Source organism: Candidatus Neomarinimicrobiota bacterium (genome assembly GCA_034716895.1).
Classification (GTDB): domain Bacteria; phylum Fidelibacterota; class UBA8477; order UBA8477; family JABMPR01; genus JABMPR01.
This window is the reverse complement of the sequence record JAYEKW010000006.1, coordinates 1-53,637: the sequence shown is the minus strand read 5'-3', so window position 1 is coordinate 53,637 and position 53,637 is coordinate 1. Positions and strand designations below refer to the sequence as shown.

General features: G+C 43.9%; 45 protein-coding genes and 1 other RNA gene. 3 read left to right on the top strand and 43 right to left on the bottom strand.

All coding sequences use genetic code 11. From position 1 onward, the window contains the following. A partial coding sequence (locus tag U9Q77_00545) for a hypothetical protein (protein ID MEA3285849.1) occupies window positions 1-539 on the top strand: 539 nt, incomplete at its 5' end. A gap of 113 nt (window positions 540-652) precedes the next feature. Then, complete coding sequence (locus tag U9Q77_00540; protein ID MEA3285848.1) at window positions 653-1,960, top strand: hypothetical protein; 1,308 nt, start codon at window positions 653-655, stop codon at window positions 1,958-1,960. 23 nt (window positions 1,961-1,983) lie between these two features. On the opposite strand, the gene U9Q77_00535 is transcribed toward U9Q77_00540, so the two are convergent. The 17 genes from U9Q77_00535 to uvrB form a co-directional block, all read right to left on the bottom strand. Continuing rightward, window positions 1,984-2,886, bottom strand: a complete 903-nt coding sequence (locus U9Q77_00535) for a DUF4340 domain-containing protein (protein MEA3285847.1) — start codon at window positions 2,884-2,886, stop codon at window positions 1,984-1,986. Between the two features lies 1 nt (window position 2,887). Next, window positions 2,888-4,468, bottom strand: a complete 1,581-nt coding sequence (locus U9Q77_00530; GenBank protein MEA3285846.1) for a GldG family protein — start codon at window positions 4,466-4,468, stop codon at window positions 2,888-2,890. An 11-nt stretch (window positions 4,469-4,479) separates the two neighbouring features. Next, window positions 4,480-5,199, bottom strand: a complete 720-nt coding sequence (locus U9Q77_00525; GenBank protein MEA3285845.1) for an ABC transporter permease subunit — start codon at window positions 5,197-5,199, stop codon at window positions 4,480-4,482. Between the two features lie 10 nt (window positions 5,200-5,209). Then, on the bottom strand, window positions 5,210-6,139 hold the full coding sequence (locus U9Q77_00520) for an ATP-binding cassette domain-containing protein (protein MEA3285844.1): 930 nt from the start codon (window positions 6,137-6,139) through the stop codon (window positions 5,210-5,212). Further along, window positions 6,136-7,050 carry a hypothetical protein gene (locus U9Q77_00515; protein ID MEA3285843.1) on the bottom strand — a complete coding sequence of 305 codons (915 nt, stop codon included), beginning with the start codon at window positions 7,048-7,050 and terminating at the stop codon, window positions 6,136-6,138. Before U9Q77_00515 ends, U9Q77_00520 begins: the two co-directional genes overlap by 4 nt. Beyond that, window positions 7,047-7,898 carry a DUF58 domain-containing protein gene (locus U9Q77_00510; protein MEA3285842.1) on the bottom strand — a complete coding sequence of 284 codons (852 nt, stop codon included), beginning with the start codon at window positions 7,896-7,898 and terminating at the stop codon, window positions 7,047-7,049. Before U9Q77_00510 ends, U9Q77_00515 begins: the two co-directional genes overlap by 4 nt. A 269-nt stretch (window positions 7,899-8,167) precedes the next feature. Then, window positions 8,168-9,160: a MoxR family ATPase gene (locus U9Q77_00505; GenBank protein MEA3285841.1), complete on the bottom strand. Its 993-nt coding sequence runs from the start codon at window positions 9,158-9,160 to the stop codon at window positions 8,168-8,170. Between the two features lie 18 nt (window positions 9,161-9,178). Next, entirely contained in the window at window positions 9,179-9,889 is a 711-nt protein-coding gene (locus tag U9Q77_00500; GenBank protein ID MEA3285840.1) for a tetratricopeptide repeat protein, read from the bottom strand. A gap of 131 nt (window positions 9,890-10,020) precedes the next feature. Continuing rightward, entirely contained in the window at window positions 10,021-11,853 is a 1,833-nt protein-coding gene (locus U9Q77_00495; protein ID MEA3285839.1) for a BamA/TamA family outer membrane protein, read from the bottom strand. Further along, entirely contained in the window at window positions 11,850-15,677 is a 3,828-nt protein-coding gene (locus U9Q77_00490) for a translocation/assembly module TamB domain-containing protein (GenBank protein MEA3285838.1), read from the bottom strand. Before U9Q77_00490 ends, U9Q77_00495 begins: the two co-directional genes overlap by 4 nt. A 219-nt stretch (window positions 15,678-15,896) precedes the next feature. Beyond that, window positions 15,897-17,816, bottom strand: coding sequence for a molecular chaperone DnaK (gene dnaK / locus U9Q77_00485; GenBank protein ID MEA3285837.1), 1,920 nt, complete (start codon window positions 17,814-17,816; stop codon window positions 15,897-15,899). A 155-nt stretch (window positions 17,817-17,971) separates the two neighbouring features. Beyond that, the gene (locus tag U9Q77_00480; GenBank protein MEA3285836.1) at window positions 17,972-19,615 is read right to left on the bottom strand and encodes an NAD+ synthase; all 1,644 of its coding nucleotides are present in this window, start codon (window positions 19,613-19,615) and stop codon (window positions 17,972-17,974) included. Next, the gene (locus U9Q77_00475; protein ID MEA3285835.1) at window positions 19,615-20,088 is read right to left on the bottom strand and encodes a TIGR00725 family protein; all 474 of its coding nucleotides are present in this window, start codon (window positions 20,086-20,088) and stop codon (window positions 19,615-19,617) included. Before U9Q77_00475 ends, U9Q77_00480 begins: the two co-directional genes overlap by 1 nt. Continuing rightward, window positions 20,085-21,377 carry an asparagine--tRNA ligase gene (gene asnS / locus U9Q77_00470; protein MEA3285834.1) on the bottom strand — a complete coding sequence of 431 codons (1,293 nt, stop codon included), beginning with the start codon at window positions 21,375-21,377 and terminating at the stop codon, window positions 20,085-20,087. Before asnS ends, U9Q77_00475 begins: the two co-directional genes overlap by 4 nt. Window positions 21,378-21,381: 4 nt before the next feature. Further along, window positions 21,382-21,897: an LPS assembly lipoprotein LptE gene (gene lptE / locus U9Q77_00465; protein MEA3285833.1), complete on the bottom strand. Its 516-nt coding sequence runs from the start codon at window positions 21,895-21,897 to the stop codon at window positions 21,382-21,384. Further along, complete coding sequence (locus U9Q77_00460) at window positions 21,881-23,107, bottom strand: sigma-54 dependent transcriptional regulator (GenBank protein MEA3285832.1); 1,227 nt, start codon at window positions 23,105-23,107, stop codon at window positions 21,881-21,883. The genes lptE and U9Q77_00460 overlap by 17 nt, the downstream gene beginning before the upstream one ends. Window position 23,108: 1 nt before the next feature. Continuing rightward, window positions 23,109-25,100, bottom strand: coding sequence for an excinuclease ABC subunit UvrB (gene uvrB / locus U9Q77_00455; GenBank protein ID MEA3285831.1), 1,992 nt, complete (start codon window positions 25,098-25,100; stop codon window positions 23,109-23,111). Between the two features lie 297 nt (window positions 25,101-25,397). Here uvrB and U9Q77_00450 point away from each other — a divergent pair, with 297 nt between their 5' ends. After that, window positions 25,398-27,197 carry an SLC13 family permease gene (locus U9Q77_00450; GenBank protein ID MEA3285830.1) on the top strand — a complete coding sequence of 600 codons (1,800 nt, stop codon included), beginning with the start codon at window positions 25,398-25,400 and terminating at the stop codon, window positions 27,195-27,197. 406 nt (window positions 27,198-27,603) lie between these two features. Here the strand turns inward: U9Q77_00450 and U9Q77_00445 are convergent, their stop codons facing one another. The 26 genes from U9Q77_00445 to U9Q77_00320 all read right to left on the bottom strand — a co-directional run. Beyond that, a complete protein-coding gene (locus U9Q77_00445; protein MEA3285829.1) occupies window positions 27,604-28,236 on the bottom strand; it encodes a RecX family transcriptional regulator in 633 nt (210 codons plus the stop codon). Window positions 28,237-28,319: 83 nt separating this feature from the next. Beyond that, the gene (recA, locus tag U9Q77_00440) at window positions 28,320-29,357 is read right to left on the bottom strand and encodes a recombinase RecA (protein ID MEA3285828.1); all 1,038 of its coding nucleotides are present in this window, start codon (window positions 29,355-29,357) and stop codon (window positions 28,320-28,322) included. Further along, complete coding sequence (thpR, locus tag U9Q77_00435) at window positions 29,354-29,932, bottom strand: RNA 2',3'-cyclic phosphodiesterase (GenBank protein MEA3285827.1); 579 nt, start codon at window positions 29,930-29,932, stop codon at window positions 29,354-29,356. Before thpR ends, recA begins: the two co-directional genes overlap by 4 nt. Further along, entirely contained in the window at window positions 29,929-31,179 is a 1,251-nt protein-coding gene (locus U9Q77_00430; GenBank protein MEA3285826.1) for a competence/damage-inducible protein A, read from the bottom strand. The genes thpR and U9Q77_00430 overlap by 4 nt, the downstream gene beginning before the upstream one ends. Then, the gene (locus tag U9Q77_00425; protein ID MEA3285825.1) at window positions 31,176-31,631 is read right to left on the bottom strand and encodes a phosphatidylglycerophosphatase A; all 456 of its coding nucleotides are present in this window, start codon (window positions 31,629-31,631) and stop codon (window positions 31,176-31,178) included. The genes U9Q77_00430 and U9Q77_00425 overlap by 4 nt, the downstream gene beginning before the upstream one ends. Beyond that, a complete protein-coding gene (gene pgsA, locus U9Q77_00420; protein ID MEA3285824.1) occupies window positions 31,628-32,221 on the bottom strand; it encodes a CDP-diacylglycerol--glycerol-3-phosphate 3-phosphatidyltransferase in 594 nt (197 codons plus the stop codon). The genes U9Q77_00425 and pgsA overlap by 4 nt, the downstream gene beginning before the upstream one ends. Next, window positions 32,218-32,814 (bottom strand): recombination mediator RecR, encoded by a 597-nt coding sequence (gene recR / locus U9Q77_00415; protein ID MEA3285823.1) that lies wholly within the window; start codon window positions 32,812-32,814, stop codon window positions 32,218-32,220. Before recR ends, pgsA begins: the two co-directional genes overlap by 4 nt. Then, a complete protein-coding gene (locus tag U9Q77_00410) occupies window positions 32,811-33,146 on the bottom strand; it encodes a YbaB/EbfC family nucleoid-associated protein (GenBank protein ID MEA3285822.1) in 336 nt (111 codons plus the stop codon). The genes recR and U9Q77_00410 overlap by 4 nt, the downstream gene beginning before the upstream one ends. Window positions 33,147-33,219: 73 nt before the next feature. After that, a complete protein-coding gene (dnaX, locus tag U9Q77_00405) occupies window positions 33,220-35,013 on the bottom strand; it encodes a DNA polymerase III subunit gamma/tau (GenBank protein MEA3285821.1) in 1,794 nt (597 codons plus the stop codon). A 217-nt stretch (window positions 35,014-35,230) separates the two neighbouring features. Further along, window positions 35,231-35,326: signal recognition particle sRNA small type (gene ffs / locus U9Q77_00400), an RNA gene on the bottom strand. Window positions 35,327-35,516: 190 nt separating this feature from the next. Continuing rightward, the gene (locus tag U9Q77_00395) at window positions 35,517-36,824 is read right to left on the bottom strand and encodes a M18 family aminopeptidase (protein MEA3285820.1); all 1,308 of its coding nucleotides are present in this window, start codon (window positions 36,822-36,824) and stop codon (window positions 35,517-35,519) included. Between the two features lie 141 nt (window positions 36,825-36,965). Then, window positions 36,966-38,060 (bottom strand): DNA-processing protein DprA, encoded by a 1,095-nt coding sequence (gene dprA / locus U9Q77_00390; protein ID MEA3285819.1) that lies wholly within the window; start codon window positions 38,058-38,060, stop codon window positions 36,966-36,968. Further along, window positions 38,053-39,024: a GTPase ObgE gene (obgE, locus tag U9Q77_00385; protein ID MEA3285818.1), complete on the bottom strand. Its 972-nt coding sequence runs from the start codon at window positions 39,022-39,024 to the stop codon at window positions 38,053-38,055. Before obgE ends, dprA begins: the two co-directional genes overlap by 8 nt. Before the next feature lie 9 nt (window positions 39,025-39,033). Next, window positions 39,034-39,564: a hypothetical protein gene (locus U9Q77_00380; GenBank protein ID MEA3285817.1), complete on the bottom strand. Its 531-nt coding sequence runs from the start codon at window positions 39,562-39,564 to the stop codon at window positions 39,034-39,036. Window positions 39,565-39,584: 20 nt separating this feature from the next. Further along, a complete protein-coding gene (locus U9Q77_00375; GenBank protein ID MEA3285816.1) occupies window positions 39,585-42,446 on the bottom strand; it encodes a helicase C-terminal domain-containing protein in 2,862 nt (953 codons plus the stop codon). Between the two features lie 127 nt (window positions 42,447-42,573). Further along, window positions 42,574-43,746, bottom strand: a complete 1,173-nt coding sequence (locus tag U9Q77_00370) for an NAD(P)/FAD-dependent oxidoreductase (GenBank protein ID MEA3285815.1) — start codon at window positions 43,744-43,746, stop codon at window positions 42,574-42,576. Then, on the bottom strand, window positions 43,739-43,933 hold the full coding sequence (locus tag U9Q77_00365; GenBank protein MEA3285814.1) for a 4Fe-4S binding protein: 195 nt from the start codon (window positions 43,931-43,933) through the stop codon (window positions 43,739-43,741). Before U9Q77_00365 ends, U9Q77_00370 begins: the two co-directional genes overlap by 8 nt. A gap of 406 nt (window positions 43,934-44,339) precedes the next feature. After that, window positions 44,340-44,942, bottom strand: a complete 603-nt coding sequence (locus U9Q77_00360; protein ID MEA3285813.1) for a hypothetical protein — start codon at window positions 44,940-44,942, stop codon at window positions 44,340-44,342. A gap of 511 nt (window positions 44,943-45,453) precedes the next feature. Beyond that, window positions 45,454-45,909 carry a hypothetical protein gene (locus tag U9Q77_00355; protein ID MEA3285812.1) on the bottom strand — a complete coding sequence of 152 codons (456 nt, stop codon included), beginning with the start codon at window positions 45,907-45,909 and terminating at the stop codon, window positions 45,454-45,456. 259 nt (window positions 45,910-46,168) lie between these two features. Beyond that, window positions 46,169-47,053, bottom strand: coding sequence for a DUF2263 domain-containing protein (locus U9Q77_00350; protein MEA3285811.1), 885 nt, complete (start codon window positions 47,051-47,053; stop codon window positions 46,169-46,171). 530 nt (window positions 47,054-47,583) lie between these two features. Next, window positions 47,584-47,994 carry a putative toxin-antitoxin system toxin component, PIN family gene (locus U9Q77_00345; GenBank protein ID MEA3285810.1) on the bottom strand — a complete coding sequence of 137 codons (411 nt, stop codon included), beginning with the start codon at window positions 47,992-47,994 and terminating at the stop codon, window positions 47,584-47,586. Continuing rightward, window positions 47,978-48,253: an AbrB/MazE/SpoVT family DNA-binding domain-containing protein gene (locus U9Q77_00340; protein MEA3285809.1), complete on the bottom strand. Its 276-nt coding sequence runs from the start codon at window positions 48,251-48,253 to the stop codon at window positions 47,978-47,980. The genes U9Q77_00345 and U9Q77_00340 overlap by 17 nt, the downstream gene beginning before the upstream one ends. Window positions 48,254-49,070: 817 nt before the next feature. Next, complete coding sequence (locus U9Q77_00335; GenBank protein MEA3285808.1) at window positions 49,071-49,412, bottom strand: hypothetical protein; 342 nt, start codon at window positions 49,410-49,412, stop codon at window positions 49,071-49,073. A gap of 229 nt (window positions 49,413-49,641) precedes the next feature. After that, window positions 49,642-52,512, bottom strand: a complete 2,871-nt coding sequence (locus U9Q77_00330) for a S8 family serine peptidase (protein MEA3285807.1) — start codon at window positions 52,510-52,512, stop codon at window positions 49,642-49,644. Window positions 52,513-52,660: 148 nt separating this feature from the next. Next, on the bottom strand, window positions 52,661-53,422 hold the full coding sequence (istB, locus tag U9Q77_00325) for an IS21-like element helper ATPase IstB (protein ID MEA3285806.1): 762 nt from the start codon (window positions 53,420-53,422) through the stop codon (window positions 52,661-52,663). Between the two features lie 10 nt (window positions 53,423-53,432). Then, window positions 53,433-53,637: hypothetical protein (locus U9Q77_00320; GenBank protein ID MEA3285805.1), on the bottom strand; the 205-nt coding region annotated here is incomplete at its 5' end.

Below are 53,637 nucleotides of genomic sequence, written 5' to 3'. Positions count from 1 at the left end.
CCACAATTGATTACGAGTACATCAGCGTAGGTATTATTGATCACTTTCATGCTGAGGACAGTCAAATAGCGATTGCCGGATTGGACAATAGTAATATCACGATTAATTTTAGCTATGATGAGTATTCGACAGAACCTACGGTAGCCTGGGTCAGTCTCGCCGGATTCTATATTAATCTGGTCACTGCAAGCCAGGATCAATTACCGCCTTCTGTTTGGGAGCTTTATGCAGAGTTTGAGGATCTCGTTGCAGAATACTCAGGTGAGCTATACAGATATCCTTCGATCTCTTTCTATTGGGACGGAAGCATAACCACTGGCACAAGCCTGATTATCGATGGTAATGTGAATATCTACTATGAGGAGCGTGGCACTGCTTACGTTGAACCAGATCCCCAATGGGATGCTACCACTTATGCAGAGTGGTTAACAGCCTGGCCGGATCCTACCATGCACGGTATATTTCCTGACATGGATGCCACTGGTTTGGCAGAGTTCTTAGGCTTTAATGAGGATAATTGGGAAGATTTCAGCAACTAATCCTCATTTATTGAAAAAAAGGCGGTCATTAATGGCCGCCTTTTTTATTTTAAGTCACTGTTATGTTTACTCCATCAAATCAAATTCTAATCTTATGTCTGCTGTTGTTTGGTATGAACAGACAGACACACGCGTTGGAGTTATCGGCATACGAAAAAACCCTCATACCTGATAGCACAAGTGTCAATGTACTGACCTTGCGACATAGTGATCAAATACCATTCAAGTGGGTAGAAGATGGGCAATCTTCAGTGGCTAGCCATGGTTATGCCAGCGAAATTAGTTATGATCATATTTTTTCCCATGGCAGATCTATGAAAATTCTTCTACTTCAGCAGAAAGAACGATTTGCAGTATCAGACAGCAGCATCTCTACTTTATTCTCCAGCTATGCAAAACGGATGCTAAGGCTATCGATGGCGCATTCTTTTTTGAACCATCACTTTGAAGCAGGTTGCGGTTTCGCAGATGGCATTGGTCTGGACTATCTAAAACTGAACTATTCTCATGATTGGAATAAATATTCTCTGCGAATTGGGCTCACATCAGAACGTCATTCCTGGCAATTTAAGGTCGCTGAAGGAATGGAGCACATTCCCGTTAGAGTTGATCAGATACTCACACAAGTTGGTCTGGGCGTAAGTATTTATCCAGCCTGGGGAAAGCTGCTGATCGATGTCAGTCATAATGTCCCACATTCGCTTTCCCTGGAACACTCAAATACGTTATGGATGCTATTAGATCCGTATCGATCAGGCATCGATATCCAGTATACACTGCCATTGGGTCAACTGGGTGATTTAAGCATGTTTTATTCAAACAGGATAGATACCTGTAACAGTAAGATTATGGATGAATCGACCATTATCGGGAAAATCTACGCTTTCGATAACCGTGAAGAACAGGTTGGATTCGAGCTAAACATAGGAATCATTGATCCAGGACTGAGCTTTCACCGTTACAGGGGTGAGCTGAGAGGTCAAGTATTGGCTGGTCATTTTGGTGGGCTTTTAACTCAGCTTAGTGGAGCGCGATACTTTCAACAGCTTCAAGCCGAAATGGAGGTTCTGAAGCTATTTTTTGATGCACATAGCAGCATTGGTAAGCTGTTTGAATTAAGGATTAAGAACTCGCTATTACAGGGTAGAGGGAAGCTCTACTCTCGTCATCATGTATTTCAACTATTCAACCCGTTAACTGATCTTTCTATACAGGAATATGATATCAAAAGGATGATCCTGAACGAGGTTGAAGCATGGTTTCAGATGGGTATTGCCCCAAAGATATTGATATCTGTTACTGGTGGTTATCTCATACCTCTGAAACTTGAAATAGAAACTCATCCGGTTACAAAGATCAATACTGCGGAACTAAAACTGGGAGCTCGTATGGGATTCCAGATTCAGTATATCTTTGATTGATGGGCGTAATAATTCCAACGTTACTAGCCAACTGGTATTGGATCAGCGATCAATTCAGAATATTCTTTGCGGAAACGATTCAAGCCAGACTTGGTATATTCAAAGGTCTTACTGCCACCAGTTACCTTAACCAGTAAAGTGGTTTCCCGTTCTGCATCAACATAAAATTCGAGATCAATTATTTCTGCAGATTCCAGAACGATCTGGATGGATTGGTAGAAGATATTTTGTTCAGTGATCGCTTCTGCAAAGTTGCTGGCCTTCAAATTTTGCAGCGGTTTCAACATATTGGTAACCTTTTCAAAGTCTGTCAGCTCACCATTATAGGTCCAGACTGGACCTTCACGCTTGAGTTCATAGTTTAGATCACCGGCAAAACTGACTCGAATGATCTGGTTTACATCAAGGTCCGTGATGGCTCGATCCCAGTACTTGCCTGGTTCCATATTCCTGTAAGAACCCAAATTGGATTTCACGGCATAAACCTTGTCCACACCTACCTCCCGGACAAAAGTCTCGAGATAATTAGCTCCCTGTTTGCCAACCAACAGATCCAGAAGCATTGTTCCATTATCTGATCTAAGTGATATTCTGGGACTTGTGGATATGAGTTCATACTTCGCATGTTTTTCCGGGTTACTCGTGATCATCCGATCAACTTTCAAAGCTGTGACTTGTTCCAACAGGGAATTCATTCGCGATGTATCCACCGGATAATCATCCAGCATCCAGCCTGTTGATCCTTCTGCGAATTCCAATTTATTGTCAGTTGTCACGACTTCGATGGCTTTCACACTCTCTCGGTTGACCGCAAATTTATTTTGATCAACTGTCTTCGTGTCAATTGCTCCTGTTTGGGTCACATAGTAGATCAGGGCTAAAACCAGTAGTATTCCTGCTCCTATTATGGTTTGATTATTTTTCATATCAACCTCCCGCCAACATTTTTGACTTATTCCGGATAAACCAGCGAATCAAACCTAAAATCGTGATGAGAATTGGTGCCAAAAGGATGTTGATCCATTTCAAAGTTTGCCGTGTACCACTGGTCATCTCATCCAGTTGAGTTGGCTTGACATTTTTGGAACGGATCGAGATCAAACCATTTTGATCATACAACCAGTCAACTGCATTCAGGAAGAAGGTTAAACTGGTGGGAACCATGAACTGTTGAGTTGTAAAGGTCGCATTGCCTACAGCTACCATTGCAGTAGGAGTTACCGAACTAGCAAGATGTGCTTCAGGATAGCTTAATGTATCAGGGCGAGTAGCTCCAAACCATGAATCATACTCACCTTCCACAACTGCTGAAATAACCTTGGCACCTTCTCGATAGATATAGTCTGGTACTTTTTGAGCTGCGGAGATGTTGATTGACCGGGTTCGTTGATCCGGCATGGCATACCCTGTCATTTCTGAGGTCAACATCAGTTCAGAAAAGTTTATTCTGGTAGTATCGCCAGATGGTAATAGCTCATTTACAAAAAAGAAACCCAGTTCATTGAGGCGATTTACGATGGGACTTTCATCAGCAAGATTTGAAATGCGGGGTGCAAAGGGATAATCCACTGCTACAGGAATTTGCATGAATCCAAGATTTTGCATGGCCTGCACCTGGTAACAGGCTTTATCCTGGAGAAGCTGCCGACCATATTGAACGCCGAAGTGTTCCAAGAAGGCAAATATGTTACTGCCATTTTCCTGAACCGGGAGGTATTGATTTTGCATATCAATGATCTTGGTGTTCAGAAAAACACCAATCCGACCACCCCGTAACAGATACTGATCTAATTTGTAGAGATCCTGATCTTCAAAAACAGTGTTGGTGCCTGCCAGAATAACGGTATTAATGTCCTGAGGAATCTGATCTTCGGAATGAAGACCGATCTCAACGAGTTCATAGTTCTTCTGAATCTCACCCACAGCACGGGCAACGCCTTCTTCACCCAGCCCCTGTTCACCGTGACCGGTTAACCAGCCCACTTTGGGTAAGCTTCCCTGACTGAGCTTTTTAATGGCACCTGTCATATCGTATTCAAGTTGTTCGATCTGCTGAGCAAAAGGGATGACCTCTTTTTGATCACCATAGAGAAAGACAATTCCCAGGTATATCCGCTGTACCTTGATCTCATCACTTTCTGTGATATTTGCCTGAACGGGTTGAATGCCATAGCTCATGGCTTCCTGTTCCATCTCCTGATCTTCACCTGAGATAGAAATAAATTCATACTCCAAGCCTGATCCGGCGTAAGCCCGGTATTCATTCAGCATATCAAGTACATATTGTTTTACAGAGATCAGCTGGCGGGGGAAGTTTTCGGAGTAAAACACTTTAACAGTGATCGGTTCATCAATATCCGCCAGGATATCACGGGTGACATCGCTGATAGAATAGCGTTGGTTCTCTGTCAGGTCGAAGCGAAAAAAGAAGTTTTGAGCAAAAAGGTTGAGCACAAAAACAACACCGATCACAATTAATGCAAAGGTCAAGGTATTTTTTGAATTCATCGTCATCTCCACTATATGTGCTTGCGACTGGCCAGAGCCGTGCTGCTGATCAACAGTGAGACAAAGATCATCGATCCAAAATACAAGATATCTCGAGTATCCAGAACACCCCGGAAAAAATTCTGATAATGAAAGCGAACGCTAAGATGCTCCAGAAGCGTTGCTAACAGACCAGACCCACTGGCCATACCATTCATGAGAAAGAATACGGCAATAATGAGGATGCCCATGATATAGGCAATGATCTGATTTCGGGTGAAACTACTGGCGGCCAGTCCTATGGCCAGGTAGGTGGCACCCAGAAAGAAAAAGCCGACGTAACTGGAGATAACTATGCCGATATCCAGATCCCCCACAAAAGAGATGGAAATGGGAGCTACTAGAGTGCCAGCTAAAATGAGGGCAAAGATCGCCAGTGTTGATAAATACTTTCCAAGAATGATCTGCATATCAGTAATAGGCATCGTCACCAATAATTCCAGAGTGTCCTTATGCTTTTCTTCTGCTATCAATCGCATGGATACAGCGGGAGCGATAAAAAGCAGAACGATGGCACCGTAATCAAAGACACCTCGGATATCAGCAATATTAATTGCGAAAAATGGATAATCACCGTAGTCAAAGAACAACCAGTTGGTAATTACGAGAAATGAGGAAACAACGATGAAGGCAATTGGTGAGTTGAAATAGGTCTTCATCTCTTTTTTATAAATAGCGAGAATTTCAGTCATGACTGATTCCTTATTTGGTCAATTTTCTAAAAACATCTTCAAGCGTAAAGGAAGATGGTGAGGATTCAAGCACTTTCCAATTATTGGAAACTGCCAGATCAAACAATTGTTCGCGGATATCAATTCCAGAATCCACGTTGAGTGAAGCTTCCAGATCGCCGTTCTTTTGGATGATAACATCTTCCAGTTTGACAGTCTCGAATGTCTTGAGTGATTCAATAAATGCAGCTTTTTCTACATGTCTCAATACAAGTTCCAAATGAGTCTGACCCGCCATGCCTGCTTTTAGCTCTTCTGTCGTTCCGTGTGCTGCGATCTTACCCTGATCGATGATCAACACCCGATCGCTGGTAGCCTGGACTTCCTGCATGATGTGAGTCGAAAATATCACAGTCTTGCTTTCGCCCAATTCCCTGATCAGGTTGCGGATCTCAATGATCTGGTTGGGATCCAATCCGGTTGTGGGTTCATCAAGCACCAAGATCTCAGGATCATGGATAATCGCTTGAGCCAATCCCAAGCGTTGACGAAAACCTTTTGATAGTTCATGAATATCTTTGTGGACAACTGTGTTAAGACCACAGATCTGAATTACCCGATCCATGGCACTGGTTCTGGCTTGACCCTTGATCTTACGGACATCGGCGATAAAATTCAGATAATCCCGCACACCCATTTCTTCATATAAGGGGGTTGATTCCGGCAAGTAGCCTATCTTCTGCCGAACGCCCATTGATTCATTTCTTACATCCAGACCATCGACGGTAATGGTTCCATGGGTAGGCGGCATATAGCAGGTGATCATTTTCATGGTCGTTGTCTTGCCGGCGCCATTAGGTCCCAAAAAACCGAGGATTTCGCCCTGTTCTACAGAAAATGATACATCTTTAACTGCATCAAATGCCCCGTATGATTTGGTAACACCTCTAACATCTATCACGGATTTACTCCCTGTTCATTTTGTATTTTGGTATAATTAATTATCTCCACTGCCTGCGTCAATGCATTTCCTGAATCCAGCTCAGTACTGGTTCCTTTGGCAAATTTGATCAGGTCTGCCATTTCCAGCAGTCGACGTGTAAAGGAAACGATCTGTTCATCACATCCAGGCATAGACTCCATCTTCTCCATGAGCTCTGACGTAGTAAGTTCCAGAGCATCAAGCAGATAGCGGTTTTCATAATATTGTTTGATGATATGTGTCAATTCAGAATAATAGAGTTTGAACTGTTCCAAATGGAGATATTTCGAGCGTTTCAGCTTTTCCAGATCTCTCAAAGCGATCACATGCGCTTGTTCTGGAGGAATAATGATCTTATGCTGCTCAACACTCTCTTTTCTAGTTTTTCGCCATTTGATCATACGATAAATAGCATAACTGAAAACTCCAGCAACCAGGATCCAGAGTAAGATCATCAGATTGAAGGGCGTTCTGATCTTGTGCAGACCTTTAATGTCGCGAAAACTGGTATCGCTGACCGTCAGAATGGAATAGATCTGTAGATCCGGTCCTTGCAGGAAAAAACTATCTAATCCAGCCGCGCCTTCGGCATAAACCATTAGCGAAGGAAAACGATAAACTCCAACTGAATCATACACAGCAGTCTCAAAACGTAATTCAGATCCGTTTGTTTGAGAAGTTACCTGTTGCTCAAGGATCTCAATGCCGGCTCCTTCTGTATCGATATCACGAATACTTAATTGTACGGTTGGATCATGTTTGATATCCCATGCAAAACTGATGATATCACCAAGCGAACCATGGAGACTATCCGCTTTAAACTGGGCTTCAAAGCACCAGATCGGATTGGTGATCGCCAGGAGTGCCAACAGAATGGTTGTTCTGATCATCGTACTCTCAACGCTCTTCGACGAAAAAAGCTAATCAATGAGTCAACATAGGGTATATCCGTACGGATGGGCAAATAATCCAGCCTATTGGTTTTAAAGAAATTCTTCAATGTTTCAAAGCGTCTGAGAGATTCTTCGCTATAGCTTTTTCTGAATGCTGCGTTTCCGGTGTTCACCAGGGCGGTTTCGCCGGTTTCGCCATCATGCATTTGAATTAACCCCAAATTGGGAAGTTCAAGCTCCCATGGATCCTGAAGGTGAAAGGAAAGCATGTCATGGCGTCTTGCAGCTTGTTTGACACTCCGTTCATAGTTCTTATCCAGAAAATCTGAGATCATGAATATCACAGATCTTTTCCTTAATACACGACTCATATATTCCAAAGCTGTATTGATACTCGTACCCGAATGCTGTGCTTCATGGTTGAGAACTTCGCGGATAACCCGCAGGACATGTGAACGTCCTTTACGCGGTGGAATAAATTTCTCAACTTGATCTGTGAATATGATCAAGCCCACCTTATCATTATTTTTTACAGCTGAGAAAGCGAGTACTGCTGAAAGCTCGGCAGCCAAATTTCTTTTCATCTGTCCCTGGGTTCCAAAAGCCCCAGAAGCTGACGCATCAACCATGATCATCACAGTGAGTTCACGTTCTTCTTCAAATAGTTTAACGTGGGGCACGCCGGTTCGGGCTGAGACATTCCAATCGATGGTGCGGATCTCATCACCAGGCATATACTCGCGAACTTCAGCGAACTCCATTCCACGCCCTTTGAATACCGAGTGATACTCGCCGCCAAACACTTCATTAACCAGGTGTCTGGTACTGAGTTCAATCTTTTTCACCTTTTTTATCAGATCACGATTAAGCATACTTTAAAGAATTACTAAAAATAACCTTTATAGATTGAGTTTAATTAGAGCAAATAACCGAAGTAGAACCGCTTCGATCATCCCGCAGTGACAAGCTATTAAACCGGTTCATGTTATGAGTATTGGGTAAAACTCCATATACCTTGATTCCGCTCGGCATGACGGTCACTTTCTCATACGACTATCGAAGCCAGCATAATCTCGAATGTGAGCATGTTGGATTGGTTCAACCTGGTATTTGATCAGGGAACTTCTGTGGCTTCAAAGATCCGCTGAACGATATCTTCGCTAGTGACCTCCTCTGCCTCGGCTTCGTAAGAAACCAACACTCGGTGGCGCAAAACATCCATACCGATTGCACGAATATCGTCTGGTGTTACATAACCTCGATGATGTATAAAGGCATTGGCCTTGGCTGCCAGAGCCAGGTTAATACTTGCCCGGGGTGAAGCTCCATATTCGATAAGCGGATCCAAATCGGTCAGGCCGGCCTTGGCGGGATCACGAGTGGCCATAACAAGTGCAACAATGTACTTGAAGATCTTATCATCAATGTAGATCTCGTCTACCACATCGCGCGCTTCCAGGACATCCTTTTTGCTGATCACGGGTTTGATCTCGAATTTTGGATAGGGATGAGCCATCCGTTTGATGATCTCAAACTCTTCCTCTTCACTGGGATAATCCACCTTCAACTTAAGCATGAACCGGTCTACCTGTGCCTCAGGTAAGGGATAGGTCCCCTCCTGTTCGATGGGATTCTGGGTAGCCAGAACCAGGAAGGGTTCCTCCAGTTTATAGCTGGTATCTCCAATTGTGATCTGCTTCTCCTGCATGGCCTCAAGTAAGGCAGCCTGAACCTTTGCTGGCGAACGATTGATCTCATCAGCCAGAATGATATTACTGAATAGTGGTCCCTTTTTTACATTGAATTCGCCATTCTTTTGATTGTATATCAAAGTGCCCAATAGATCAGCCGGTAGCAGATCAGGTGTGAACTGGATCCGGCTAAAGCTGGTATCGATCAAACGAGCCAGGGTATTTATAGTAAGGGTCTTTGCCAGCCCGGGAACGCCCTCCAGCAGAATATGTCCGTTGGACAATAGTCCGATGAGAATTCGACGTATCATGCCCCTCTGTCCAACGATAACTTTGGCTGCTTCAGCCTCCAAAGCTGTCAGGAATAGGCTTTTTTCCTTAATTTTCTCATTAAGTTTGGAAAGATCGAATGTCATAGAATTAGATCCTGTGAATTAAGATGTCTTGGAAAGTAAATGCTGAAGCTCAGGAATCTCCTCAAGCGTTTTCCCCAGATACTTTAATTCAAATTCCACTGATGGCGCCATTTCATGATCTGGATATTTTTCAAGAAAGTCAGAATAATATTTTTTTGCAGAATCATTATCACCCAACTCATTGGCAAAGATATAACCGATTGAGAACAACGCTTTGGGAGCCTGTTCAGAATCCGGATAGCTTGATACAACTTCCTCATAGCTTATGATCGCATTTTTGAGGTCACGGATATTCTTATGGTAGACCTCTGCAAATTCATATTTTACACCAATTATATCTGAGTGATCAGGGTATTTTTCAAACCAGAGTTGGTACATTTTCACGGCAGCTTTATTGGCCTGTGCAGCCAATGCCTGCTTGGCAAGATCTCTCAGGTCTCCAGCAGAATAGTTGGTAACATCGTCCAGAGTTGCCTGATAATATTTATCAGCCAGATCGATATCCTTCAAATAATTAGCCGCCAGATTTCCAGCTTTTATGTTTGCAGAAACACGCTGATCAGCAGTTTCGGCTTTTTTGACTGCATTATCAAGAGACTCAAGCGCCTGTGTATAATTATCGGTATTTTGTAGTTCTGCTGCTTGACTTAGATACTCATCATAATTCTTGCTGCATGAGCTTAACAGGAGTCCAATGATCACAACTCCAAGAAGTGACACTTTTTGCATTATTTGCTTTCCTTTGGTTTCATGTGCTGGATATTAACTATGTTGTCCAACCCTAATTATTATCACTAAAATATCTCTCACGGATTGTTCTACACCCGGCCTGATTTCATGTTCCCCGCATTATAATTTTTCTAAAACACGTATGCTATAGCAATATGTGTTTGTCCAGCTTTAATAATAGCGCCGGGCTCCACAACAAAACCATGATCAATACGTGCAGGACCTATGGGGGTCTCGATGGTAATACCCAACCCGATGGCTGTCTTGATGTCTGAAATTCTGGCATCCTGAATCTCAGCCCAAAGATTTCCAACATCCATGAATACTTCTCCTCCCAGAATTCCATACAGTGGAAAACGAAACTCCATATTCATATATAATCTAAAATTTCCTCCAGTTGGAAACCATTCACCATCTTCCAGCCTCATGGGTCCCACCATCTGTTGTTCATAGCCTCTAATACTGGAATTGCCTCCCAGAAAAAATCGTTTTTCATACGGTATTGGAATATCCGCATCTCGCTGCACAGCAATACCGAAATTTATATTATGGGCAAAAACCAAGTCTGCGAAAAGGTTCCAGTATGAGCTAAACTGAGTCTGGAACTGCATATAATTATTCTCGCCACCCAGGAAGTAGCCTACTATGCCAGGTTCTATCACCCATTTGAAACCATGATGGGGATAGAAAAAATTATCCCGTTCATCCCAGGTAAACTTCAAACCAACCTTACGAGCTTCACTATAAGCTTCATCACTTCCAATGGGCTTCCTGTTTGTGTTAGATTGACTCCATTCTGCCAGGGATTGAATTTTGATCTTTCGAAACCAGCGATAGGTCATAATTCCTCGCAGACCATAAGCCACATTCTCAAAGCCTGTTCTGGAATTATCAATGTACCAATAGAAGGGATTAATGGTCAAAGGGATACGATATTTTGATAGCCAGGGTTCAACATAGAAGAAATCCAATTTGAATTGCTGGGGAATAAAGATGGCTGGGTAGATCGAGCTAAGCTTTGTTTTTACGCTAATTCGACGACTTTGATCAAAAAGATTGTTGTTATACCAGCTTCCAGATACTCCAATACTCAACACGGGATCAGCATGGATAGCTTCCTCTATAAATCCCTGTTTTACCCCCATGTTCATGTCAAAACCTCTAAACTTCGCAGGGATAAGCTCAACATCCAGATCGATGATAGCTGAAATAGTGTCCACTTTCCCCAATCTGATGTTAACACTATTAAAAAGGCTTGTTTCATAAAGTCTACGTTTGGATTCTTCAATATTTGTCAGCTTGTATAGATCACCTGGTTTAACAATGATCTCACGCTCGATAGTATTAGTCGAAACTTGTTCCATCTCGCTGATATTGATGCTGCCAATATTTAATTTGGGACCCTCTTCGACCCTGATGTACAAACTTACAGAATCATCAATGATCTCACTATCCTGTATATTGATCAGTGGATAGCCATTATTCTGGTAGAGCAAGATCATTTCCATTAAGTTTTCACGGATCTTAAATGTATTAAAGATGGAACCAGCCTGAAATTCTATGATCTCCAGATACTGTTCTTCTGAAAAAACGGTATTCCCGGACAAATTCACATCCCGGAGGTAATACTGCTTTCCTTCATCCACCTGCAGAAATATACTGATAACATTATTTTCACTGATGGCTAGCGAATCTGTGATATTTGCATCTAAAAAACCATGGAGCTTATAATAATCCTCGAGTCTCTCGATCTCACGAGCAAGGTGATGCCTGTTATAATAGCTACCCTTGCTAACCCATCTTTTCTCTTTTAAGCGAATCTGATCTAATAGTTGTTTACTGGTCAGGTTATTGTTCCCTTCAAACTGAATATCTACAATTTCAGGTGCCTCAAGAGCACTCTGCGAATACCCCCCCACTGCCATCAGACTGGCCAATAGCATACCTGACACAAGTATTTTCAATAGGTAAATTTCAGCCTCCCGTTCAATTCGACCTCACCATGCTGATTCACTTTGCCAGTAACAGAAACATTCCTGTTAATCTGATACTCCAGGCCAAAGTCATAATCGGATTGACCATCTGTGGGTTGAAGACCCCCTTCGTAAGTGGCTTTTAAATTTTTTGAGAGGCGTTGCCCAAGTTGAAACCTGGTGCCCCCGGTTGAATCAGATGCCAAATCGATACCAACCTCATCCAACCCAATGTACTTCCGCCCAATTTTAGATAGCTGCTTTTCGGCTAACATCACAGAATAGCTTTGTACAGGATTAAGAGCGGACTGCCTGTCAAAGCTTATTTCCACCATTTTTTGATTGAGTGTGAGATAGGTAATCACATCACTTTGGGTCAACTGAGTATTTTCTGCATTGATGATCAATTCCGGTTCATTGAGATCACCACTGAGAGTCAACTCAACCCGTTCCCCATTGATCTCGATTTCAGCTTCCATGTTTAGTTGGGGATTAAAATCGATGGAGTTGAAAAGAATCTCTCCAGATATGATCGTTAACTCATTGCCAACATAAAAGAATTTTCCCCCTGCCTGAGCTCTCAGGGTACCAGAGAAACGCATGATACCATCACCATAGTCCAGCAACCATAATTCTCCTTCGAATTCAGCTTCCATCTGATCATTTGAAATAAGCAGATCGCTGGGAAATTGTGTATCAAGACTATATCTGAAAAGAGTACTGTCAAGCTTTCCGATGGATTCGTAATAGGTCTCTTCCGATTCGAAATTGCTGTAATAGACCGCTCGCTTTACCGGGATAACGGCTGTAACATCCAAAGTATCTTGTCCGGTAAAGTGCAGTTCTGCGTCCGCAATAGCTTCAATTTGCCCATCTGTACTCCGATAGTAAACCTCTTCAGCTTTTAGCCTCACATCAAATATTGGATGAAAAAAGGATGTAATATCCAAACCACCTTGAGCGATCACCTCCCCTGCGTAATTTGTACTGACATCAACCCCAATGATATCTCCGATGATGGCTGTCGCCCAACCGATCCCTCCCTGTGTTGTCAAATTCGAAGCTTCAGATGCCTGCATTTTGCCTGAAAAATGATCTATGATAAGAGTGTTATCCTTCAAAGTGATTTCAGAATGGATGTCGGTGATAGGATTACCAAGTACCGAAACCTCAAGCGAGGCATTGTGACCCCTCACTTTCCCATTTCTTAGAGGTGCGGACAGTGGGCCGGTAAACGTTAGGTTTCCAATAATATCACCTTTAATAGCATCAATGATCGAGATATAGGATGTCAAAAAGGGCATTTCATCCAGGTTAAACTCAAAATTCAATCCCATTTCCCGGTCTGCTACGGCCATTCTGTCAGCTGCTACCATATCCAATGAGATGGGCATATATCCCGTCCCACGACCATACCCCCAGGTACTTACCATTGAAAGAGAATCAAATGTAAGCAGATTTCCTTCATAAATGAATTCTGTGTATGCTTTCGAAAAGCTCAGAGTGTCAAATTTGGCGTTAACTACCTCTATCTCTCCATCCAGCTTGGTCGCTATTGGAGTTCCGCGAATTGACAGAGAACCTGATCCACGTCCAGATATGGGGATACCTGCGACTTTAGAGAATTTTAGATCTTTCAGTCTATAATTATTGAGAACCATAGAAAAGTTTTGTGGAGCTGTCTGATATTCCAAACCTCGCATCTTGTAACCCCAGGGCAACTGGCCGATCAGCTTAAGTGTACCATCTGCCTGAAACGCCTCAATACTATTACTGATGATTGTATTGGATTTGAGGGTCAGATCAATGCTGGCAGAGTCACTGGGATAGCCCAAAGTCAACCCGTTTTTGAGTAATAGATTGGCCTGGATTACGGGATTGTTAAGCATTCCGGTGATCTGAGCTTTTCCAGAAGCAAGACCCTCAAATGGTGTTTTGATATTTATAAATTCAGAAATTTCCCCTAGATCGATCAATTCGAAATCGGTTTGTATCTTCAAACCGGAAGCTTCATCATAGCTGCCCTGGAACGCTATGCCGCCTTTATTTATTACTACAACACTAGCTGGGATCTGATAGTGATCATCAGCAGTTCTTTGGATCGTAACAGTATCCACCAGGGTTAATTGATGCTGATCCATGATCACCTTAAGCTTATTGACAGTAAAGCCCTGGCTATCATATTGACCTTTAAATGAGATCAGGTTTTTCAGACCTTGAAAATGAATATCTTCAATTTTATAAACATTGTCTGAAAGATTCATCAAGATGGTGTAGGTTTGAAGACTATCCCCCACCAATAACCCTTGATTGCCTTGGAGGGCAAAATTTCCCTGAAGACCATCTGCTGATACTTGAACTTCAATTTTGCCCAGACCCGTCAATTTCAGTTTGTCCAAATAGCTCAAGTCCCGTGGCCTTATCTCACCTGATAATCTGGGATGCTGCAAAGTTCCGGTGATATTAAATTGTGTCTCGATCTGACCCTGATACTGGTTCTTGATCTTGAAGAGCTCTAGAAATGAATATTCTGACAGATCCAACACACCCTTCAGGTCGAGCACCTTCTTGGATAATTTCCCTTCGATCTTGAAATGGTTGTCCGCCTGGATAGCCACTCCATTAGTAATAAGCAATTCGCCAGAGGAAAGATATTGTATATCTGCATTCAGGGAATCAAACGGCAAATTATTGATCATAATTGATTCTAGTTTTGAATTGATCGAGTAATTGCCGTTAGCACCACTAAACATAAACGTTCCTATAGGTTCAGCCACTTCCAGCTGGTTTATTGGGAGGAAGGGATTGACATCGAGGCGAAATATCTCTGCTTTTCCGCTTGTGACCCCTTTTGAATTATGATGAGCGGAAAGACTCATATTCCGTAGTTCTGTTCCCAGCGTAAAGCTGATCGATTCCCCATCTTTACGTCGCGTAAATGATGTCAAATCAAATGGAATTGTGGTGTTCTTCAGATAGGCAAAGCCCGGTCCACTTACTTTTACCATATCGTCAGTGATCAATAGATCAGCATCAAAATAGATCTCCAGATCAGAGTATAATTCTGGTAAAATAAGCTCTCTAAAACCAGAGGGTGAAACACGGCAACCATCAAAGTTAACAGAAACTGAGTCAGGAGTGATTCTTGAGTTAATATTCAGATTTAATGCGGTGGATTCTAATTCAAGCGCTTCAATGTTGATATTGCCATTGCTGTTTACGCCGAGCAAACCGGTTAGTTGCAGAGTATCCTCGGTAATTGAGGGAGCAAATAGAACACATGAGGCGATGCTGACACCGGTTAAGCCATCAATGTGCCATAGATCGGCGTTTAGCTCGGGGAATTCAATTGTTTGCAACGAATCCATAAATGTGAGTTGGATCGAGCCATTTTTTGATTGCAGCTGCTGAATGATAAGAGACAGGTCGAATGAGCTTTGCGAATCGGAACCGGTTAGACTACCAAGATTTTGTGAAATGAAAGCATATTCACTAATAATGACATTTTCTATCAGCAGTTCATGACTGCTCCAGTTATAGTCAATACCAGACAGGGAGATGTCATCCGCTGCGAATAGTGTATCAGAATTCTGATTCAGAAGTAGTTTTAGATCATGAATACTAAATTTTCCCGCTAACAGTCCCCCCCCTAGTTGTCCCTGAATTGAAACATTATATGATGCTAACACATGTTTGTTAAGATTTTTCAATAAGGATGAGGAAAACAGATGAGTTTGGAAGAAAATCAGGTACAGCAGGATAATAGCGACAGCCAGCGCCACTCCTCCGATCCATTGTGCTACCCTCTTTTTCACTTATCAATCTGCTCCTGTAATTAGCTTTTAATGTACAGATGTATTTTAATATTTCTACCTCTTAGAACCTAAAGTGTTCGCACCTTTATCGCTCTGTTCTGGTTTGGTAAAAGTATCAAAAAAAAGACAATGATCAGGTTATCCGAAGACTTCCTGATCATTGCCACTATGTGAACAGATCTCGGGGCTTATTCCAATAGCGCCCTTGATCCTGGTTATTTATTTCTTGGGATTTTCTTCATCAACCACTTCGAAGTCAGCTTCTTCCACTTCTTCCTCGGCAGAATCAGTTTTAGAATCATCTGTTTCGGCTTTCGGCGATTCCTGGGCTTCGTCCTCTTTGGCTGCCTCATACATTGAACCAGAAGCCTTATTCCAGGCTTCATTCAATTCGGCAAGAGCGGCTTCAATAGCACCCTTATCAGATCCAGCCTGAGCCGATTTAAGGCCTTCAACTTTTTCTTCAATCTTAGCCTTCAGATCAGCGGGAACTTTTTCACCATATTCCTTAAGATTCTTCTCAGTCTGGTATACCAGAGCATCGGCCTGATTTCTAATATCGATGAGTTCACGGGTCTTTGTGTCATCCTCAGCATGCTTTTCGGCATCACGGATCATTTCTTCTTTTTCGGCATCAGTTAAGCCACTGGATGCCTCGATCCTGATGGATTGTTCTTTTCCGGAAGCTTTATCCTTGGCGGACACATGCATGATACCATTGGCATCAATATCAAAGGTGACCTCAACCTGGGGCATCCCACGGGGAGCCGGCGGAATTCCGTCCAACACAAATCTTCCCAGGGTCTTGTTATCGGCTGCCATCTGACGCTCACCTTGAAGGACGTGAATCTCCACCTGGGTTTGATTGTCAGCCGCAGTTGAGAAAGTTTCACTTTTCTTGGTGGGAATGGTTGTGTTGCGTTCGATCAGTCGAGTACACACGCCACCCAGGGTTTCAATACCCATGGATAATGGGGTTACATCAAGCAGCAATACATCAGTAACTGATCCGGAAAGCACGCCACCCTGGATAGCAGCACCCATGGCTACAACTTCATCTGGATTCACTCCTCGATTTGGTTCTTTTCCAATTAGTTCTTTCACCAATTCTTGAACTCTGGGAATACGAGTGGATCCACCAACCAGAATAACTTCGTTGATATCACTGGTGGAAAGGCCGGCATCTTTGATGGCAGTCAAACAGGGTTGTTTGATACGGTTGAAAAGATCTTCAGTTAAACTTTCGAATTTTGCACGTGACAATGATAGCACGAGGTGCTTTGGACCCGTCTGGTCAGCGGTGATATACGGTAGATTGATCTCAGTCGAACTAGTACTGGAGAGTTCAACCTTGGCTTTTTCGGCTGCTTCTTTGAGCCTTTGCATGCCCATGGCGTCTTTGGATAGATCAATTCCTTCAGCTTTCTTGAATTCGCTGACCATCCATTCCATGATGGCTTGATCCCAGTCATCTCCACCCAGGTGTGTATCACCATTGGTGGATTTTACTTCAAAAACACCATCACCCAACTCAAGCACTGAAATGTCAAAGGTACCACCACCCAGATCAAAAACGGCAATGGTTTCATCATCCTTCTTGTCAAGACCATAGGCTAATGCAGCTGCAGTTGGCTCATTTATGATACGTTTTACATTCAAGCCGGCAATTTTACCGGCATCCTTGGTTGCCTGGCGCTGAGTATCGTTAAAATAGGCTGGTACGGTTACCACTGCGTCCTCAACCTTTTCTCCCAGATATTCTTCAGCAGTCTGTTTCATCTTCTGGAGGATCATGGCAGAAAGCTCTGGTGGTGAATAAGAATCATCACCAATCTTTACTTGGCAACGACCACCAGGGCCACTTTCGATCTTATAGGGGACTTCTTCGATCTCACGACCAACTTCATTGAACTTCCGACCCACAAATCGTTTAATGGAATAGATCGTGTTCGTGGGGTTGGTTATTGCCTGACGTTTGGCCGGCTGACCAACGAGACGATTTCCGTCTTTAGTGAATGCCACAACTGATGGTGTGGTTCTTCCACCTTCTGCATTTGTGATCACAACTGATTCTTTACCCTCGATCACGGATACGCAGGAATTTGTTGTACCGAGATCGATACCTATGACTTTACCCATTTTTTACCTCATTTATCTTTTTAATATTCAACAATAATTTTCTCACGGCGCTCTTTTGAACAACTGTTATGCCAATAATAAAAGTACGCCTATATGGCCGACATAGGAATAGCTATGCGCCGTTATGACGTTCTCAATCTATTGTTTAGTGGTATTTAACTATTTTGACGGTAATGATTCACAATTGGCATACGTCGGCCGATCCCAAAAGCTTTTGAGGTAACGCGAATGCCAGGTGCCAGTTGCTGACGCTTGTACTCATTTAAACGAACCTTTTTGAGCAGCTCTTCAATCAACTCACGATCCCAGCCTTTGGCAACCAGCCTTTCAATATCTGATTGCTGCTCGATAATTGAATCCACCAGGGGTGCTACCACCTCATAATCGAATGGATCAACCTGGTTCTCTCTCAGCTCTGCACTAGGCACTTTAGTAATGGTGTTTTGTGGGATCTGATCCTGCCCTTTGATCTTATTGTAGTAGTTGGCCACCGCATAGACCATGCGTTTTCCAATATCGCTAATCACGGCCAAACCGCCGGACATATCCCCATACAAGGTGCAGTAACCCAGAGCTATCTCGGTTTTGTTACCAGTAGTCAGTAACAGACTGCCATCCCTGTTTGACAAACTCATGAGAATATTTCCCCTGATACGTGCCTGCAGGTTTTCTTCCGGTAAGCCATCCAGGGGCACTCCAAGAACTTTACCAAAGGTCTCCTGGAATCCCTCAAACACAGTACCAATGGGAGCACTCAGATATTTCATCCCAAGATTCTCTGCCAAAACCTCGGCATCCGTGACACTATGATCTGATGAATATTTTGAAGGCATGGCAATTCCCATAACATTTTCAGGACCAAGAGCCTCCACTGCAATAGCAGCTGTTACTGCTGAATCAATTCCACCTGATAAACCTAATACTGCCTTTGAATGACCTGTTTTCCTGAAATAATCATGAACACCCAGCACCAAACCATTAAATACCTGATTCTCTTTAGAAATCTCAGGAAGTTTTTTGATTGCCTGAGCAGACCCTGACAGTGGCAGTTCTAGTCGGCAGACATCTTCTTCGAACTGGGGGCAGATATGGACCCATCCTGCATTTTGATCCGCCACCATTGACATTCCATCGAAGACCAACTGATCCTGCCCCCCAATCAGATTCACATAAATAAATGGTTTATTATATTTCTTTATCTTACTGTGTATCAGGCGACTACGTTCTTTATATTTATTACTTACAAAAGGCGATGCAGATAAATTTACGAATAGGTCAACTCCCGAATCACCCAAAATATCACAGATCTTATAGTCAATATCCTCGTCCCAGAGATCCTCACATATATGCACACCCAATTTGAGACTGGCACCATTTCTAAACGTTGCGTTAACAGGTTCATTATCTCGTCCAGGTTTAAAATAGCGCCACTCATCAAAGACATCATAGGTAGGCAGCAGTGATTTGTGGACCCATTTAAGCAATTTGCCATGCTGTAGAACAGCCACCGCGTTATAGGTATCTACCCCATCATAGTGAATTGCGCCGATGAGAGTGAGCATTTCCCCACTGGCAAGTGCCAACTGCTCAACCATTTCCATATTCTTTGTGACGAAATGATCTTCCAATATGAGATCCTGAGGCGGGTAACCGGGAATGAACATCTCCGGGAAGACCACCAGATCCGCACCAGCAGCATCCATCTCATTCATAACGTGCAGCGCCCTGGCAGTATTGTCCTGCAAAGCACCTACAGTAGGATTGAGCTGGGCAACTGCTACGTTGAGACTGGTTGACATTAAATTTGTCCTTTGATCAATTCCAGCAGGGTATCCACAGCTTCTTGCGGCGTGTGAATTGCCTGAAGACCAGGTATATCCCAGGATCTAAAACCCAGAACCGGCTTTTTATCACTTAATGTATAGGCAATTTCCGATAAAGTACCGTAAGCACCCTCAACTGCAATGGCTCCCTGTACCGAGCGAATGATGATGCCATTGCGCAGATCCCCCATTCCGGTCATGACGGGAACATGAATAAATTCATTGGCACCACTCAGGTCACTTTCCTTGAGAATTCCAATGGCTAATCCCCCGCCTTCATGCACACCTCTGCTGGCAGCTTCCATGATCCCACCGGAGCCACCGGTGTAAACCAGTGCACCAAGCTTGCCCAGTAGCCTACCAATCTCGTAGGCGAATTCCAAGCCCTCCGGACTGGCATTCCGGGCACCGATTATGGCAACCCGAGGGGCATCTTTTGATATGATCATGGATTTAACCGAGAAATCGTCCGGGGAAACGGAATGGTCTCACGAATATGCTTTAAACCGCAAATCCACGACACAACTCGTTCAAGCCCAAGACCAAATCCGGAGTGAGGAAACGAGCCATAGCGCCTTAGATCCAGATACCAGCCGTAATCTTCCTCAGTGGCGCCATCTTCTTTGATACGGGCGATCAGAGCGTCGATGTCATCCTCACGTTGAGAACCACCAATGATCTCACCATATCCTTCAGGAGCCAGCATATCCAACGCCATAGCCTGTTTATCATTCTCAGGGTCACGTTTCATGTAAAATGCTTTAATGGCAGATGGGTAACGATGAACCATGACCGGGCTATCAAATTGGTTCCCGATAATGGTCTCATCTGTTCCACCAAAATCATCGCCCCATTTAAATTCTACGCCATTTTCGTTCAAAAGCTTAACCGCATCCGTATAGGAAATACGGGGGAAGGGATTCTGGATCCCCTCCAATTTGCTGATATCCCGTTCCAGGGTCTCCAGTTCAGGGCGTCTATGCTCCAACACCTGGGAAATGATGTAAAAGACCAGATCTTCAGCTACATCCATATCCATATCCAGGTCACAGAAAGCCATTTCAGGTTCAACCATCCAGAATTCAGTCAAATGGCGGCGGGTTTTGGATTTTTCAGCTCGAAAAGTTGGCCCAAAAACATATATCTTGCCAAAAGCTGCTGCTCCGGCTTCTCCATATAACTGGCCGCTTTGAGTGAGATAGGCTTTTTCTCCGAAATAGTCCGTGGAGAAAAGCGTAGCGGTACCCTCTGTGGCTGCCTGCTGAAAAATAGGTGCATCCATCAGCGTAAAATCGCGGTCATCAAAAAAGTCCCGAATCGCTTTTATGATGGTGTGCCGGACACGGATAATGGCATGTTGGCGTTTGGAGCGTAGCCAGAGATGACGGTTATCCATTAAAAAGTCAGTTCCATGTTCCTTTTTGGATATGGGATATTCTTCAGCCAGAGCGACCAGCTCAACCTTGGAGACCAGCATCTCGTAACCACCAGGAGAACGGGGTTCTACTTTGATCTCCCCGGTGACCATAATAGAACTTTCCTGAGTGATCTCATTTTTTAATTCAAATGATGCTTCATCAGCATCAAACTTGGTTACCACACACTGCATGATACCGGTTCCATCACGTAGCTGCAGGAACCAGATCTTGCCTCCTTTTCGGAAACTATAGGCCCAGCCTTTCAGGGTTACCGATTTACCGACATAATCTTTCGCATTTTGAATTGAATATTGCTTCATGATCTTACCATTCTTCTGTCATTGATTCAACAATAAGATCGATCAATTTCTCGATCGCCTCATCATACGCATCTTCTCTTTCAAGTTTTTCAGCATCACTTCGGTTGGCATTTTCATCCTCACTGAAGTAAGTTCCAAAAACTGTATAATTCTTTTTAAATAGCTGTGAATCCCTTACGAGATCATACCAGATAACCTCGCCCCGAAACTCAAGTCGGTAGTCTAAAATATTTTCGTTCTCATCAAAACTATTTGGCTTATCTGCGATACTATTAATCTTCCCTTCAATTCTTGAATCGGGGGACTCTTTTGCAGAAAACGGCAATAGCTGTTCATTCAATAATCGTTCAGTAAGGGCCTCTTCGATATCTGTTTCCACAGCAAATTCGGTGGTCAAATTCTTGAATGTGACCAACTCCAGATCATGGAGATGATCAGGGATACTCCCTTTGAATGAATATATACCACAATTGGCCAGCAGAAACAGAACCGATAGAAACCAACTAACTCTCTTTAGCAATACCATATTCCTTGATCTTTCTATACAGTGTCCGTTCAGCCATTTCCAGAGCCTGGGCGGTTTTACGCTTGTTAAAATTGAATCTCTGCAAACTCTTCAGGATCAATTCTTTTTCTACCTGAGCAGCGGTCAAGTTACCCAGCATTTGAGGATTTAAAATAAGCTGATTCTCAGAATCACCTATTTCCTGAGAGTGCTCACCCTGTAATACTTCAAGCGCCGGCTGGTACTCATCCTTTGAACTTTCACCAGACGGTCTCCGTTGCAGGCTATGGGCAATGACCTCCTTCATTTCTGCGATCTCACGTCTGAGCATGAATAATTGCTGCAGGATCAGCTCGCGCTCTGCCTGGTTCACGCTGCGATCAAGTTTTACCGGTAATAGCGGATTTAGTTCAGCGGGACTAGAGTCGGCATTCAAGTAGCGGTAGATCACATCGGTCTTGATCACACCACCCTTTTCAAGAATGACCAGGCTCTCGATAAAATTCTTTAATTCTCTGATATTGCCAGGCCAGCGATGTTGAATCATCGCCCGATAAGCACCTTCAGAAAAGCCTTTGAACAATATCTGATTCCGAATGGCACAATCATGGGCAAACTTATCGGCCAAAATTGGAATATCCTCCTTACGTTCGTTAAGCGAAGGCACGTTGATCGTAATGGCTTTCAAGCGATAATAAAGATCCTTTCGAAAAGTACCTGCTTCAACCTCCTTTTCCAGGTTTCGATTTGAGGCTGCTACTATCCGAACATCCACCTTCATACTGGTCGATGATCCAACCGGTAAAAATTCACCCTGCTCCAGTACTCTCAGTAATTTTACCTGGGTTTCCAGGGGGGTTTCACCGATCTCATCTAAAAATATGGTACCACCATTTGCTGATTGGAAATAGCCCTTGCGATCACTCGCTGCACCAGTGAAAGAACCTTTTTTATGGCCAAATAGCTCACTTTCGATAATGCCGGCTGGTATGGCACCGCAATTCACGATAATGAAAGGTTTGTGAGCACGTCTGCTATGCTTATGTAAAGCCATGGCCACCAGTTCTTTACCAGAACCACTGTCACCAGCTATCAAAACCGATATCTCAGTTGGTGCAACCTGCTCAATGGTTGCCAGCATACTCCGTACACCGGCTGATTTCCCCAGAATACCAAAGCGTTTCTGCAGGTTGTTGTCTTGATGTTCCTCAAAATACATATTCATTTTAGCGTTTCATCTCAAGCTTAAGTTTTTTGATCTCATCTCTGATCATGGCAGCCTTTTCAAAGTCCAGGCTCTCTGCTGCTCGAAGCATATCCTGACGCATGAGATCCAGCAGCTCACCGGATTCATAATCAGTGTCATATTTCTTCAGACTTTCGCGAATTGCATCCTCTTTCCCCTGCATGGCATCCGCCACACTGGTGATCCCCATGATCTCTTCTCTGGTCTTATAAATAGTTTCGGGGACAATGCCATGGGCTTCATTGTAGGCGACTTGTCGTTCGCGTCTATCATTAGTGGTCTCAATGAGATACTGCATGCTGGCTGTCATTTTATCGGCATAGAGGATAACTTTCCCCCGGGCATGTCGGGCAGCACGACCAGCGATCTGCATCAAGGATGTTTTGCTTCTGAGAAAGCCTTCCTTATCAGCATCGATGATGGCGACCAGTGAGACCTCCGGTAAATCCAGTCCTTCTCTAAGCAGGTTTATACCCACCAAGACATCAAATTCACCAAGTCGCAGATCACGGAGAATGGAGATCCGCTTGATACTATCGATCTCTGAATGCAGATAGCGCACCCGTAAGTGGTAATTCGTGAGATAGTCTGTCAGATCTTCCGACATGCGCTTGGTGAGGGTCACGATCAATACCCGCTCCTGCCGGTCAACCCGCTGATTGATTTCTTCCATGAGATCATCTATCTGGCCTTCGCTGGAACGCACGTCGATCTCTGGATCCAACAAACCAGTGGGTCGAATGACCTGATCAACAACAACACCTTCAGATTTCTCCAGTTCATAGTCAGAGGGAGTGGCGGTAGTAAAGATAACCTGATGCATGAGAGATTCGAATTCAGGCAGTTTCAGAGGCCGGTTATCCATGGCCGAAGGCAGCCTGAAGCCATACTCCACCAGAGTTCGTTTGCGAGACTGATCCCCATTGTACATGCCTCTAAACTGTGGCAGGGTTACATGGGATTCATCGATGATCAGTAGAAAATCATCTGGAAAGAAATCCAGGAGAGTAAAGGGACGATCGCCTGGTTTTCGCCCGGTCAGATGCCGACTGTAATTCTCAATACCCGAACAGTGTCCCACCTCTCGCAGCATCTCAATATCAAACTTAGTGCGTTGCTCAATCCGTTGAGCCTCAAGGAGTTGTCCGCTTTTCCTAAAGATGGCTACCTGCTCCTGAAGTTCAGCTTCGATGCTGTCCAGGGCCTTGTGAATGTGGGTATCTGTTGTGACAAAGTGCCGGGCGGGATAGATGACGCAGACATCATCCTCAGACATCACTTCACCGGTGAGCGGATCAATGGTCATGATATCGGTGACATCGTTGCCCCAGAATTCGATTCGAATGGCATATTCGTGATAGGCTGGAAAGATCTCCAATACATCCCCCCTCACTCGAAATTTACCCCGCATGAAATTCACATCATTGCGTTCGTAATAGATATCAACCAGCTTACGCATGATGTCACGCTGATTGTAGCTGGATCCCTTGTTGATGATAACCAGTGATTTTTTGTATTCAGCCGGGTCTCCCAAGCCATAGATACAGGAAACAGAAGCCACAACGACCACGTCCCTGCGGGAAAGCAAAGCACTGGTGGCTTTCAGTCGCAGCTTATCGATCTCCTCATTCATGGACATATCTTTTTCAATAAATGTGTCGGTAACCGGCAAATACGCTTCCGGTTGATAATAGTCATAGTAGGAAATAAAATATTCTACAGCATTCTCAGGAAAAAAGCCTTTGAACTCACCATAGAGCTGAGCTGCAAGGGTTTTATTATGGGAAACGATGAGGGTTGGTTTGCTGACCTGCTGGATCACATTGGCTACCGTATAGGTTTTACCGCTACCGGTGACGCCCAGCAGTGTTTGGAAGGGAGTTCCATCCTGAATCCCCTTCACCAGCTCATTGATCGCTTCAGGTTGGTCTCCCAAGGGAGAATAATCAGTTTTTAGTTTAAATTCTGCCATATTGACGTAAAATATTCAGATATGACAGAGAATCAATAAAGAAGAGGTCCCCAATCCAATAAATATAAATGGCCTGCACAACTAGCCTAAATAATTCATAGCCACTAAGTCACCAAGACACAAAGTTAAATAAAATATATGCTTATCAAAAATTATCACTCACAGATGCAAATAATACTGTTTAAAATAACCTTGTTCATAACTTTAATAATTTTCGTGACTTAGTGTCTTCGTGGCAATAATTCATGAATAATGCAGGCTAGGATTTTAGTCAACCTTCCATTTGCATTTATGGTATTGAATTCTAAAATAGTGCCTATGCCAGAGACCCAGACGCTATTGTTCTTCATGATCCTCTTTATTTCTTTGATCGCTTTCATCAGGGAGTGGTTTCCTATTGAAGTCACTTCTTTGCTGGTCTTGGCCGCCCTGCTGCTTAGCGGGTTGGTTGATAAGAATGAAGCCATCGCCGGTTTCTCAAATAAAGCCGTGATTACCATTGGGGCAATGTTCGTTCTCAGCCATGCTTTCACCAAAACCGGCTTTATTCGAGTGTTTACTGTCTGGCTCGAAGAGAATGGACGGGGTCGTAACTGGGCGGTGACCTCCCTCTTTTTACTGGCAGTCAGCATTTTCTCGGCATTTATCAACAATACAGCTACCGTGGCTATCCTGATACCAGTCGCAACTGAACTTTCGCATCGCTTGAAGGTCAGTGTATCCAAGATCATGATTCCCCTATCATACGCTGCCATTGTAGGTGGCACTTGTACTGTTATTGGAACTTCCACGAACCTGATTGTAAATGATATCGCTACAGATGCCGGCTTCTATATTGGTGTTTTTGAATTGAGTAAACTGGGAGTGATCCTGGTGGCAGTTACGACGGCTTATATTCTCCTTGCCCAGCGCTGGATCCTGCCATCCCGAGTACCGGTTTCCGGTCTAACGCAGAAGTATCACATGGGAACCTACCTTACTGAAGTCAAACTCACCGAAGAATCTCCTCTGGTTGACAAAAAATTCTTGGAGTTGAATCTCGGGGCAACCTATGAACTCACCGTGTTGGAAATAATTCGAGGTGTTAAGCATATCACTACCAATTTGCGAAATATCATACTCAAACCTGATGACATCATGCTGGTTCAATGCTCCGTTGATAAACTTCAGCAGTTTCGATCTGAACAAAAAGTACTGCTGCTAACCGATGTCAAAATGAACGATAGCGAACTGGCTAACAATGAGAACATCCTGGTAGAGGCCATGGTATCACCTAATTCACGTCTGGCTGGTGCATCCCTCATGGAAATTGATTTTCGTCGTCGTTATGGCCTGTTCGTACTGGCAGTTCGCCATTACCGTGAGATCGTCAGAAAAAAGATCGGTCACATCAAATTAAGACAATTCGATACCCTGCTGATTTTCGGATCCCGGACCCGCATGTCTGCCTTGAATACTGATCCAAATTTCATCATGTTGGACGAACTTGACTGCACGCTGCACAAAATCAAATACTGGTGGCTTGCTGTTTCGATCATTCCCATCGTGGTGGGTCTAGCTGCTTTAAATATTATGTCCATTATGGAGGCCAGTCTGTTGGGTGCTATTGTGGTAATGGCCACTGGGATCGTCCCTGCTCAAGAAGCCTACAAATCTATCAACTGGTCTGTTATCTTCCTGATCGCCGCTTTAATCCCCCTGGGGGCTGCCATGCAAACCATTGGATTGGCTGATCGAATCGGTGGGTTGATAACCTCAGCTAGTGGCAATTTTGGTGATATAGGTCTGATTGCCATTCTCTTTTTTGTGACCATGATCATGACCTCTTTCCTATCTCACACAGCCACAGCCATCATCATGACCCCATTAGCCATCGAATCCGCCGGAATACTGGGCTTGTCTACCATGCCTTTCATCATGACCATCATGTTTGCCGCCTCCCTGTCCTTTATGACCCCAAATGGCTATCAGACCAACACCATGGTATTTACTCCTGGTAACTATCGGTATATGGATTTCATGAAGGCCGGTATTCCACTGCACATCATTCTGGGGATCGTAGGTGTGATCCTGATACCCATTATCTGGCCGTTGTAGAAAATAATTATGGTTCATTATAATAATGCGTACCTGGATACAATCATTGAGATTGGGGGTCAATAACATATTCTGGGGTATAAAGGTATAAGGGTTATAGAGGCTGTGTGGAAACTTCATTGCAATGGAATAATTGCTTGCTAATATTACCTTTAGCAATCTACGTATAGTGCTGTTAATAATGACACTTACCCCAGGCTTCAGCCTGGGGGTTATAAAAACATTAAAAAAGGAGGGCTTTAGCCCAACAATACTGGGCTAAAGCCCTAGGAAATAGTAGGTTATCATACCCCCAAGCTAAAGCATGGGGTAAGTGTTGTCCCTATTTTCACACAGCCTCTATACCCTTATATCCCCAATATCCTCGTCTCCAGGTACGCATTATGGCGATGAGCCATAATTATTTTTAAATGTCGTCAGTAAATTCAATCTGAGACAGAGCCAAAGTGATGGAAGAACTTTCGAAACCCCTGCGTTGCAGGAAAGTCCATAGGCGTTTTTTATCCTTGAATGTTGGATGCGTTAGATATTTCACTTTTCGCTGGATCTGCTCGGCAGCCATTTGATCAAAATCATAGTCCTGGCGAATGATCTCAAGCTCATCCTCAATGATATTTTTACCAATTCTTTTGGAAAATAATTCATTCCGCAAACGGTTTGGACCCCAACCTTTCAATTTTACCCGATCACGGATAAAGAGCCGGGCAAACCTGGAATCGTTGAGATAATTTTTATCCTTAAGGCGCTTGACCAGGTCATCTTCAAGATCTGAATAACCTTTTTTGAATAACCATTGCATAACTTCAAACTCACAGCGTTCCCGGTATGCGATGAAATTCAACAGCCCGGTATAGGCCAGCTCCACTCGGTCATCATTCTCAAGATTATGCTGCAATTCAGCGGTGTAAGGGTCACCGGTCTTCAGGTCATATTTGATAACCAGAGAACCATCAACACCGATCTCGAATTTGCCATCGACAAACAGATTGAAACGGTGTTGCAGTTTTTTTTGTTGGGTGATTGCGGTGATTCTAGACATAAAAGTTGTCGCAATGGTAACGAACTTCAACAGTAACCCACGACTAGAGTCGTGGGCTTCTGATCATCAGGTAAAGATATTAATTATGCTTCCGTGTTGTCATTTTCAGGTTCATCCATGCCCAGGAACTGGCGGACCTCACCGGTTAATTTCTGGAACAGATCAGAGTTATCAATAAAGAATTTTTTCACATTCTCTTTACCCTGTCCCAGGCGATCCTCGCCATAACTGAACCAGGAACCACTTTTCTGGACCAGATTTGCTTTTAATGCCAGATCGAGAACATCACCCTCGAATGAGAACCCCTGACCAAACATGATATCCAGCTCAGTCTCCCGGAATGGTGGGGCCATTTTATTCTTAACGACCTTAACCCGTACTCGATTACCAATATTATCTTGTCCATCCTTTAGCGCACCGATGCGACGAATATCCATCCGTACCGTTGCGTAGAATTTGAGAGCTCTACCACCTGTGGTCGTCTCAGGACTCCCAAACATGACCCCTATCTTCTCGCGGATCTGATTGATGAAAATAACTGAGGTATTCGATTTAGAAACTGCCCCAGTCAGTTTTCGCAGAGCCTGGGACATAAGACGGGCGTGGAGACCCATGTGACTGTCACCCATTTCGCCTTCCAGCTCGGCTCTGGGCACAAGGGCAGCCACAGAATCGATGACAATTACATCCAACGCGTTGCTGCGAACAAGGGTTTCAGTGATCTCCAGAGCCTGTTCACCTGAATCTGGTTGAGAAATGAGTAAGTTCTTAATATCCACACCTAATTGACCGGCATATTTAGGATCCAGGGCATGTTCTGCATCAACAAAAGCAGCATAGCCACCATTTTTTTGGGCATTGGCTACGATATGCAAAGCCAGGGTCGTTTTCCCTGATGATTCCGGGCCGTAGATCTCAATAATCCGTCCCCGTGGAACACCACCAACGCCCAAAGCAGCATCCAGTGACAAAGCCCCAGTAGAGATGGCATCTACATACTTGTTGATCTGATCTTCACCCAATCGCATGACCGCACCAGCTCCAAATTGTCGTTCAATTTGTGAAACTGCCAGTTCGATGGCTTTGTCTTTATCAGTTGATTTGTTCTGAGCCGCACTCATCTCTGGTCTCCCGTGTTAAATTTAAAAGTTTGTATTTCCTCATAGATCGCACCTGCAGCAGTCAAAGTGCTCTTAACCCACTTCAACTCCCGGATCTCGAAATCTATTTCACGGACTTCTTCTGCTAGGAAGTCATGAATAAATGTACTTTTGCGTGAGATTGTTTTAACGCGACCGAGCGTAATATGGGGTTGAAACTTGCGATAATCAATAGGATATCCAAGTTGTTTCAAATGATCATTCAGTCTGTTTTTAAAGGATATCAGAGTATCATCATAGGGCGCGGAACCAACCCAGAGTACCCGCGGGTCATTGGCGTGCGGGAAAATCCCGGTATCTGTTATTCCAATGTCGATAGCTGAAAATGAGCCAACCAATGCTTCAAGTCCCCGAGCTTGTTCCTCGATCAACTCTGGATTCGTATCACCCAGGAAGTTCAAGGTAATGTGAATATTGGCTCGCTTGACCCAGTTGATCTGATCCTGGGGATCTTTGATCTGATCCGCAAGTGTAAATAAATAGCCTCGTAATTCCCTGGGCAGCGGCAAAGCCAGAAATGTGCGAATCGGGTTCATGTGATCTGCCCTTGAATAAATAATCGCAACAGGTTTAGTGCTGCTTTAGCACTCATCTCTTTATTCATAATCCTATTCTTACCGAATTGAAACCTGCGGATAAACTGGTTATCTGCATCTGCAACCCCAATGTAAACGGTTCCAACCGGCTTTTCATCGCTTCCACCAGTTGGCCCGGCCACCCCTGATACAGCAATGGCATAGTCAGATCCACTTTTTACAAGCGTTCCTGCCAGCATTTCTGAGACGGTTGCTTCGCTCACCGCGCCGTGATCGATGAGGGTCTGTTCCTGGACATCCAACATGGACATCTTGGTCTCATTGGCGTAGGTCACAAATCCGGTTTTAAAATAGTCGCTGCTCCCACCTATATCTGTGATCTGACTGGCGATCAGACCGCCAGTACAGGACTCTGCTGTGGCCACAGTAGCCTTCTGTTTTAAAAGAAGACCTCCTACCACAGAACCAAGATTATCTCCATCACGACCATAGATCTGCTGGGGAAGCAATGCTTTTATTTTTTCATAAATAGAATCCAGCTTCGAGCTGCTATTTGTTGAGGGTTTTGAATCAAAAGAGATCCGAATGCTGACCTCGCCCTGTTTTGGTAAATAGGCGATCTTGCTTCCTGCATATTCATCGAAGACAGGCTTGGTGATCTCATACAATGTTGATTCTGGGATACCGATGGTGTGAATATCCATAAGTTCGGTTTGAGCCCCGGTCATTTTGCTCAAAATTGGAATGATATGCTCAGTGGTGATGACTCTCATCTCACCAGGAACTCCAGGCATAACAAAGAGGTGTTTCCCGAAGTGCTTAAAATACATTCCCTGAGCAGTACCTCTGGAATTGTGCAATAATTCTGCATTTTCCGGGTATTCGGCCTGTGAGGTGTTGATCTGGGCGAATTTGAATCCTCGTCTGGCAAAGCGTTCCTTCATCTTTTCCAGCAGATCAGGATACATTTTTAAGCTGACATCAAAATATTCGCAGAGAACCATCTTGGTAATATCATCATGGGTTGGACCCAGACCGCCTGTCAGCGTGAGAATATCAGTTTCCTGGAATCCCCAGTCCAAGGCAGCGATAATATCTTCTTTCACATCACCTATGATGAGCTTTTTACTCACCGGGATACCGATCTGGTTCAATTGTTGAGAGATAAAGGCATTATTAGAATCAATGGTTTTACCAGATAGAAGTTCATCTCCAATGGAGATGGTAATGGCGTTGAGCTGGGTCATAGAACGGCTGCAGTCCCCTGGATCAATAAAAAGGCCAGCATGCCAGCACACACATCATCCAACATAATGCCCCATCCCCCAGGATATTTTTGCACTTTATCGATGAGCCATGGCTTCCAGATGTCAAATATTCTAAAAAGGATAAAAGCCGCAAGCCAATAACCCCAGTGATTCGGGATCGCCAATAAAGCGATCCACTGGCCAACCACCTCATCAATAACAATCTCACCAGGATCTTCAATTCCCATGGCTCCTGCAACCAGATTGGAAGCTGCAATACCCAGGCCTGCAAGGATGACGATAAACAAGAGAGTAAGAAAAATATTATCAGTTACGGTACTGGTCCAAAAATATGCCAGTGGGAGTGTGACAAGTGATCCATAGGTACCTGGCGCCCCTGGAATCCGACCTACATAACCAACTGAGGTAAAAGCCCGCAGTAAAGGGATCATCCATTTTCCTTGAAGAGGGACCTGAGGAATTTCTTGTTGATCCAAAGGTAATCAAATCCAGTATAGGCTGTAACCAGTCCAGTTATGATAAAGATAGTCCCTGTAACAAACCATTCTTCCAACCAGGACACTAAACTATCCAGCACCTCAAAATGCCCCATGAGAATGAATACCAGACCCACATACATGGAAATATACTGAAATGTAGTTTTAACTTTCGCCAATTGGCTGGTGTTCATGGACGCACCATTGGCTAACATGCCCCAGCGCAACAAAGTGACCGCCATATCTCGCAAGATTACCACGGCAGTGATCCAGATCGGCATGATACCAATAATATTCAATGCAATGAAAGTGCTGTTTACCAGAATCTTATCAGCCAGGGGATCCATAAACTTACCGAATTCGCTCACTACTTGTAGTTTGCGAGCCAGCATACCGTCAAAATAATCTGTAAGCGAGGCGATAAGGAACAGGAACACGGCCACCAGATGAATAGTGAACCCATCAAATCCGATGAGAAACCATACAATTAATGGGGTGACGACTATGCGAAAAATGGTCAGGATATTTGGTATATTTTGTATCATTTCATTTCATGCCTATCTTCTAATGCTCTTCCTAAAGTAACGCCATCAATATACTCCAGATCACCACCACTGGGAATCCCTCTTGCCAGTCGCGTGATCTTTATCTCACGATCCTGCAGTAACTTGGTCAGGTATAAGGAGGTGGTTTCACCTTCCACACTGGGATTCATGGCAATGATAATCTCTGCTACTGCATTCACGCGATCCATAAGGCTTTTAATAAACAACTGATCGGGACCAACTCCATCCAGCGGTGATAAAACACCACCTAATATGTGATATTTACCATTAAAACGGCTGGTTTCCTCAATAGCCATAACATCTTTGGAGTCTTCGACCACACAAAGAATAGATCCATCACGGCGAGTATCCTGACAAACCGGACAGGGATCAGCTTCTGTGATCAGATTACAGATCGAACAATGCTGAAGTTTATCATTGCTTTGAATGATCACTTCACCCAGTTGTTGGACATCTTCACGATTCCATTCCAGCAGTTGGAAAGCCATGCGTTGCGCTGTCTTTTTACCAATTCCCGGAAAACGCGAGAATTGCTGGGTTATGCGATCCAGGCTGTCTGGAATAATTTTCATCCAAGCCCGGGAATGTTTAGACCACCCATGCCACCCATCATACCACCGGTAACCTGACCCATACGTGAGCTAGCCGCATCCTGGGCATTGGTAAGGGCTTGATTAACAGCTGCCAATACCAGATCTTCAACCATATCTACATCATCCTCCAGAACATCCGGTTCGATCTTGATCGATAGGATCTGTATTTTTGCATTGGCTCTCACCTTCACCATACCGCCTCCGGCTGAGCCGTCAACTTCGATGGAGGCCAGTTCTTCCTGAGCCTTTTCCATATCTTTTTGCATCTTTTGAGCTTGTTTTAACAGATTGCCCATTCCGCCTTTTGGCATCATTGGAGTTTTCTCCTATTTAAAAAAACAATTATTATTCTCATGACATTGCATGCTGCATCATTTTCAGTTATTAATCATCAATGATCTCACCATCAAATATATCCAGAAGGTGCTGCGATGTAGGATGGGCCAGTAACTCATCTTCTTTACGCTCTTTTGGTTTGTGACCATTCTGTTCGACCAGTTTGATGACCATTCTGGTTCGGAAGAGCTCACTGGCTATATCCTGAATTGTATTGATGGTTTTGTTCAGGGTTTGAATGTGGTATCTCTGTTCAGGCGCAAAGGCGATAGTCAGGCAACCCTGTTCAAATACTGTCGGTGATCCCTCACTCATGAAGGCACTGGTAGAGCGTCCTGCTTTTCCCAGTCTTTCAACAAAGGTATCCCATCCCTTAACTATGGTTTCCAGAGAGATCGTTTCATCAGGCTTCGTACCCTCCAACCCAGTTGAATCACTGGCCGGTGCAGTATGCTTAGAAATATTTTCGGCTGGTTCAGAATGAACTACCAGCGCAGGAGTGACCTGGCTCTTTTCAGTTTTTTCCTCGACTTGAGGTAGAGGTGTTGAAGCAGCTTCCTCGACCGGTTTAATCTGAGGTGTTTGTTCCTGTGTATCAGGTTTTGATGGGACGGGTTTGATCTTGGGCTTGGCTGTTTGAGTGATCTTTTCAGGTTCCGGCAGCTTAACGGGCTTTGGTTTTGGAATATCTCTGGATAGAGGCAGTGTTGTCCCATTGAGTACAGCATCCAGATCCAGAGCCCGGGTACTTCGGGCGAGTTTTAACAGCATAAGTTCAACAGAAACAATCTGATTACTCACAAATCGCTGGTCTCGAAGCGTTTCCAGAACCAGGGTCTGCATTCTGATCAGGTCTCTCTCCTCAAAATAACCAGCCTGTTCCTCGTAAGCTGCGACATCAGAGTCAGCAACATCAAGAAATGATGTGATCCCGGCCACTTTTACCACTAAAAGGTTCCTGATATGATCACTAAGCCCTTGCAAAAACTCCGTAATGCTAATGCCACGTGAAAAAAGCAGGTTGGACTGAGTGATCACATTTTCCGATGACTGACTGGCAATATGATGTATGATATCAAAGTAGATCGTAACATCCAGAACCCCCAGCACGCGTCTGACCAATTCCAATGAAGCTTCATCCTCAGCAAAGGCTGATACTTGATCAAGCAAGCTGAGTGAATCACGTAGACTGCCTGCTGCTTTACGAGCGATGAGGGCTAACCCATCGTTTGAAATGGATATCCCTTCGCGTTCGCTGATCATCTTCAGTCTGGCAACCATGGTTTCAGTCGAGATCATTCTAAAATCATAGCGTTGGCATCTGGATAGAATGGTCAGGGGTACTTTTTGAGGCTCTGTAGTGGCAAAAATAAAGAGCACTTGCGGGGGTGGCTCCTCCAGAGTCTTCAACAAGGCATTGAAGGCTTCCTTGGTGAGCATGTGCACTTCATCGATGATATAAACCCGATAATTTGAGTTGGCAGGCGGATATTTAACGACTTCTCGCAACTCCCTGATAGCATCGATCCCGCGGGTAGAGGCACCATCCACTTCGAACACATCCAGACTGCGACCAGAAGTGATTTCAATACAATGGTTACACTCATTACAAGGATTTCCATCATTTGGGTTCTCACAATTTATGGCCTTGGCCAGGATTCTGGCTGAGGTGGTTTTACCTACTCCCCGGGGTCCGGTAAAGATGTACCCATTAGCCAAACGTTGACGCTGTAAGGCATTGCGCAGTGTGCGCGAAACATGTTCCTGACCAACAACATCCTCAAAGGTCTGTGGTCTGTATTTCAGGGAAGAAACAATATATTTTGATTCTTGATCAGGCACGGCACGCGACTTTCAGGTTTTTTCGCTCTCGTTCCGATACGCTTGTCGGGACTTCGTCGTCAACCCTGTCACATCGACCCGTGCGGGCATACTTGACAGGCGACATCTCAAGCTCTTTAGAGCGAAGACTGTGTTTGAATGGGTCCCGGGATTGAGATCCACCTTAGTGGGATACCTGCGGGAATCCATTTATTAAATTCTGATCTTGAAGATGCGCGTGCTTCAGGGAAATCCAGCACACAATCACTAAGCTTACCGCTGCTTCCTTCCGGATCTGACGGGGTTGGGCCCGTGTTCATTGCAGGGCCTGAAAGCACAACGCATCTTCAAGATCAGTAATGTCTTTATTCTATTCTAAAAAAAGCGAAATAATGTATCAATTATTGGTGGTGATGGAAGTCCGATTTATGGCTATTATCAAACTGTGTATGTCCATAATACATCATGTAGAGACGCAATGCATTGCGTCTCTACGATATGCGATCAATTAAAATGTAGCATCTTTAAACCGAATAAAGTTCCGTTTTAGTAAAAAACTGCTGCATGATCTTGAACATCATTTCATGATCCGCAGCACCGGCAGTTTCGCGAATTGAGTGCATTGACAACATGGCATTTCCGGCATCTACTACGGGAATTCCCAACCCACTCTCGGTGATGGGTCCAATAGTTGACCCGCAAGGCAGATCGGTCTTATGGATGTAATGTTGAACCGGGACATTCACATCTTCAGCCAATTGCTCAAATACGGCTGCTGTTATGGCACTGGTGGCATAGCGATGGTTGGCATTGACCTTGATCACGGGTCCCTGATTCATTTTCACTGAATGTTGTGGATCATGGAATTTCGCATAGTTCGGGTGTACAGCGTGGGCTCCATCAGCAGAGATACAAAGACTGTTTGCCAATCCCCTTTGCAAGGCATGCCGTGTATCATCTGTATCCACCACCCGGTGAATAATATCCCGGATAAAGGCAGATGCTGCCCCATTCTGCGTCGCACTTCCGATCTCTTCATTGTCAAATAACGCGATCATAGTGGTCTGGGGACTTATGAATTCTTTTTTGGTAAGCGCCTGAATGGCCGTATGGCACATGGTCAGGTTATCTATTCGTCCACTTACCAACAATTCTTCATGCAGTCCGCTTAACTGGGCTTTTTGAGTGTCATAGCACTCCAACTGCCAGTTGACAATGGCCTCTGACTTTATCCCAAGCTCTTCCGCGAGCAGGGTGTGTATCAGATTTTCATCGGCTGGAGTCCCTGAAACACTTTCAAGTGCAAGAATAGGTGGCATGTGATCTTGTTTGTTTAGTAATAATCCCTTTTCATTGACTTCACGATTCAGATGTATGGCCAATTGAGGAACGCGTAACAAGACCCTGTCAGATCGAAAGGGAGTGACCTTTAGTTGTCCGTTATCTTTAATAACAACTCGCCCGGCCAGTGAAAGATCACGATCTGTCCAACTGGCCAATAGTGGACCACCATAAACCTCGACTCCCAATTGCAGATAACCCGAATTACTATACTGGGCATGCGGCTTTAAGTGCAGACCCGGGGAATCCGTGTGGGCACCAATCAAGCGTACACCAGGTTGATCACCATTCCCCATTTGCCAGGCCAACAGGGCACTTTCGCCCCTGATCACATAGTATTTTCCCGAAGAGCTTAGATCCCAGGCATCTTTTTCGAAAAGCTGAATAAAACCTTTTGCCTTCAATTCTTTTTCAGCCGATATCACAGCATGATACGCCGTTACGCTCTGGTCAAGATATTTTATCAGATCTGAGATGATTTGTGTCGGCATGGGTGCTCCTTTATAGTATTCTTGTTTAAGAGATTCATTCTTGTGGCCATTTCATCCCTTTATAACCTTCTCATTTGCTTAACTCGGATCATTTATTTTTAGTGAACTATGAAATCTGTTTGACTTCATTTAAAACAGGTTTCACTTCTGCTTAAAATATTTTCCAGGATATTGCTGGACGAGACCCTTCATTTCCATCTGCAGCAGCGTGCCGAGTAGCGCAAAGGTCGTCTGCCCTGACAAGCTGGAGAGATCATCAATATGAACTGCATCAGGTCCAGAAAGATGTTTCAGAATCGCCGCTTCCTGTGGATCGGTACTGATAATCAACTCCTGTTGGCCATGGGAGCTGCCCAGGCGATACTTTTCACCCAGTTCCTCCAGAATGTCATCAACGCTCTCCACCAACTTGGCTCCCTGACGAATCAAATGGTGGGTTCCGTGACTTTGACGGCTCTTGATATTTCCAGGGACTGCAAAGACTTCCCGGTTTTGATCCAGAGCAAAATAAGCCGTGATCAAAGATCCACTTTTCTCAGCCGCTTCAACCACTACTGTGCCAGCAGAAAGACCTGATATGATCCTGTTTCGTCGGGGAAAGTTTTGTGCATCAGGCTTTGAGCCCATGAGGAATTCTGAGATCAAGAGCCCTTGGGATCCAATATCCTGGTACAGTTCTCGATTTTCTGCTGGATAGATCCGGTCGATACCATTCCCAAGCACTGCAATAGTCTTGCCTTTGGCCTGCAAAGCCGATCTGTGTACAATTGCATCAACTCCTTTAGCAACACCTGAAACCAGTGTATATCCGCGATTGACCAGTTGTGAGCTGAATTCTGCAGCTACTTCCTTTCCATATGAGGTGGGAGTACGGGTACCGACCATACCAATACCACGTGTGTTCAGCAGGTCAATATCTCCGCGGCAAAAGAGCACAACAGGTGGATCATAGATCTGTTTTAACATATCCGGATATGGATCATCCCAATAAGTGATCAGCTTTACCTCAAACTTTTCAATCAGCTTGATCTGACCAGCCACAAGCTTTTCATCGACTGGTTGAAGAATCGACTGAGCTATTTTCTGATGAATCCCAGGTACTTCCATCAATTGTTTTGCAGAGGCAGAAAAAATACCAGAGATGGAACCAAATTTATGGTGTAGATCCATGGTCTTCCTGGGACCCACTCCGGAAATCCCCAGTAAACGAATTATATCAGAAAAATAGTTATCCACTGATGTTCTTCACCAGGGCTTTGATCAAGGCTTCAACGCCCTCGCCACTCACTGAAGAGATGGGCAGGATATCGATTGGCTCAAAAGTGGAAATCTTGGGCACTCCGACGGTTGCATCCATTTTGGTGATCGCCAGGAGTCGCTGACGTTTCAACAGTTCAGGACTGAATTTCTGGACTTCTTCATAGAGTAACTGGTAGGACTTGGAAGGGTCTTCATCATTGGCATCCACCATAAACAGCAAAACACTGCATCGTTCCACGTGCTTTAAAAATTGAGTTCCCAGACCTTTGCCTTCATGGGCTCCTTCAATAAGACCAGGAATGTCAGCCATGACAAAGCTGCTGTATTCACCTGATTTAACAATGCCTAGATTTGGGGTCAGAGTTGTGAAAGGATAGTCGGCGATCTTTGGTTTTGCTTGACTAACACGAGCCAGCAGGGTCGATTTTCCTGCATTTGGAAAGCCCACCAGACCAACATCGGCCAGTACTTTTAGCTCAAGATCAAGCTCTCGCTCCTGCCCTGCTTTTCCCAGCTCGAATTCTCGGGGGGTTTGATGAGTTGAGGTCGCAAACTTCGCGTTTCCACGACCACCCCAGCCTCCTCTGGCCGCTACTAAAGACTCACCGTCCATTTGCAGGTCTGCCAGCACCTCACCGCTTGTTCCATCTTTTACAATAGTTCCTGCCGGTACTTCAATGATGATATCTTCACCCTTTTTGCCATGCCTGAGACTACCTTCGCCATGTTTCCCGCGTTCAGCTTTGTAAATGCGATGGTAGCGAATATCCTGCAATGTATGCAGCTGGATATTGACCTTGAGGATCACACTACCGCCATTGCCACCATTGCCACCAGCCGGACCACCCTTGGGCACAAATTTTTCACGACGAAAAGCGACGATGCCATTCCCGCCAGCTCCTGCTGCTACTCTTATTTTTACATAATCAACAAATCTCATTAAACTTTCCTAGCGGTGATCCTGTGCAAGGTGATCCATCCGGCGCTTGAAGTAGGATCGAAAGGCTCGATCCTTAATTTCCATATCTGTCATCAAAACCTCTGTTGCCTGTTCGTAATCCAGAGCACACAGGATCGATATATTTCCTGACTGCTCCCAGCCATCTCTAATGGTCACATATTGCATGATATGTTCCAGCGTTAATGGCAATTCAGAAATTAGTTTAAAAGCGACATCCTCATTATGATCGACCTCTTTTTGATCCCAGTAGTCACGCAGGATAACCTCGATCTCATTGGCCAGAACAGTATGCAACTCCGATTGTGCTGACTGAATTGATTGGTTGAGGTCAACATGACCAGCTTTTGGGAGATGGATCACAATGAAGATAGTATCTCTGATAGATGCTTGTGTCTTGACCCATTCAGGGGTGGCTGTTGCTTCAACACTGGGCAGGTCGTACTGCACAACTTTCGAGGCACAGCTCATAATGAAGAGCAGTACCACTAAATTAATGAGCAGCCATTTAATATTTTTCATTCTATTTCCTGTTTTATTTTTCAACTCCGGGCTTTGACTCCATGTGATGTGAACCAAGCTCTAACCAGTTCCACCATTTCCTTCTCAGATCGGGCTGGTACGTGTGGAATCGGTGTTGAATTCCGAAAATATTCCCCATATCGTTTGGTAAATATACGCTCGTCCAGTGAAATGATCGCTCCGAAATCAGTTGTACTCCGAATGAGTCTGCCAACCCCCTGTTTGTATTTAATGGCGGCTTCCGGAACGCTATAGCCCATAAAGTCATTCTCACCGGCAGCCTTCAAGGCATTACTATTAGCTCTTACGATGGGATCTGAGGGTACAGAAAAGGGTAATTTTGCAATAACCAATAACTGTAAAGCATCACCTGGTAGATCAATCCCCTGCCAGAAACTATCTGTGGCCAACAAAATACTCCCGGGATATTTCCGGAATTGATTGATCAGATCCAGACGAGAGACTCGGCTTGACTGGACCAACAAGTGACGACCCGATCCCTTTATCCGATCCTCCAATTCTTCCTGCCAATTCAAAAGCATGGTATAGCTGGTAAAGAGAATCATCGTGCCAACTGGATGGGTTTTCCAGATCTTTTCCAATAGAAAAAGTACTTCAGTGGTATAATTCTCGGCATATTGGGGTCCCATAAAAGTGGGCACGAATATCCGGGCTTGTTCTTCATAGTAAAAAGGAGAAGGATAGGTCTTTTCCTGCAAACGATCGTGTCCACGCAGACCCAATCGGTTTAACAGGTAATTGAAGCTGCCATCCACGCTTAAGGTGCCAGAAGTGAAGATGATCGAGGACATCTCTTCATAGAGTCTGTCCTGCATCTGTTTTCCTATTTCCAGAGGGACCTGAACAAATTTAACTGCAACAACATCACTCTTAGGCAAGATCTCAAACCAGTAGATCAGATCTGAATCATCTGCAGCAGCCTGACGATCCATGACAGCCAGAGTCTGGTTCATCATTTCCCGCCAGGATTTGATCCGAGTGCTTATCTCAGCCAAACCCGACAGCTTGTCGTCGTCCAGCTCATCCAGTGCTTTCTCAACATCACGAACCAGGTTAAGCAATTTTGTCAATGCTGTTGTCAGCGTGTACCATTCGCCTCGCACTGGTGCAAAAACATCTTTTTCCTGAGTGTAAAGTTCTTTGTAGGTAAAGGTAGCCCGCTCAACATCACGCTGACGGCTGGCTTTGAATTCTGTAAAAAATGCAAGGAGTAGTTTATTTATCTCAACCACATCGCCTTCCAGTTGATCCAGATATCCGGTAATGCCCTGTTTCTGACCATCACCCAGAGGAACCATCAAATGCTTAAGCTCGATGTCCAGACCACTTTTACTGCGACCTTTGTAATAGAGTTGATCCATTTGGATGCGCAGGCTTTTATAGGAAAATTCCGAGGCAAAGAACTGGTAAGCCGTTTTTTCCAGTAGCTGGGCTTCATCGACTATCAACCGTTGGTAGCTCGGTAAAATTCCATGATCAGAGGCAGCATCCGCCAATAGCAGTGAATGATTGACAACCACCAGGTCTGCTTTAGCCGACTCCTGCCGTAGCTTGCCCAGATAACAGAAGTCATTTGGTGCACATACCTGGGTTGTGCAAAAACCCGGTTCGCTATTCAGTTTTGACCAGACCAAAGCGTGCCCAATAGTATGGAAACCATTGTGTTCGTCAATATCCCCGGTGAGTGTTTCATGTGCCCACACAACCAGGGTCTGCAGTCCTTCTTTCTCGCGACGATTAAAACGCCAGGCAATATCACGCAAACCGCGTTGCCACTTCGTCTTACATAGATAATTATTGCGACCCTTCAAAAGTAAAGCCCGAAGTGGAAGTCCCAGTTTTTCTTGAATGAACGGAATCTCTTTATGGAAGAGCTGATCCTGAAGATTCTTGGTATTACAACTGATGAAGACCGGTTCATCTTCATTCAATTCGTGGCGAGTCAATACAGCTGGGATAGCATAGGCCAGACTCTTCCCCACACCGGTCCCGGCTTCTGCCACGAGGAATTCATCATTGCGCATGGCTGTCTGGATATCCTGAGCCAAAGCAACCTGGGTTGCTCGTGGTTCATAAGACTCCAGATGCTGCGAGAGCAGGCCATCCTCTGAAAATATTTGCTCAAGATCGGGATACGATCCATCTGTCGTGTGGTGTCTGATGTTAGGTTTATTCGGCAACGGAATCCGGGGATATTTTTCCAGCTCACCCAAATTGCGCCCGCTGGCAGTCCAATCCAGCATGCGTCGATATAGCGTTTCATTCGGCAGATCGGTTCCGTCCATGACTTTAACCAGAACTTCCAGAACTTCATTGGGAATTCGATGCATTTCAGAGAGCAGGATCAAGAGAATGTCTGCGACCAGATCTGCATCGTAGTCTGCTCGATGGGCACCTTCTTTTGACAATCCATAGAATTCTGCCACTGTGCCCAATTTATGATTGATCATATCATAACGCATGGTCCTGACCAGGCTCAAGGTATCCATCAGATCATTATTTAAAGGGATACCATCAATATCTTCCCGTTTGACATTAAGAAAGTTATGATCAAAGTAGATGTTATGAGCTACCAGGGGATGATCACCCAGAAAATCATAAAGGTCATCCACAATCTCTTCAAAAGTGGGTGCATCCTGGACCATCTCATCAGTGATACCGGTCAGCTTCTGAATAAATTTCGGGATCCTGACAGGTGGTTTGATAAACTGCTGAAAGCGTTCCGCAGGAACACCATCGACCACTTTTACGGCACCAAATTCAATTACATAATCTTTATTGGGATCCAGTCCAGTTGTTTCAAGATCAAATGAAACAAAGGTTCCCAGGCCAATGCCCTGTAAATATTCAGCAAAACTCATAAATCGTTTAATTCCTGCAATTCTTTTAAATCATTCACTTCTAAAATCATAAATCGTTAATCCTCTTTCTTCAGCAACCCATAGATTAAGTCGTGGGCACCTGATAAACCAGAAATCCAAAAACCGCCTAAAGCCCTGCAAAAGCCCGGGTCACATCTAAAAGGATTCTAGGTTTTTCTCGGGCAACGGTAGTAAATATCTTGAGCAATGTGCGGTCCTGTTCCTTTGTTTTTGAAAGCCTTAATGCGATCCTGTCAAGTTGTTCATCTGATATGTCATAGATGGTCTCGGAGATACGATGGAGCGCCTCGTGGTTCTTGCCGCCTGCTTTGCGCCATCTTTTTGGGTATTCTTCGAGGCCTTTTATGCTGACATCTCCTGCTGCAAGTGCTTCTGCTGAAACCTCACCGGCAATCTTACCGGCGTGCATGCCGGATACAATGCCTCCTCCAGAAACTGGATTCACCATGCGGGCTGCATCTCCGGTCAACATGATCCCATTTCCAGTAATCCGCTTCAGGGTCTGGGCAATGGGTACACCTCCACAAACACTGGTCAACACGGTGGCCTGGGGATACTGTTCTTTCAGGAAATTGTGAATCAGATCGTGGGAATTATAATCTTTTGACAAAGTTCCGTTCACTCCCAGCCCGATGTTTGCCATGCGATCACCTTTTGGAAATACCCAGAGGTAGCCACCTGGAGCCCAATTACTGCCAACATAAAAATCAATCATTTCCTGATCGATATCAATGTTGCCAACAGTGACCTGGTAACCGGATTCTATATCCCTCAGCTTAATAGCGGACCGAATTCCGGCCATTCGACCAACTCGAGATTCAACACCATCAGCTGCTATTACCAGTTTAGCCCTCAAACTGCGTGGTTCGCCCATGTACTGGTAATGAACACCACAGACAACATCATCTTCAATGATCAAGCCATCAACATAGGCTCTGGTCTGGATCTCAACACCAGCCTGACTGGCTCGATTGGCCAGAGCATAATCAAATATGCGCCGATGCAGGATATAGCCTGAGCCAGGTGATCTGAAATCAATTTCGGTATTATTCGGAGAACGCATCCTGATTTTTGAAATCGTGGCAGCGATCCATTCCGGCCGCGGCTCCATGAACTGCCGCAACCCCTCATCACTGACGGCCTCCCCACATCTAACCGGGTAACCAATATCCCGATCTTTCTCCAGCATAATGGTTTTGAGTCCCTTGGATGCAGCGGCATGAGCTGCCATGGAACCGGCAGGTCCACCACCAACGACGATCACATCATAATCAGTCATTTTTATCCTCCGGCTTGTTGTCGCTACTCAGAACATCTATGGGGCAGACCCAGATACAGATATCACAATCGATACAGGTCTCATGAATAATTGAGATATCAGCTTCGCGCAATTCGATAGCATCTACGGGGCAGACCGCCACACAAGTGCCGCAAAAATCACATCGGTTTTCTTTTATAAGGATCATAATAAGCCCCTTTTATAAACATTGAATTTGCAGCCCAAAGCTACAGATTCTTCAATAATTCATCACCTTCATATTGGCGGGTTAAAATAGGAAAGGCCACACCAATCTAAATGATAATATACAATATTCGATCATATTTTTTTTTGTAAGAAGAACTGAGGGTGCGTTAATATCCCAAGCTACACCATGTCTGATTACATAAAATCAATAACGTCCCGCGCTTGAGCGGCTTCTGTATGATTTATCCTTTTGTACAAACACTGTATCCTGAGACATCATTTCAGCTAACCAATCCCTTTGTGTGAATCAGGTTGAAGCCATTGTTATACGCATGTTCGACCAATCAACATTAAATATGTAGTGGTTTTCGTAGACACCACTTCTGGTAGGTGAGCCTCTTGAACAATCAATCCTCCTCAGCCATCACTTCGGTAAGAAGTTCACTTTCGCCAAAGTCCCAATAGGATTTTCCGGTCCACACCTCAGGAAGTAGCAGGTAACAGTGATTAGGGTCAGCCCCTTCCAACTTAATGGCTACCAGTGTTTGCTCTCCTACAACTTGATAACCCCGATATTGGAAGTGCTTCCCACGTCTCAGTTTCCTGAAAGGTTTAATAGATTCATCCAGAGCGTCTCCAGGCTCTATATAGCATTCAAGTGATTTGGTGTTCACGGTATAGGTACCATACCTGTCCATGTGGCCGATATTTCGAAAATATTGACCAGCGCTATAATCACCAATAATGTCAAAACTTGTGATATTCTCATAAGTCATCACTCCCAACCTGATAACCATAAGAAATATTATACCTAATGTGGTGAGGGTTATTGATATTAGCCAGCAACCACCAAATCCAGTGAGACAACCTCCTCCTGGTGCGGCACCCTGTCCATTGCCAGACCCCTGTTTGCCATCCCGCCATTTCGCTTCAGCAATTTTGGCTGCCGCTAAATCTTTTTGATATCTACTTCCACCACCATCACCGTCACTACCGCCTATTCCCGTCACAATCTGTTCCCCAAATATTGTATTTTTTTCTTGTGTCGTAAGTCTACTTCTACAATCCGCTATCCTTATCGATGCCTAAGCAGATGCTCGCATTGCGTATAACGCCCCAGGCTTTTGCTGCACGCAAATACACTCTCGCGAAGTAAGCCTATGATTCTATTGCTAGTCTTTGTTGTCAACTCAGCTCCTCTTGGTATGTCAGCAACAAGCCTTTGTTCAAGTAAGCCGCTCCGCGTCGGAAAAGCAATTCTCCGGTCTTGACTGATAAGAGTAACAGGCTAATATACGTTTCCATATCCCGCATGGTGCAGGAAAATGAAATCTAAGGAAGCGTATGATGACCAAAGACACACCGTAATTCTTGTTATTTGTGATTAAAGTATCATATTACCAGCGATAATTGAGAACTGGTCGTGATGATTACTGAAACTAACTTCATGATAAACAATGACTTCTTATCAATCCCCTTATAACAACCGCGCCTTATCGAACCTAATATTGTTAGAAGGCTTTATTCGATGATATCCAAATTCTCATTTACCTCATATATCAACTTGAGCTTTGTCATTCCACGTATGTTAGCAACAAATTCTACATATTTATCAGACAATACAGGGACGAATTCCATGAATACAAATAATGGTTGTCCTTCATCTATCGTTTTATGTTCATCTGATTTCATCAAGATGAATTGCAAGTTATGCGAGGCATGACCTAACCTGCGAGTTTCTTCTACTTTATTAAGGACTGACAGACGGATCAGCTCCAATATTGTTTCATGAATGTATGCGAGCACTGACATTTCAACTATTGTAAGCTCTTTTAAAAACTTGGGCAACCGGTTACCATAACGCGGTTTAGTTATGTTATCATCAGCGTACTCAATCATTCCCAGTTTGGAATATTTTAAAGCTTTTCTCGGCAATTCTACTTCCAAACAAGCGTCTGATAAAACGGATTTATACATACTAACTGCAGTGTTTGCTAATGTTACACAAAGAGTAGATCTTAGGCGAAATGACTGAAAGACGAAATAAACGAAATTTAAATAATTTATTCTATGTTTCAACATCTATGGTCGTTCTAACGCTTCACATCACCGGCAGCAAAAAGCGGTGTGGCTGGAGCGCAGCGGAAGCCACGCCGCTTTTTGCTGTCCGAGTGCAAGTGATTGTTATGCAGTTTTGAAAATCGATCCGACACCATGATTCTGGTTTCCATAAAATTTAGCTCAATTTCAATTGATCACGAAACGCCTGCCGGAATGGTGTGTAGTTATCAGATCCATATCCAGCATTGTAGATAGCAAACGCAATTACGGCAAAATTACGCTGTCTTTTGTGAATTTCTTCTCGATATAGTTTCGCTACGCGATCTGCAGGATTCATAAATGCTCCGCAACCAAAAGCTTTAAAGATAACATGATTTATATTTTGATCCATTAGAGTATCTAACTGGGCGGCGATACGTTGTCGCATACTTGATTCTGAGAACTGTGAGCCATCACGTAAATCCTGTGCTGAGGCCCTAAGTTCAAAGAATGGAAAAACCTCATCGTCTGCTAACCATACATATCCCAAATCGGGACGAGAACGCTTTTCCGGTCCTCGAATACACACTCGTGGATGCGTTGAATCAAGATAGACCTTGCCTTTTTCCGCTGACAAGAGTGAAGTCATTTCTGGAACATATCGGTCAAGGCTGGCATCGTACTCGTCAGCGTTGACATGAAAATGGCAATCAGTGCGACGAAACATATATTCTTCTTGGGCAACAGTACCTTCTACATATGCTCCTCCAGGAACAAAAGCATTTGCCATGTTTAATACAGCGAAGCATTTGCCATACTTTTTGGTCATTGAATGTGTGACTTCACCCCAATCTCCGCTCACTACATGGACATGCTGAGAATCTGTGCTCAAATCCCGAGTGTCGAACCAACGCTGAAGATTTGTCTGTGCGAGCAGGTGATACTTATTCGGTAGATCCGCGTTTGCAAAGCGATCTAGTGTTTCCTGGAGCACATCCCTACGCCGCACCATTTCAGGATGTTTTGGATTGTAACGTGGGTCGATGTAGTCGTCTTCAGATAGTAGTCGTCGGCCTGGCATAAACGTCTCCGTTCGTATTCAATTTCTGCTAGTAAGAAGTGTGATTTGCACTGTATAACGTCCTGAGTCTGAGCTGCTTCGCACAATATTTTCATTTTGTATAAACACTGTATCCCTGTAATCCCTTACCCATAACCGCTAATCTGTTGTGAGTCAGCTCTAAACTTTTGTTCAAGTAAGCCGCTCCGCGGCGGAAAAGCAATTCTCCGGTCTTGACTGATAAGAGTAACAGGCTAATATACGCTTCCATATCCCGCATGGTGCAGAAAAATGAAATCAAAGGAAGCGTATGATGACCAAAGACACACCGTAATTCTTGTTATTTGTGATTAAAGTATCATATTACCAGCGATAATTGAGAACTGGTCGTGATGATTACTGAAACTAACTTCATGATAAACAATGACTTCTTATCAATCCCCATATAACAAGCGCGCCTTATCGAACACCAGAATAGAAATGACCCATCTGCTGGCTCTTCTGAGAGCTGGGGTAATATGGGGTCATGTCTATCCTAATTTGTTAGATGCTCATTTTTCCAGTATTTCAATAAATTCTCGCACAGTGATAATATCTATCCCATCTACTTCCTCAATGTCCAACAAATCACGATCGCCACTCACTATGTACAGTGCTCGTCCACTTAAGGCACAATTAACAAACACATCATCATCTGGATCTCTAGATAGTTTTGTATTGTGATGGGGATGAATTAAAGTGGCACTTTTTACTAGTAGACTTAAAAACGCTTCAACAAGCTCGCTATTTGAATTCTTCACCTTATTGAGCATTCTGTATAAGACATCTTCATACTCATCAATGATTTCTGGACTGCAAATAAGCTCATACGAGTTCATCTTCCAATAGTCTAGCACTTTTCTGGGATTCCCCCCAAAGAGAACACCCGATATAACTACATTTGTATCAATTACGATTCGCACGAGCTGCTCTTGACTCTTTTATTGCTTCTGCAACATCTTCTTCAGTCAGATCAGAATCTTTCATGATTTCATCAGCAAGTTTAATAATCCGATCGAATTCCTCACGTTTTGGTCTTTCGATTGGCTTCATAAGAATGCTCTCACCATCTTGAACAACTATCAGTTTTGATCCACCTCTTATGTTTAACTTTTTCCGCATACTTGCAGGAATTACAACTTGCCCTTTAGTGGACATACTTGTTATTTCAACTGTACTCATTTTCAACCTCCCTTTTTAACAAGGTAGGATATTCCTACTCTTTGCGCAAGATGTTTTTCTGATGCATCTAACGCCCTCTTATGTTAAATCCCTAGAATAAACTCCCATGAGTCCTTTCTGTTTTTGATCCAACCCACCACTCTCTTATTAGCAGACCATAAATTGGCTGCACATCCGCCTTTAGCTGGATTGGGGCGGGACGCAGTCTCTCACGGTAGGAACGCCGGTTACCCAGCGCCCCCCGCACAGTCCCGGACGTGAAGTTTTCCCTCATCCGTTTCCTCAGTTGTACTCGCTTTCGCGCAAGTCCAATTCTGTTAAGCAACAGATGGCTTGTTTGCTATTCCCCGCAGTGAGGTTGGCTTATGTTCATCCGATCCTACTTGTCCGGCATAAGTTTCCTTTGCGAGCTGCGTACTTCTGTCAGGTCCTTCCCCGTGTGGCTGGCTTTCCCAACCGCTGAGTACTATGCCTGATAAGACACCCCAGGAGCTTATAGAGTTCGGATTCAAGTATGAATCTTCTCTCCCACCTGATCCTTGGTGCTCCCACAAATGGGCAGGTTCCAGTTTAGCTCTGTTTCCGAGTTTCCTCTTCATTGCCTAAATAACTGTATACCTTTCTTTTGCTGTCACCTTTACAGGAACTCGTTGGGGCTTCCCGAGTTCTACAACATATCTCTTTCTGCATGCCACGGCCTGAGGACTCCGGCGGATCTTCACATCCAAGCCATTCTGGATGGTCTTGTGTTGCCTTCGGTGTACGTTAAAACCCTCGGCATCCGCAACAAACGCAATCTCGAAGCTGTACCAGCTCTTCAGGGAGCGCGATCTCCCCTGCAGCCTACAGAATTCCCTGTGTACGCTTCACCTGTGAGCATAATGCAAGGTAATTCTCTTATATTTAGTCCTCTTGATTTTAAAAAACCAAAATCAAATTGCTTGTTAAATGCTGTTGCACCCAATAAATATTTATCCAGAATTGTTTGAACCTCTGGCAATATTACTGATAAGTCATTGGCCAATAAAACATCTTCATATTTCAAATCAGAATTTTGAAATATCCAACCATAGGGCTTTTTAGCATGGTTTTTCCCAAAACCATTTTCTTTTACAATTGCATCATACTCATTAGTAATAATTCCTGTTTCTAAATTCAATCCAACAATTCCTATTTCAACAATAAGTCCTCCTTGATTCTGGAAACCTGATGTCTCTTAATAAATTGTCCTTCGTTGAATCTATTGAACTTACAAGCACAACATACTGGTAACATACCGGTAGCCTCTTGAGCGATGCGTTTTGCGGGAGTTGGATAGGAAACTTTTGTAAAAAGAAAACCCCAAACTGTTGAAGTCAGGGGCTTGTGTAGTTTCGGTTCAGCTTCGGCTAGCGAATCAAAACAGCTTTCTGAACAGCTCTAAACTCGGGTGTCGAGAAGGAGATCAGATAGACTCCACTTGCCGCTTGTTTCCCGTGATGGTTCAGCCCGTTCCATTGCAGTGAGTAGTAGCCAGCTGGTTTAGCTGATTCTTGATACGTCCAAATATTTCTTCCAAGGATATCATAGATCGTGAAGGTCACATCCGTAGTCTTTGGAAGCTCGTACTGAATAGATGTACTTGGATTGAAAGGATTAGGATATGCAGGAAACATTTGAGCAATATCTGGAGTTAACCTGCCAGGAGGATAGATGGGGAGTAAATTATGTAAATTGTAAACAAACATTGTGTCAGGAGTAACAACAACTGCATATTGATCATTATGTTTTATACCCCTTATATCCAGATGTTGTGCAGAATATACTTTTTGGATAGTCCAAAATTCATCCCTTTGAAAGAAATAGAGACTATCTGTATCATATACCAACAAATGGGTATCACCCCCTGCTATTCCTTCAAATTCATCGGTCTGAAATACATCAAATTGAGATTCATTCGCCTGGTGCAAATGCCCTACTGAATCCAATGACCAAAATTCCAGCTGGTTATCTCTGTTTAAGGAGACAATGTGATCACCCCAATTTTCGATCTCCTCAAGAGTGAAATCCGGGAGAGAATCTAACATGATTGGGTTTGAGGGGGTTGACAAATCCCACACATATGCCATTCTTCCTGCTCCTAATACTAAGTTGGGATAAGAAGGTTGCACTAAAATGTCTGAGTATCCAGATGTCTGCGAGTGGATGTACAGTTGAGCAATATTATCTGGGTTGGAATAATCGATAATCTCAAAAACCGGATGGTTTAAGCCTACGCCACCAAAAGGATGAATACCACAAGCAATCAGGATATGGTTCTTGACGGTGAAATTGTATGGTAATACCTCTGGCTTGTAGCCTGCAGATAAATTTTGTGGATTAAATGGATTTGTTAGGGTATACTCCGCTATAGAGTCAGATCCGAAGTACGCATAAATTGAATTCCCATCGATTGGTAAATGATATTGGACACCTTGATATCCGTTGAGAACCTCATTCAATTCCAGTCCAGACTCATTGATTTGAACCGCAAATAGACCGTTCGCCCAATCAGAAATATATATGAACTGACCATATATGCATATTGCTGATTCTGTACCTGAAAATGGAATGGTTAAACACGTAAAGATTTGTACTTCTTTTGCGATTCCTAAATACCCTTCTGTTGAAACCTGATTCGAATATCCTGATAATAAATCAGCATGATCTCTGAATTTTACCTTGTAATATGCCAAATATGGACCGTTTTGCTGGTGCCCAAAGGATTCATCAGTATACTCATCTATTGTCCCAGATGTAGCAATCGTTGTCCAGTTTTGAATTATTGTATGGTAACGATCATTTGTCACAATTTTTCTAAAGACAATTATCTCTTCTACATCAGGATCCGCATTTGAAATACATAACACGGGATGATTATTCGTATAATCACATATTGTGATTGTGGGGTCTAAGGGGGGTAGGACTGCGGACAATGATTGATACACATTGACAACTCCAGCTCCCATCCCTTCACTCGGATTAATTGGTGTCGCATTGTCAGTCAGAAGTGATTCCACTTCATCTCGGGACAAAGTTGAATCCAAGGAAAGGATTAATGCTGCGGTGGCAGCAACCACAGGTGAAGAAATAGAGGTTCCACTGACGACAGTGTGAGTTGTATCTGTAAAAGCACAATACCAATCAACACCTGGGGCAGCTAGTGCAATTGAATCACCATAATTTGAGAAATCTGCTCTTAGCCATTCTCTTTCATCTAATTCGGTCGCACCGACGGCGATCACATATGGAGAATTTGCAGGAGCAACTACATCCTCATCTCCAAAATTTCCAGCCCCTGCTACGATAACTACTTCGTTTGGTATGACGCAATACTCTATAACATCTACCCATTCTTGCTGTTGCTCCATGTTGAGGTAACCAAATTGTCGACTGATATTAACAATTCGAACATCTCTTGAGCAAAGGTATTGGAGAGCATCGACTGCATCACTAACATTATATATCTTACATTGAATAAAAGGTGTCGGTATAGAATTCGGGCTCCACCCACCAGCTATTCCAGCAACATCAATGCTATCATTTGTCGCTGCACAGATGACACTAGTAACAAAGGTACCGTGGCCACCACCTGTTAGCACATTATTTGTATTAGCCACAAAATTCCAACCGTAAAAATCATCAACAAAACCATTGCCATCATCATCAATCCCATTAGAATCAGCGGGAGTGAGAAGGCCATCACTATTTATGTCCTCCCCAGGGTTAATAACTGCAGACGCTGCTAGCTGTGCATTAGTATAATCACACCCATCATCAATAATTCCAATTGGATTATGATATCCAACAGTTAAGTCCCATCCTCGATATATACCACACCCATGTAATTTGTCAAAATAATTAACATTTTGTGCAGGATCATTTGGCTCGACTAAGGGGGTCGAAATAAAGTCTGCATGAACACCTGCAATCCCATTAATTGTCGAATATTCCATAATTAGAGTATCCATTGATCTTGATGTATCAATTTTAAAAAAAATAAAATGCCGACCAAAGGGTGCTGTTGTATCTGCAAATAAGAATTGAAATTCGTTAACTTGATATTCAACATTTAGGCTATCGATAATTGTATTTCCTGTAATCAATCTATCACCTTTTGTTATCCAACTGGAAATATTAGTTGGAGTCTGATCGTAAGAAATTACAAATCGATCCTTAGAATAATCATTTGCCTCAATTATGGGACAAAGCACAAAAAACATCACAAATAAAATTATCATGTTATGTCTCCTATTATGATATAAAATGTATTTCACTAAGTTGCTGATTTCAAGACTCAAAAAGACCAAGTGGTTATTCCGGAAGTATCGGACACCTGTTCCGGTTTTTGTCGGACACCGGATTCGCCCCTGTTCAGGTCGAGCTAGTTTAAGGCGAGGTGTCCGAGAGACCTACCCTGTTTTTGAGTTTTCTCATAGAATCTACTCCTTTCAGTTCTAATCTATGTGCATTGTGAATGACCCTGTCCATGATGGCATCCGCCAGGGTCGGGTTTTTAAAGATACTGTACCATTCTTTCACCGGTAATTGGCTGGTCAAAATGTGACTGCCGGTCCCTGATCTTTCTTCTATAATTTCTAATAGTTCCTGAGCCTGTGGTGTCGAGAGTGAACTGAGACCAAAATCATCCAGTATGAGCAGATCATAACGAGCCATTCGTTTTATCCACCTAGTATAAGTCCCTTCAGCTCTGGCCAGGGCCACATCAGTAATGAGCGGTGGTATTCTGGTGTAATAAACAGAGTATCCCGACATGACAGCCTGATTACCAAACACACAGGCCAGATAGGTTTTACCTGCTCCGGTGGGTCCCGTGATAATGACATTCTGATGCTGCTGTATCCAGTTGTTCTGGAGCAGGCCTTTTACCACTGATCTCTTGAGATTACGATCTTCTCTATAATCAATATCCTCTGGAAAGACAGGCTTAAACTTCATTCGTGAAGCGCGTAGCATCCGTTTGGTCCTGCGGTTGTTTCTGTCCAGAACTTCTCTATCAATGAGATAAGTAATCCGTTCTTCAAAACTCATGTCAGCATACTGGTTTGGCTGTTCCATCTGTTCCAGAAGCGCTGCTTTCAAGCCGTTGAGCTTTAACTGCGAGATCTGATCAAGTGTATGGTCTATCATATCATCCTCCTCACTGGTAGCACTGCTGACCACGAACATTCTCATGGTGACTGTCAGGAGGGGTCATCTCCAGAGGTTCATCCAGGGCCTGGCTATACGTCTTGTTGCTTAATATATTCTTGAAGTTTTTAACCCGGTAAAGCTTCAACTCCAGCATCCGTTTCGAGACTGCTTCAACTCTTGAGTTATCCTCACCCTTAGCTCTGGACAAGATT

What these genes read in the sequence shown, in the direction of transcription:
- U9Q77_00355 (MEA3285812.1), bottom strand. Translation starts at nt 45,909, where the DNA reads ATGTATAAATCCGTTTTATCAGACGCTTGTTTGGAAGTAGAATTGCCG.
- U9Q77_00430 (MEA3285826.1), bottom strand. Translation starts at nt 31,179, where the DNA reads ATGACCCAGCTCAACGCCATTACCATCTCCATTGGAGATGAACTTCTA.
- dnaK (MEA3285837.1), bottom strand. Translation starts at nt 17,816, where the DNA reads ATGGGTAAAGTCATAGGTATCGATCTCGGTACAACAAATTCCTGCGTA.
- U9Q77_00505 (MEA3285841.1), bottom strand. Translation starts at nt 9,160, where the DNA reads ATGACATTCGATCTTTCCAAACTTAATGAGAAAATTAAGGAAAAAAGC.
- U9Q77_00500 (MEA3285840.1), bottom strand. Translation starts at nt 9,889, where the DNA reads ATGCAAAAAGTGTCACTTCTTGGAGTTGTGATCATTGGACTCCTGTTA.
- obgE (MEA3285818.1), bottom strand. Translation starts at nt 39,024, where the DNA reads ATGAGATTTGTTGATTATGTAAAAATAAGAGTAGCAGCAGGAGCTGGC.
- U9Q77_00540 (MEA3285848.1), top strand. Translation starts at nt 653, where the DNA reads ATGAACAGACAGACACACGCGTTGGAGTTATCGGCATACGAAAAAACC.
- U9Q77_00475 (MEA3285835.1), bottom strand. Translation starts at nt 20,088, where the DNA reads ATGATCATATCAAAAGATGCCCCTCGGGTTGCCATAATCGGTGCCCGG.
- U9Q77_00395 (MEA3285820.1), bottom strand. Translation starts at nt 36,824, where the DNA reads ATGCCGACACAAATCATCTCAGATCTGATAAAATATCTTGACCAGAGC.
- U9Q77_00515 (MEA3285843.1), bottom strand. Translation starts at nt 7,050, where the DNA reads ATGATCAGAACAACCATTCTGTTGGCACTCCTGGCGATCACCAATCCG.
- U9Q77_00350 (MEA3285811.1), bottom strand. Translation starts at nt 47,053, where the DNA reads ATGCCAGGCCGACGACTACTATCTGAAGACGACTACATCGACCCACGT.
- U9Q77_00380 (MEA3285817.1), bottom strand. Translation starts at nt 39,564, where the DNA reads ATGAAAAATATTAAATGGCTGCTCATTAATTTAGTGGTACTGCTCTTC.
- uvrB (MEA3285831.1), bottom strand. Translation starts at nt 25,100, where the DNA reads ATGGCAGAATTTAAACTAAAAACTGATTATTCTCCCTTGGGAGACCAA.
- recA (MEA3285828.1), bottom strand. Translation starts at nt 29,357, where the DNA reads ATGAGTGCGGCTCAGAACAAATCAACTGATAAAGACAAAGCCATCGAA.
- pgsA (MEA3285824.1), bottom strand. Translation starts at nt 32,221, where the DNA reads ATGATACAAAATATACCAAATATCCTGACCATTTTTCGCATAGTCGTC.
- U9Q77_00460 (MEA3285832.1), bottom strand. Translation starts at nt 23,107, where the DNA reads ATGAATATGTATTTTGAGGAACATCAAGACAACAACCTGCAGAAACGC.
- U9Q77_00330 (MEA3285807.1), bottom strand. Translation starts at nt 52,512, where the DNA reads ATGATAATTTTATTTGTGATGTTTTTTGTGCTTTGTCCCATAATTGAG.
- asnS (MEA3285834.1), bottom strand. Translation starts at nt 21,377, where the DNA reads ATGAAGCAATATTCAATTCAAAATGCGAAAGATTATGTCGGTAAATCG.
- U9Q77_00370 (MEA3285815.1), bottom strand. Translation starts at nt 43,746, where the DNA reads ATGACTGATTATGATGTGATCGTCGTTGGTGGTGGACCTGCCGGTTCC.
- U9Q77_00535 (MEA3285847.1), bottom strand. Translation starts at nt 2,886, where the DNA reads ATGAAAAATAATCAAACCATAATAGGAGCAGGAATACTACTGGTTTTA.
- U9Q77_00425 (MEA3285825.1), bottom strand. Translation starts at nt 31,631, where the DNA reads ATGATCCCTTTACTGCGGGCTTTTACCTCAGTTGGTTATGTAGGTCGG.
- U9Q77_00375 (MEA3285816.1), bottom strand. Translation starts at nt 42,446, where the DNA reads ATGAGTTTTGCTGAATATTTACAGGGCATTGGCCTGGGAACCTTTGTT.
- thpR (MEA3285827.1), bottom strand. Translation starts at nt 29,932, where the DNA reads ATGAACCCGATTCGCACATTTCTGGCTTTGCCGCTGCCCAGGGAATTA.
- U9Q77_00445 (MEA3285829.1), bottom strand. Translation starts at nt 28,236, where the DNA reads ATGTCTAGAATCACCGCAATCACCCAACAAAAAAAACTGCAACACCGT.
- U9Q77_00530 (MEA3285846.1), bottom strand. Translation starts at nt 4,468, where the DNA reads ATGAATTCAAAAAATACCTTGACCTTTGCATTAATTGTGATCGGTGTT.
- recR (MEA3285823.1), bottom strand. Translation starts at nt 32,814, where the DNA reads ATGAAAATTATTCCAGACAGCCTGGATCGCATAACCCAGCAATTCTCG.
- U9Q77_00365 (MEA3285814.1), bottom strand. Translation starts at nt 43,933, where the DNA reads ATGATCCTTATAAAAGAAAACCGATGTGATTTTTGCGGCACTTGTGTG.
- U9Q77_00340 (MEA3285809.1), bottom strand. Translation starts at nt 48,253, where the DNA reads ATGAGTACAGTTGAAATAACAAGTATGTCCACTAAAGGGCAAGTTGTA.
- U9Q77_00525 (MEA3285845.1), bottom strand. Translation starts at nt 5,199, where the DNA reads ATGACTGAAATTCTCGCTATTTATAAAAAAGAGATGAAGACCTATTTC.
- istB (MEA3285806.1), bottom strand. Translation starts at nt 53,422, where the DNA reads ATGATAGACCATACACTTGATCAGATCTCGCAGTTAAAGCTCAACGGC.
- U9Q77_00480 (MEA3285836.1), bottom strand. Translation starts at nt 19,615, where the DNA reads ATGTCAACCAGTCTCAACGTAGCAGTTGCCCAGCTCAATCCTACTGTA.
- U9Q77_00410 (MEA3285822.1), bottom strand. Translation starts at nt 33,146, where the DNA reads ATGCCAAAAGGCGGAATGGGCAATCTGTTAAAACAAGCTCAAAAGATG.